The organism is Xylanibacter sp., from assembly GCF_057607445.1.
The window spans coordinates 1-57,671 of sequence record NZ_DBLZAX010000018.1; the positions used below are offsets into that span (position 1 = coordinate 1).

At 36.5% G+C, this 57,671-nt stretch carries 50 protein-coding genes and 2 tRNA genes; 17 read left to right on the forward strand and 35 right to left on the reverse strand.

Features of this window, described 5'->3' with window-relative positions; genetic code table 11:
* Positions 1–255: 255 nt before the first annotated feature.
* The 4 genes from ACZMIG_RS12370 to ACZMIG_RS12385 all read right to left on the reverse strand — a co-directional run bounded on the left by ACZMIG_RS12370 (position 256) and on the right by ACZMIG_RS12385 (position 2,451).
* Positions 256–327 (reverse strand) — tRNA-Glu (locus tag ACZMIG_RS12370).
* A gap of 11 nt (positions 328–338) precedes the next feature.
* Positions 339–426: transfer RNA gene (locus ACZMIG_RS12375), tRNA-Ser, on the reverse strand.
* A 169-nt stretch (positions 427–595) separates the two neighbouring features.
* Positions 596–1,414 (reverse strand): DUF5715 family protein, encoded by an 819-nt coding sequence (locus ACZMIG_RS12380; RefSeq protein WP_487889643.1) that lies wholly within the window; start codon positions 1,412–1,414, stop codon positions 596–598.
* Positions 1,415–1,467: 53 nt separating this feature from the next.
* Entirely contained in the window at positions 1,468–2,451 is a 984-nt protein-coding gene (locus tag ACZMIG_RS12385; RefSeq protein ID WP_487889644.1) for an eCIS core domain-containing protein, read from the reverse strand.
* Between the two features lie 476 nt (positions 2,452–2,927).
* Here ACZMIG_RS12385 and ACZMIG_RS12390 point away from each other — a divergent pair, with 476 nt between their 5' ends.
* The 14 genes from ACZMIG_RS12390 (at position 2,928) to ACZMIG_RS12455 (ending at position 20,236) form a co-directional block, all read left to right on the forward strand.
* Positions 2,928–3,875: a PhoH family protein gene (locus ACZMIG_RS12390; RefSeq protein ID WP_021854311.1), complete on the forward strand. Its 948-nt coding sequence runs from the start codon at positions 2,928–2,930 to the stop codon at positions 3,873–3,875.
* Positions 3,876–3,902: 27 nt separating this feature from the next.
* The gene (locus ACZMIG_RS12395; RefSeq protein ID WP_021854310.1) at positions 3,903–4,850 is read left to right on the forward strand and encodes a phosphoribosylaminoimidazolesuccinocarboxamide synthase; all 948 of its coding nucleotides are present in this window, start codon (positions 3,903–3,905) and stop codon (positions 4,848–4,850) included.
* A gap of 58 nt (positions 4,851–4,908) precedes the next feature.
* The gene (gene ubiE, locus ACZMIG_RS12400; protein WP_021854309.1) at positions 4,909–5,646 is read left to right on the forward strand and encodes a bifunctional demethylmenaquinone methyltransferase/2-methoxy-6-polyprenyl-1,4-benzoquinol methylase UbiE; all 738 of its coding nucleotides are present in this window, start codon (positions 4,909–4,911) and stop codon (positions 5,644–5,646) included.
* A 10-nt stretch (positions 5,647–5,656) separates the two neighbouring features.
* Positions 5,657–6,403 carry a shikimate dehydrogenase family protein gene (locus tag ACZMIG_RS12405; protein WP_021854308.1) on the forward strand — a complete coding sequence of 249 codons (747 nt, stop codon included), beginning with the start codon at positions 5,657–5,659 and terminating at the stop codon, positions 6,401–6,403.
* A gap of 40 nt (positions 6,404–6,443) precedes the next feature.
* A complete protein-coding gene (locus tag ACZMIG_RS12410) occupies positions 6,444–7,613 on the forward strand; it encodes an AIR synthase-related protein (protein WP_021854307.1) in 1,170 nt (389 codons plus the stop codon).
* Positions 7,614–7,617: 4 nt separating this feature from the next.
* Positions 7,618–8,730 carry a peptide chain release factor 1 gene (gene prfA, locus ACZMIG_RS12415; RefSeq protein WP_021854306.1) on the forward strand — a complete coding sequence of 371 codons (1,113 nt, stop codon included), beginning with the start codon at positions 7,618–7,620 and terminating at the stop codon, positions 8,728–8,730.
* Between the two features lie 133 nt (positions 8,731–8,863).
* On the forward strand, positions 8,864–9,688 hold the full coding sequence (gene pyrF / locus ACZMIG_RS12420; RefSeq protein ID WP_021854305.1) for an orotidine-5'-phosphate decarboxylase: 825 nt from the start codon (positions 8,864–8,866) through the stop codon (positions 9,686–9,688).
* Positions 9,689–10,467: 779 nt separating this feature from the next.
* Positions 10,468–11,688 carry an HD domain-containing protein gene (locus ACZMIG_RS12425; RefSeq protein WP_053398348.1) on the forward strand — a complete coding sequence of 407 codons (1,221 nt, stop codon included), beginning with the start codon at positions 10,468–10,470 and terminating at the stop codon, positions 11,686–11,688.
* Between the two features lie 43 nt (positions 11,689–11,731).
* The gene (lpxD, locus tag ACZMIG_RS12430) at positions 11,732–12,769 is read left to right on the forward strand and encodes a UDP-3-O-(3-hydroxymyristoyl)glucosamine N-acyltransferase (protein WP_053398347.1); all 1,038 of its coding nucleotides are present in this window, start codon (positions 11,732–11,734) and stop codon (positions 12,767–12,769) included.
* Positions 12,770–12,772: 3 nt separating this feature from the next.
* Positions 12,773–14,164: a bifunctional UDP-3-O-[3-hydroxymyristoyl] N-acetylglucosamine deacetylase/3-hydroxyacyl-ACP dehydratase gene (locus ACZMIG_RS12435; protein WP_053398346.1), complete on the forward strand. Its 1,392-nt coding sequence runs from the start codon at positions 12,773–12,775 to the stop codon at positions 14,162–14,164.
* Between the two features lie 44 nt (positions 14,165–14,208).
* On the forward strand, positions 14,209–14,979 hold the full coding sequence (gene lpxA / locus ACZMIG_RS12440; protein ID WP_021854301.1) for an acyl-ACP--UDP-N-acetylglucosamine O-acyltransferase: 771 nt from the start codon (positions 14,209–14,211) through the stop codon (positions 14,977–14,979).
* Between the two features lie 12 nt (positions 14,980–14,991).
* Entirely contained in the window at positions 14,992–15,888 is an 897-nt protein-coding gene (miaA, locus tag ACZMIG_RS12445; protein ID WP_487889645.1) for a tRNA (adenosine(37)-N6)-dimethylallyltransferase MiaA, read from the forward strand.
* 47 nt (positions 15,889–15,935) lie between these two features.
* Positions 15,936–18,482, forward strand: a complete 2,547-nt coding sequence (locus ACZMIG_RS12450; protein WP_021854299.1) for a transglycosylase domain-containing protein — start codon at positions 15,936–15,938, stop codon at positions 18,480–18,482.
* Entirely contained in the window at positions 18,479–20,236 is a 1,758-nt protein-coding gene (locus tag ACZMIG_RS12455) for an AAA family ATPase (RefSeq protein WP_487889653.1), read from the forward strand. The genes ACZMIG_RS12450 and ACZMIG_RS12455 overlap by 4 nt, the downstream gene beginning before the upstream one ends.
* A 116-nt stretch (positions 20,237–20,352) precedes the next feature.
* Here ACZMIG_RS12455 and ACZMIG_RS12460 read toward each other — a convergent pair whose 3' ends face one another.
* The 15 genes from ACZMIG_RS12460 to ACZMIG_RS12530 all read right to left on the reverse strand — a co-directional run bounded on the left by ACZMIG_RS12460 (position 20,353) and on the right by ACZMIG_RS12530 (position 35,126).
* Positions 20,353–21,321, reverse strand: a complete 969-nt coding sequence (locus ACZMIG_RS12460; RefSeq protein WP_021854297.1) for a F0F1 ATP synthase subunit gamma — start codon at positions 21,319–21,321, stop codon at positions 20,353–20,355.
* A gap of 7 nt (positions 21,322–21,328) precedes the next feature.
* A complete protein-coding gene (atpA, locus tag ACZMIG_RS12465; protein ID WP_053398342.1) occupies positions 21,329–22,915 on the reverse strand; it encodes a F0F1 ATP synthase subunit alpha in 1,587 nt (528 codons plus the stop codon).
* 16 nt (positions 22,916–22,931) lie between these two features.
* Positions 22,932–23,465, reverse strand: a complete 534-nt coding sequence (locus tag ACZMIG_RS12470) for a F0F1 ATP synthase subunit delta (protein WP_021854295.1) — start codon at positions 23,463–23,465, stop codon at positions 22,932–22,934.
* 5 nt (positions 23,466–23,470) lie between these two features.
* On the reverse strand, positions 23,471–23,974 hold the full coding sequence (atpF, locus tag ACZMIG_RS12475) for a F0F1 ATP synthase subunit B (protein ID WP_487889646.1): 504 nt from the start codon (positions 23,972–23,974) through the stop codon (positions 23,471–23,473).
* A gap of 35 nt (positions 23,975–24,009) precedes the next feature.
* Positions 24,010–24,252 (reverse strand): ATP synthase F0 subunit C, encoded by a 243-nt coding sequence (atpE, locus tag ACZMIG_RS12480; protein WP_302023401.1) that lies wholly within the window; start codon positions 24,250–24,252, stop codon positions 24,010–24,012.
* A 50-nt stretch (positions 24,253–24,302) separates the two neighbouring features.
* Complete coding sequence (gene atpB / locus ACZMIG_RS12485) at positions 24,303–25,385, reverse strand: F0F1 ATP synthase subunit A (RefSeq protein WP_053398339.1); 1,083 nt, start codon at positions 25,383–25,385, stop codon at positions 24,303–24,305.
* Between the two features lie 3 nt (positions 25,386–25,388).
* Positions 25,389–25,811, reverse strand: coding sequence for a hypothetical protein (locus tag ACZMIG_RS12490; protein ID WP_125104159.1), 423 nt, complete (start codon positions 25,809–25,811; stop codon positions 25,389–25,391).
* A gap of 3 nt (positions 25,812–25,814) precedes the next feature.
* Entirely contained in the window at positions 25,815–26,060 is a 246-nt protein-coding gene (gene atpC, locus ACZMIG_RS12495; RefSeq protein ID WP_021854290.1) for an ATP synthase F1 subunit epsilon, read from the reverse strand.
* 14 nt (positions 26,061–26,074) lie between these two features.
* Complete coding sequence (gene atpD, locus ACZMIG_RS12500) at positions 26,075–27,604, reverse strand: F0F1 ATP synthase subunit beta (protein ID WP_021854289.1); 1,530 nt, start codon at positions 27,602–27,604, stop codon at positions 26,075–26,077.
* A gap of 146 nt (positions 27,605–27,750) precedes the next feature.
* On the reverse strand, positions 27,751–28,728 hold the full coding sequence (pfkA, locus tag ACZMIG_RS12505; RefSeq protein ID WP_021854288.1) for a 6-phosphofructokinase: 978 nt from the start codon (positions 28,726–28,728) through the stop codon (positions 27,751–27,753).
* Positions 28,729–28,746: 18 nt separating this feature from the next.
* Positions 28,747–30,144, reverse strand: coding sequence for an SLC13 family permease (locus ACZMIG_RS12510; RefSeq protein WP_288951009.1), 1,398 nt, complete (start codon positions 30,142–30,144; stop codon positions 28,747–28,749).
* 210 nt (positions 30,145–30,354) lie between these two features.
* Positions 30,355–31,995, reverse strand: a complete 1,641-nt coding sequence (locus tag ACZMIG_RS12515; RefSeq protein ID WP_302698272.1) for a C69 family dipeptidase — start codon at positions 31,993–31,995, stop codon at positions 30,355–30,357.
* Between the two features lie 14 nt (positions 31,996–32,009).
* Positions 32,010–33,647: a M23 family metallopeptidase gene (locus tag ACZMIG_RS12520; protein ID WP_302698271.1), complete on the reverse strand. Its 1,638-nt coding sequence runs from the start codon at positions 33,645–33,647 to the stop codon at positions 32,010–32,012.
* Between the two features lie 121 nt (positions 33,648–33,768).
* Positions 33,769–34,617, reverse strand: coding sequence for a carboxylating nicotinate-nucleotide diphosphorylase (gene nadC / locus ACZMIG_RS12525; RefSeq protein ID WP_021854284.1), 849 nt, complete (start codon positions 34,615–34,617; stop codon positions 33,769–33,771).
* 23 nt (positions 34,618–34,640) lie between these two features.
* Positions 34,641–35,126, reverse strand: a complete 486-nt coding sequence (locus ACZMIG_RS12530) for an outer membrane beta-barrel protein (protein ID WP_053398334.1) — start codon at positions 35,124–35,126, stop codon at positions 34,641–34,643.
* A gap of 199 nt (positions 35,127–35,325) precedes the next feature.
* Between ACZMIG_RS12530 and ACZMIG_RS12535 the strand changes: the two genes are divergently transcribed.
* Positions 35,326–37,011: a glycoside hydrolase family 10-like protein gene (locus ACZMIG_RS12535; RefSeq protein ID WP_487889647.1), complete on the forward strand. Its 1,686-nt coding sequence runs from the start codon at positions 35,326–35,328 to the stop codon at positions 37,009–37,011.
* 324 nt (positions 37,012–37,335) lie between these two features.
* Here ACZMIG_RS12535 and ACZMIG_RS12540 read toward each other — a convergent pair whose 3' ends face one another.
* From ACZMIG_RS12540 to mazG, 8 genes are all read right to left on the reverse strand, one after another.
* Positions 37,336–37,776, reverse strand: a complete 441-nt coding sequence (locus ACZMIG_RS12540; protein WP_239684896.1) for a hypothetical protein — start codon at positions 37,774–37,776, stop codon at positions 37,336–37,338.
* Positions 37,777–37,786: 10 nt separating this feature from the next.
* A complete protein-coding gene (locus ACZMIG_RS12545; protein WP_021854280.1) occupies positions 37,787–38,155 on the reverse strand; it encodes a hypothetical protein in 369 nt (122 codons plus the stop codon).
* Between the two features lie 72 nt (positions 38,156–38,227).
* Positions 38,228–38,773 carry an RNA polymerase sigma factor gene (locus tag ACZMIG_RS12550; RefSeq protein WP_287602035.1) on the reverse strand — a complete coding sequence of 182 codons (546 nt, stop codon included), beginning with the start codon at positions 38,771–38,773 and terminating at the stop codon, positions 38,228–38,230.
* A gap of 1 nt (position 38,774) precedes the next feature.
* Entirely contained in the window at positions 38,775–40,178 is a 1,404-nt protein-coding gene (locus ACZMIG_RS12555) for a L,D-transpeptidase family protein (protein WP_303054129.1), read from the reverse strand.
* Positions 40,179–40,317: 139 nt separating this feature from the next.
* On the reverse strand, positions 40,318–40,629 hold the full coding sequence (locus ACZMIG_RS12560) for a T9SS type A sorting domain-containing protein (protein WP_021854277.1): 312 nt from the start codon (positions 40,627–40,629) through the stop codon (positions 40,318–40,320).
* Between the two features lie 74 nt (positions 40,630–40,703).
* Entirely contained in the window at positions 40,704–41,618 is a 915-nt protein-coding gene (locus ACZMIG_RS12565; RefSeq protein WP_021854276.1) for a ribonuclease Z, read from the reverse strand.
* A 30-nt stretch (positions 41,619–41,648) separates the two neighbouring features.
* A complete protein-coding gene (locus ACZMIG_RS12570) occupies positions 41,649–42,206 on the reverse strand; it encodes a lipocalin-like domain-containing protein (protein WP_021854275.1) in 558 nt (185 codons plus the stop codon).
* 7 nt (positions 42,207–42,213) lie between these two features.
* A complete protein-coding gene (gene mazG / locus ACZMIG_RS12575; protein WP_487889654.1) occupies positions 42,214–43,008 on the reverse strand; it encodes a nucleoside triphosphate pyrophosphohydrolase in 795 nt (264 codons plus the stop codon).
* Positions 43,009–43,113: 105 nt separating this feature from the next.
* Here mazG and ACZMIG_RS12580 point away from each other — a divergent pair, with 105 nt between their 5' ends.
* Positions 43,114–45,750, forward strand: coding sequence for a valine--tRNA ligase (locus ACZMIG_RS12580; RefSeq protein WP_487889648.1), 2,637 nt, complete (start codon positions 43,114–43,116; stop codon positions 45,748–45,750).
* A 399-nt stretch (positions 45,751–46,149) separates the two neighbouring features.
* On the opposite strand, the gene leuB is transcribed toward ACZMIG_RS12580, so the two are convergent.
* Both leuB and dnaB read right to left on the reverse strand, forming a co-directional pair.
* On the reverse strand, positions 46,150–47,211 hold the full coding sequence (leuB, locus tag ACZMIG_RS12585) for a 3-isopropylmalate dehydrogenase (protein ID WP_021854271.1): 1,062 nt from the start codon (positions 47,209–47,211) through the stop codon (positions 46,150–46,152).
* Positions 47,212–47,362: 151 nt separating this feature from the next.
* Positions 47,363–48,856: a replicative DNA helicase gene (dnaB, locus tag ACZMIG_RS12590; RefSeq protein ID WP_125104149.1), complete on the reverse strand. Its 1,494-nt coding sequence runs from the start codon at positions 48,854–48,856 to the stop codon at positions 47,363–47,365.
* Positions 48,857–48,960: 104 nt separating this feature from the next.
* Here dnaB and ispE point away from each other — a divergent pair, with 104 nt between their 5' ends.
* A complete protein-coding gene (ispE, locus tag ACZMIG_RS12595) occupies positions 48,961–49,788 on the forward strand; it encodes a 4-(cytidine 5'-diphospho)-2-C-methyl-D-erythritol kinase (protein ID WP_487889649.1) in 828 nt (275 codons plus the stop codon).
* Between the two features lie 66 nt (positions 49,789–49,854).
* Here ispE and ACZMIG_RS12600 read toward each other — a convergent pair whose 3' ends face one another.
* From ACZMIG_RS12600 to ACZMIG_RS12625, 6 genes are read right to left on the reverse strand one after another with little or no spacing between them, the layout of a single operon-like run.
* A complete protein-coding gene (locus ACZMIG_RS12600) occupies positions 49,855–51,840 on the reverse strand; it encodes a fructose-bisphosphatase class III (RefSeq protein ID WP_021854268.1) in 1,986 nt (661 codons plus the stop codon).
* Complete coding sequence (locus ACZMIG_RS12605) at positions 51,837–53,183, reverse strand: glycosyltransferase family 4 protein (RefSeq protein WP_487889650.1); 1,347 nt, start codon at positions 53,181–53,183, stop codon at positions 51,837–51,839. Before ACZMIG_RS12605 ends, ACZMIG_RS12600 begins: the two co-directional genes overlap by 4 nt.
* A 6-nt stretch (positions 53,184–53,189) precedes the next feature.
* Positions 53,190–54,332 (reverse strand): glycosyltransferase, encoded by a 1,143-nt coding sequence (locus tag ACZMIG_RS12610; RefSeq protein WP_487889651.1) that lies wholly within the window; start codon positions 54,330–54,332, stop codon positions 53,190–53,192.
* 20 nt (positions 54,333–54,352) lie between these two features.
* Entirely contained in the window at positions 54,353–55,513 is a 1,161-nt protein-coding gene (gene lysA, locus ACZMIG_RS12615; RefSeq protein WP_302023411.1) for a diaminopimelate decarboxylase, read from the reverse strand.
* Between the two features lie 2 nt (positions 55,514–55,515).
* The gene (locus ACZMIG_RS12620) at positions 55,516–56,844 is read right to left on the reverse strand and encodes an aspartate kinase (protein WP_021854264.1); all 1,329 of its coding nucleotides are present in this window, start codon (positions 56,842–56,844) and stop codon (positions 55,516–55,518) included.
* Positions 56,845–56,874: 30 nt separating this feature from the next.
* Positions 56,875–57,576: a cell division ATP-binding protein FtsE gene (locus ACZMIG_RS12625; RefSeq protein ID WP_021854263.1), complete on the reverse strand. Its 702-nt coding sequence runs from the start codon at positions 57,574–57,576 to the stop codon at positions 56,875–56,877.
* Between the last annotated feature and the right edge of the window lie 95 nt (positions 57,577–57,671).

A 57,671-nucleotide genomic window follows, 5' to 3' on the forward strand; every position in this document is an offset into this window, starting at 1 on the left:
ACAGTTCAGAGCATTGCTCCGAGGAGTTATTGACATACCATTCTTCCTCTTTAGGCTGACTAAAATTTATGCGTAATATTTTCTTTCCCCACTATTTATCGAGTGAGCCCACAGATATCCAACAAGATTTCTACGACCAACTTAAACTAACGATTAAACACAATTTTATAAATTTCCAAAGGGATTTTTACAAAAAAAATAAAAGGAAGAAAACAATAATAATGTCTCTTCCTTTCAAATGCATTTAAACTTTCGTAGTGGATAGGGGAATCGAACCCCTATGCCAAGATTGAGAATCTTGTATCCTAACCATTAGATGAATCCACCTTAAATCACAGCGGAAGCTGGGGGATTCGAACCCCCGGTACGATAAACTCGCACGGCAGTTTAGCAAACTGCTGGTTTCAGCCACTCACCCAAACTTCCTTTCCGGTTTATTGTACCGAAGCATTCTCGCTCAAATGCGATGCAAAGGTATGCATTTATTTTTATCCCTGCAAATTTTTCTGGAGTTTTTTTTCATTTAATTCAAAAAAACTTTTTTACACCTTATTATATATTATAAACGCTCCTTTATGGAGTCAAATTTTAAGCATTATCTAACTGTAATATGGAAGCACCCCTGTTTAACCTCATACTTAACATAACACCGATTATTCTCACGCATATCACGCAAGACCTCACTTAACACCCACTTAAGCGTATCATTTCTTACCATTCGGCCTTTGCTTCCATCTAGTTTATTAATAGTTTTATAGCGATTATAACATACATCAAAAGTTGTACCATACAAATGACATGAATTTTCCGTTGCATTTCCATTGTAATTCCGAAGTTTCATCACATCTTCTTTTGACCGGAGAACACTAGTTACAATTATTTGATGCAATGGTATATTTTTTATTCTTAGGCTATCATAATACGCCCTACCAATATCATTGAGTAGGACAGCTGCGCGTGGAACCAAATACGGAATACTACTGCGCAAAGGATCTATAAAATAATAAGGATTTGCACCAACAAAAACAAGTTCTTTTTTTCTATTTTCTGCATCTTCTCTATTTTCAACAGGTTTTACTCCATACTTATTGGCAGAAACTAGCTGCACGTCATTATTGTCAGGGAATGTACGACTAAAACCAGGCACACTATTTATACGATTACGTACCTGTGTTCCTTCTGCATTATAGAAAGACGTCAACTTAAATATTGAAGAAACCACGTGCCCCCCATCACCTACACTATCCTTTTTACCCAAAGTGTTAATGCTAGAATCATTTAAAGCATCATTCACGACAACAGGCCTATTTACATTTTTATCTTTTGCGACATCAGGAAAAATCAGACGTATCATAGCCAAAATCAAAACTATGGCCACAAAACTCATCAAATACCTATTTTTTGTTATTTTCATACGTTCTTTATTTATTCAACATAGAAACAAAAAAAGACTCACATCTTTTTGTATCAATCAACATTAAAATTTCGAATTGTTGAAACAATTTCATTGATAATTTCTGGATTTGGCAATTCTTTAACATCTCCACACAAGGCTATCGAGAAGTTATCTGCCAAACATTCTTCCGGATTTATAACATACCCTGTATTTCTTCCTACCTTATCATAAAAATCGGATGCATCATCCAATTTATACATCAACATCTTTCCATCCTTCATTACCGGAGAAAATTTATCGTCAAGCGGAACCAATCCGATGTGCACATAATCAAAAAAAGATCCTCCGGCATAATCACGATCAGAACAAATAACCATTGTGCATGGCTGTTGTTTTCCACCGACACTTAACATGGCATAGCTATCATAATGATTCACATCCGGATTAGATATAAATCGTTCGGTCACATCATCAGAAAACTTTATTTCTCTATTCAATATACTGAATCCTATTATTTTATACATTGACTTCCTAAAATCAATATTATTTCGTGTCATCACATGAAACAACTCATGAGCCAACAGCTTAGCAAGCCTTTTGGTATTAACTTTTTTCAAAAGACCTTCACCTAAACAGACTACTTCGCCTCGAGTATACGCTGCTGCACCTCCCTCCTCTTTCATCGTTGTTTTTATAAGCAGTACTTCTTGAGGGATAGGAAGCTTCAAGCCCTTTCGAGCAATAGCATCATCCAATATTGCAAAAGCTTTAACAACAGAATCTTTTTCTGTATCTGTAAAATCTCTAGTCTCTCGTCTTATCATGTCTACCATATCGTCATGAGTAGCATTCTTTTTACCCACACGAGCCTCCAAGTCAAATTTCCCAAGACGTTCTACATAACCCTTAGAAACAGCCAACACATTATTTGCTTCCTCCTTATCCGCAAATCTGAGAGAATAGCTATCATTATTACCATAAGATAAACAACAAAACGAGACGAGGCATAAGCCAAACGAGACTGCACGCTGATAAAACTGTCCAATAATATACATAATTTAAATTTAAATAAAACGATGCAAAGATAATGTAAGTATATGTAAATACAAAATAAATATGTTTATTGCATACAGAAAGGACGTCAACAATTAACATAATTTTATCCATGACAAAATAGCAACATTTTTTATTGGAAAATCCAATTAAAAACAATATCATCAAAACAAAATATTTCTTGCAACAAACAAAATACATAGACTTTTAAATATATCTTCAACTCATATCAATGCCATGGCCATGGCATCCATTCAAGATTATATCACTAAGACATATGGAGAGAAAAACAAATTTAAATGAAATCTATCCCCTATATGACAAAAGCCTTTTATCAATAAATACAATATAGCGATACAATCATAACATTCTCACACCTATACGCTATCAGCCCAAGAATAGAAAAAAGATAAGAAAAACGATGATATATTGAAAAAGTTTCTGTAATTTTGCACAATAATATTAAATTCGAATAAAATTGATCGAGAAGCACATTGTACTTGAGGATATTGACCCTGTAATATTATACGGAGTCAACAATACGCATTTGCAAATAATCAAGGCACTATACCCAAAGCTCAGGATAGTTGCACGTGATAATGTCCTACGCGTATTAGGAGACGAAGAGCAAATGGCAAACTTTGAAGAAAACATTGAGAAAATACGCAAGCACGTCTTAAAATACAACTCGATTAATGAAGATAATTTAATCAACATAATTAAGGGCGGGAAGATTAACGATGATACTTCGAGTGATGTTGTAGTATATAACATCTCTGGAAAACCAATAAAAAGCAGAAGTGCCAATCAGCAGAAACTGATTGATGCGTACAACAACAATGACATGCTGTTCGCAGTCGGTCCTGCCGGCACGGGCAAGACATATTTAAGTATAGCTCTTGCTGTAAAAGCCCTCAAAGAGAAAGCGACAAAAAAAATAATATTAAGTCGTCCGGCTGTTGAGGCTGGAGAAAAGTTAGGCTTTCTGCCAGGTGACATGAAAGACAAAATCGACCCATATCTGCAGCCCCTATATGATGCACTTGAAGACATGATTCCTGCTGTTAAATTACAGGACATGATTGAGAAACATATCATCCAGATTGCGCCATTGGCATTTATGCGTGGACGAACACTCAGTGATGCTGTAATAATTCTCGACGAGGCACAAAATACGACATCTGCTCAAATACGTATGTTTTTAACCCGACTTGGTTGGAATGCAAAAATGATCATAACAGGCGACCTTACTCAGGTTGACTTACCGCATGGAACGACTAGTGGGCTACGAGAAGCTATACGTGTATTAAATGGCATTGAAGGAATCTCTTTTATAAATATGAACGAAAAGGATATCGTAAGACATAAGCTTGTCACACGAATAGTCAATGCATATGAAAGAGATAAAGAAATAAAGAACAAGTAGAAAAGGTTTTACAATAAATCAACAAGAATGAAAGCACTTACAAGAACAGATTTCCATTTTGATGGACAAAAAAGCGTATATCATGGTAAGGTACGCGATGTTTACAACATTAACGACGACATTATCGTAATGATTGCCACAGACAGAATTTCAGCTTTCGACGTTATTCTGCCTAAAGGAATACCTTTTAAGGGTCAGGTTCTTAACCAGATCGCATCAAAATTTCTGGATCAAACAAAGGACATTTGTCCAAACTGGAAACTTGCCACTCCCGATCCAATGGTTACAGTTGGTCTGAAATGCGAAGGATTCCGCGTTGAAATGATTATACGTTCAATTCTGACAGGTTCGGCATGGCGTGAGTATCAAAAGGGATGTCGTGAAATTTGTGGTGTTAAACTGCCCGATGGAATGAAAGAGAATCAGCGTTTCCCCGAACCAATAATAACACCTACAACAAAGGCTGACGAAGGTCATGACATGAATATTTCCAAAGAAGAAATAATCGCTCAAGGCATTGTAAGTAAAGAAGATTACGAGGTAATGGAGGACTATACACGTAAGATTTTTGCACGCGGACAAGAAATTGCAGCTGAACATGGTCTTATCCTCGTTGATACTAAATACGAATTTGGAAAAAGAGACGGTAAAGTTTATCTTATTGACGAAGTACATACTCCAGACAGCAGCCGTTATTTCTATGCAGACGGTTATGAGGAGAAATTTGAGAAAGGTGAGCCGCAACGCCAATTATCTAAAGAATTTGTACGTCAATGGCTTATTGAACACAACTTCATGAATGAGCCTGGACAGACAATGCCAGAAATAACAGACGAATATGCCGAAAGTGTAAGCGAACGCTACATTGAATTGTTCGAGAACATTACCGGTGATAAATTCGACAAAGCTGCTGAAGATGGTGATATTGCAGCACGAATCGAAAACAATGTGAAGAATTATCTAAAAAACAGATAATAATTCATATTGACAAAATACCTCTATAGCATCATGCCTTTTTATAAATCAGATAAAAATGACCTACAAACAGGAACGTATAACGCCATATAATAACGGGGAAGAAAAGAGCAAGCAGGTTGAAACAATGTTTGATACCATAGCTCATTCGTATGATCTGCTTAATCACAGGCTGTCACTTGGCATTGACTATCTTTGGAGAAATACGGCCATAAAACAGCTTAAGCCCTTTAAACCTCTTAAAATACTAGATGTTGCGACAGGGACAGGTGATTTTGCGATAAAATCAGCCAAGGAGTTATCCCCTGAAAAGGTCATTGGCATTGATATATCAGAAGGCATGATGCGTATTGGTCAAGAGAAAGTTAAGAATGAGAGACTGAGCGAAATCATAAGTTTTGAAAAGGAAGACTGCGAACATCTCTCTTACGCAGACAATACATTCGACGCAATAATAACCGCATTTGGAATCAGAAATTTTCAAAATCTTGATGCTAGTTTAAAGGAGATGTGCAGAGTATTGAAAAAGGGAGGACACGTAAGTATTCTAGAACTTAGCCAGCCTGTAAGTTTCCCAATGAAGCAATTATTTTGGATATACTCTCATTCCGTACTACCGCTATATGGAAAACTTGTTTCTAAAGACAAAAATGCGTATCGTTATTTAACAACAACAATAGAAGCATTTCCACAAGGTGAAGTGATGACAGATATCATAAAAAAAGCCGGGTTTACTGAAGCTACATTCAAACGTTTAACCTTCGGCATTTGCACTTGTTATTTTGCAACTAAATAAATATAAGTCTATGGATAAATATGGATTAATAGGTTACCCATTAGGTCATTCATTTTCAAAAAGTTATTTCAACGAAAAATTTGAAAATGAAGGAATTAATGCTGAATATATCAACTTTGAGATTCCGACACTCGACTCCCTTCCGGAAATTTTAGCTTCTAACCCGGAACTGAAAGGCCTTAATGTTACAATACCATATAAAGAAAAAGTTATCAGTTATCTTGACTCCATAAGCCCCGAAGCAAGAGCTATAGGAGCAGTAAATGTTATACGCGTTGACCATAAAGGTAATGATACTTATCTGAAAGGCTTTAACAGCGATGTCATTGGTTTTACAAAAAGCATTGAGCCCTTGCTTGAAAGATTTCATAAAAAAGCATTAATATTAGGAACAGGAGGGGCATCCAAAGCTGTAAACTTCGGTTTAAAATCACTAGGCCTTGAAACAGTATTCGTAAGCAGATTTGAACGTCCTGGAACGATACAATATTCACAAATCACCCCTGACATAATTCAGGAGTACAATGTTATTGTTAATTGCACTCCATGCGGAATGTATCCGCATATAGACGAGTGTCCTCAATTGCCATATGAGGCAATGACAAGCAAGAACATCCTTTATGACTTGCTCTATAATCCCGATGAAACTCTTTTCATGAAAAAAGGAGCCCAACATGGCGCCACTGTAAAAAATGGATTAGAAATGCTTTTATTACAAGCATTTGCAAGTTGGGAATTTTGGCATAATAAAGAATAAGACGTAATTTTTGTTCCATATACATAAAAATATATTTAAAATGGATTTACACAACCGCTACATGATGCGTGGTGTTTCTGCAGCAAAAGAAGATGTACACAACGCAATAAAGAACATAGATAAGGGTATCTTTCCACAGGCATTTTGTAAAATAATACCAGACATTCTAGGAGGCGATCCTGAATATTGTAATATTATGCATGCAGATGGCGCAGGTACTAAGTCGTCATTGGCTTATATGTATTGGAAAGAGACCGGTGACTTAAGTGTATGGAAAGGCATTGCACAAGATGCACTAATTATGAATACGGACGACCTGCTTTGTGTTGGAGCTGTAGATAACATACTTGTTTCAAGCACAATCGGACGAAATAAAATGCTGGTACCAGGAGAAGTCATATCTGCTATTATTAATGGCACTGACGAACTTTTAGCCAGCATGCGAGAAATGGGCATTGGAATTTATGCAACAGGAGGTGAAACAGCTGATGTTGGCGATTTAGTAAGAACAATTATTGTCGACTCTACTGTTACATGTAGAATGAAACGTAGCGACGTAATCAACAACGCCAACATTCAACCAGGCGATGTCATTGTCGGACTTGCCTCATTTGGCCAGGCAACATACGAAACAAGCTACAACGGAGGTATGGGCAGCAATGGCCTGACTAGTGCACGCCATGACGTGTTTGCTAAATATCTTGCAGAAAAATATCCAGAAAGTTACGATCATGCAGTTCCTGACGAACTTGTTTATAGTGGTCATTATCACCTGGACGACAAATTAGCAGATGTACCTGTAAATGCAGGTCAGCTAGTCCTCTCTCCTACCCGTACATACGCACCAGTTATTAAACGCATTCTTGACGAATTACGTCCGGAAATACATGGTATGGTACATTGTACAGGCGGAGCACAAACAAAAGTGCTACACTTTGTAAATGACAATTGCAAGGTTGTCAAAGACAACATGTTCCCGGTTCCACCTCTTTTCAGAATGATTAGAGAGGAAAGTCAGACTGACTGGAAGGAAATGTATAAAGTGTTCAATATGGGACACAGAATGGAGATATATGTAAAACCCGAATTTGCAGAAAAAGTAATTAATATAAGTAAGAGTTTCAATATAGACGCTCAGATTATCGGACATATCGAAGAAGGAGAAAAGAGTCTGACCATTAAATCTGAATTTGGAGAATTTAACTATTAATTATATGCCCGAAAACAATAGTATTTTAGAAAAGCTCGAAGGACTTGAAAGCAGATATGAAGAGGTTGCCACATTGATAACAGACCCATCTGTCATTTCAGATCAGGAAAGATACGTAAGACTTACACGAGAATATAAAGACCTCGATGAGATAATGAAGGCCAGAAAACGATATATTGCCTGCATAAACTCAATAAATGAGGCTAAAGATATTCTTGCCAACGAAAGTGATCCGGACCTGAGAGAGATGGCCCGTGAAGAACTTCAAGCCAATGAAGAGTTACAGCCTAAAATTGAGGAGGAGATAAAAATTGCCTTAGTACCGAAGGATCCGGAAGACGCCAAGAACGTCCAAATGGAAATTAGAGCCGGAACGGGCGGTGACGAAGCAGCACTGTTTGCAGGCGATTTATTTCAAATGTATAAAAAATACTGTGATTCAAAAGGCTGGTCCCTGTCTGTAACAAGCGTAAGTGAAGGAGCTGTTGGCGGATATAAGGAAATAGACTTTGCTGTAAGCGGCGACAATGTATATGGAATACTAAAATATGAATCTGGCGTACATCGTGTACAACGTGTACCAGCCACAGAAACACAGGGCCGTATGCACACAAGCGCTGCAACAGTAGCTGTATTGCCCGAAGCTGATAAATTTGAAGTTAACATCAACGAAGGCGACATTAAGTGGGACACATTCAGAAGTTCCGGTGCCGGAGGACAGAATGTAAACAAAGTGGAGTCTGGAGTTCGTCTTAGATATCCATGGAAAAATCCGAATACCGGTGAAGTTGAAGAAATTCTTATTGAATGTACTGAAACACGAGACCAGCCTAAGAATAAGGAAAGGGCACTTTCAAGATTGCGTACTTTCATCTACGACAGAGAGCATCAGAAATACATCGATGATATAGCTAGCCGCAGAAAGACATTGGTGTCAACTGGTGACAGAAGTGCAAAGATCAGAACATATAACTTCCAGCAAGGACGTGTAACAGACCACAGAATCGGCTATACAACACATGATCTGTCCGGATTCCTGGCAGGAAACATACAAGATATGATAGACGCCTTAACTGTAGAAGAAAATGCAGAACGCATGAAAGAGGCTGAACTATAAATCCTAATGTTTGGGTGGATTATTTATATGAAATAAAAGTTTTATATAAGACTTGGCAATTGCAAAAATCTGAGCATCAGCCATTTCATATAAAAGAATTCACTTAATAAATAAAAACATAAATTCAGAAAAAATGAACAGAAAACAATTAGTTGACCAAATATTCAGCAAACAATCTTTTCTGTGTGTCGGACTCGACACTGATATCAAAAAAGTGCCGGAATGTTTACTGAACAACGAAGATCCTATATTCGACTTCAACAAAGCCATAATAGATGCAACGGCACAATATTGTGTTGCATACAAGCCAAATTTGGCTTTCTACGAATGCATGGGTGTAAAAGGAATGATATCATTTGAACGTACGATAAAATACCTCAAAGAAAACTATCCTGACCATTTCATAATAGCAGATGCAAAACGTGGCGACATAGGAAACACATCCTCTATGTATGCCCGTACATTCTTTGAAGAATATGATATCGACTCATTGACCGTTGCGCCTTACATGGGCGAAGACAGTGTTACACCATTCCTCAACTATGAAGGCAAATGGGTTATTCTATTGGCACTCACAAGCAATAAAGGTTCACATGATTTTCAGCTGACAGCCGACCAAGACGGCGAAAGACTTTTTGAAAAAGTCATACGTAAGTCACAGGCATGGGGTGATGAGCAAAACATGATGTATGTAGTTGGTGCCACTCAGGGCTCAATGTTCCAAGACATACGTAAAGTTGCTCCTAATCACTTCTTACTTGTACCTGGAGTTGGAGCACAAGGCGGAAGCCTACAAGAAGTATGCAAATACGGAATAATCAAAGACTGCGGACTATTAGTAAACAGCAGCAGAGGTATCATTTATGCCTCAAACGGAAGCGATTTTGCTGAAGCTGCAGCAATTAAAGCTGAAGCCCTGCAAAAAGAAATGGCCATAGAATTAAACAAAATAAAGTAGGTATAAAAATCCTCCGGCATTAAAGCAAATGTCGGAGGTTTTCTTTTATAAAATATAGTCATAGACATAAGCACTGTCAGAATGTCACACAATTTGCACTTATTTTGACTTTCTGATTTCAAATAGTAGGCTATTTTTCCATTGAACACTGATTCTACTCTGAAAAAGCCATAAAATCCGACTATTGCTCATTCAACAGAAAAACCTCTCATTTTCAAGCAGTTAAAGCAGTTAACAATAAATTCTAAGCACAATATCAGTCTAAAAAACATCTAAAATGCCACCTATTACAGTATAGAATGCAGCATTTTACATGTCAAAACACATTCAATCAGCCACACAAATACAGTTAAATAGACGACAAAACTCAATGACTTCCAACCAAGAACAAGCAAATATATGTGTTTTGAAGATAAAGTATTAGCATAAAAGTAATCAAGCATCGCATTTTATCCGCTAAAACATAACATTAGCCGACACATTAAAAAATTACACTTTGACAGTCCATACATTATTTTGTTTTCCTTTTGTCAATCATAAAAGCAGCATTTAAGAGGTAGATATTATTCACAGAAAGTTTATTCCATCTCATACGGGCCTTAACATCAGTTAACTTTCATCATCAAGCTATTTTATTGTATATCAAACAAATAAACTGTATATTTGCATTTGCCACATGCTGTTATAACATATATCATGAATCAGATTTCAGCTATAATGTAAAACACCAGTACTACTTATTTACCTTTTGAAGTTGTACAACATATAAAACAAGCGAAATGAATGACAGTAAAATAATAAATGACCCAATCTTCGGATTCATAAAGATACCTCATGGTCTTCTGTTAGATATTGTTGAGCATCCGCTAATGCAGAGGCTTACACGAATAAAGCAACTTGGACTTACATCTATGGTGTACCCTTCCGCACAACACACTCGCTTTCAGCATTCTATCGGTGCATTCCATTTAATGAGCGAAGCCATTACGTCATTAACCCAAAAAGGAATATACATATTCGACAGTGAAGCTGAAGCTGTTGAGGCTGCTATACTAATGCACGACATTGGACATGGCCCATTCTCTCATGTCTTAGAGCATACATTGATAAGCGGAATAAGCCACGAAGAAATATCCTTGCTTATGATGGAACAAATTAACAAGGAAATGAAAGGAGAATTGAATTTAGCACTCAAAATATTCAAGAATGAATATCCAAAAAAGTTTCTGCATCAGCTGATAAGCAGCCAGCTTGACATGGACAGGCTAGACTATCTCAGACGTGACAGCTTTTACACGGGAGTGTCTGAAGGAAATATTGGCAGTGCCAGAATAATAAAGATGCTTGATGTACACAATGATAATCTTGTTGTAAATTCAAAAGGGCTGTATTCTATCGAAAATTATCTAATGGCAAGACGTCTGATGTATTGGCAAGTGTATCTGCATAAAACAACTGTCTCCAGCGAAAAAGTGCTAGTAAACGCTCTCTTACGTGCAAAAAGACTTGCACATGAAGGCAAGGAAATTTTCGCAACACCCTGTCTAAGATATTTTTTATACAATGACATCGATGCAGAGACATTCAGAAATGACAGACAAGCCCAGCTGTATTACACAAAACTCGACGACAGCGACATTCTAAGTTCCCTTAAAGTATGGACAGACAGCAACGATAAAGTGCTGTCGATTCTTTCCACAGATATCATAAACCGCAATATCTTCAAAGTTGAAATTTTCGAAAATCCTGTGGACGACGCCTATGCTGAAAGCAAGAAACGTACAATTGCAGACATGTTCAAAATAAGTTTAGAAGAAGCAGGTTATCTCATGAGCATTGACACAATACAAAAAGATATGTACGATGTTAATGAAGACCAAATCACTATACTGTTCAAAGACAATACAACAAAAGACATTTCTGAATCTTCAGAATTGTTGAATATTGCATTACTTTCAAAAAAAATCAGAAAATATTATTTATGTTATCAACGTTTTTGAATAAATTTATTTATCTTTGCAGATAATATGTAATTAAATTGCAATGGAATTTACAGCAAACCAAATAGCAAGTTTTATCCAAGGCAAAGTTGAAGGCGATGAAAATGCCACAGTAAATACATTTGCCAAAATTGAAGAGGGAAAACCAGGAGCTATATCATTCCTTTCAAATCCCAAATACACACACTATATTTACGAAACACAATCAAGTATTGTGCTTGTCAACGAAGACGTTGAGTTGACAAAACCAGTCAAAGCCACCTTGATTAGAGTAAAGAATGCCTATGAATGCGTTGCAAAACTTCTGCAAATGTATCAGGCTGCACTTCCTAAAAAAAGTGGCATAAGCTCAATGGCTTTCATATCACCTAAAGCGACAATTGGCGACAATTGCTATGTAGGTGCTTTTGCATATATAGGCGAGAACGTTGTTATCGGTGAAAATACACAAATATATCCACATACGGTTATTGAAGATGGTGTTAAAATTGGAAATGGATGTATCTTATATCCTAATGTCACCATCTACAAAGAGTGTAAGCTAGGCAATAATGTTACAATTCATGCCGGCACCGTCATTGGCGCAGACGGTTTTGGATTTGCTCCAAATACTGATGGATATGACAAAATACCACAAATTGGCATTGTAACTATTGAAGATAACGTTGAAATTGGAGCCAACTCATGCGTAGACCGTTCTACGATGGGAACAACAATTATACGTAAAGGTGTAAAACTTGACAATCTTGTACAGATTGCTCACAATGTTGAAGTGGGCGAAAATACTGTAATGTCTGCTCAGACAGGCGTTGCAGGTAGTACAAAAATTGGCAAAGGCTGTATGTTTGGAGGTCAAGTCGGCATTGCAGGACATGCAACAATTGGTGATAAGACTTTCCTTGGTGCCCAGTCTGGAGTGCCAGGCAACCTTAAAGGCAATGAGACTCTCATCGGAACGCCGCCGACTGACCCAAAGGCTTACTTTAAGTCTATTGCATTAACACGCAGGCTACCAGAAATTTACAAAGAGCTCAACGAGTTAAAACATGAAGTTGAAAAATTAAAAGAGACATATAAATAAATCATGGAAATGTCAAAACAGAACACACTTAAAGGCAGTTTTGCACTGTGTGGAAAAGGTCTTCATACTGGATTAAATCTGACAATCACCTTTAATCCGGCAAATGAAAATACCGGATATAAGATACAAAGAATCGATCTTGAGGGTCAACCCATCATTGATGCCATTGCTGAAAATGTCGTTGACACCCAACGTGGAACTGTATTAGGGAAAGGTGATGTAAGAGTATCAACCGTAGAACATGGACTTGCCGCTCTGTATGCTTTAGGCATTGACAACTGCCTTATACAGGTAAATGGTCCTGAATTTCCAATTTTAGATGGCTCAGCAGCACAATACATTGAGAAGATCCGTGAAATTGGAATCGTTGAACAGAATGCTCCAAAAGACTTCTATATTATACGCCACAAGATAGAGGTAAAGGATAAAGAATCAGGTTCATGCATTACTATTCTGCCAGATGAAGAATTCAGCTTGACCGCAATGTGCTCTTTTGACTCTAAATTCATAAATAGTCAATTTGCAACACTTGACAAAATTGAAGATTTTGCCACAGAAATAGCTCCAGCCCGTACATTCGTCTTTGTAAGAGACATCGAACCGCTCTTAAAAGCCAATCTTATTAAAGGCGGCGACATGGATAATGCTATTGTGATTTATGAAAGACAGACAACCCAGGAGCGTCTTGATCAATTGGCAGATTTCTTACATGTACCACATCTTGACGCAACAAAACTGGGATACATTCAGCATAAACCGCTGGTATGGGAAAATGAATGTACAAGGCATAAGCTGTTAGACATAATAGGCGATATGGCACTTATCGGCAAACCTATTAAAGGCCGTATAATAGCCACTCGTCCAGGGCATACAATCAACAATAAGTTTGCACGCCTCATGCGAAAAGAAATCCGTAAGCATGAAATACAGGCTCCAATATACAATTGCAATGAAGCACCGCTTATGGACGTAAACCGCATTCGCGAATTGCTTCCGCATCGTTATCCCATGCAGCTCGTTGATAAAGTGATAGCTCTTGGACCGAGCAGTATCGTTGGCGTAAAAAATGTCACCAGTAATGAACCTTTCTTCCAGGGACATTTTCCCCAAGAGCCCGTTATGCCTGGCGTTTTACAAATTGAGGCTATGGCACAGTGCGGTGGCTTGCTTGTTCTTAACACTTTGGAAGAGCCCGAGAGATGGTCAACATATTTCATGAAGATTGACGATGTGAAGTTTAGACAAAAAGTTGTACCGGGAGATACTCTTTTATTTAAAGTTGACCTTCTTGCTCCTGTACGCCATGGTGTATCTTCTATGAAGGGATATGTATTTGTAGGAGATAAAGTCGTATCAGAAGCTACTTTCACAGCTCAAATAGTAAAAAATAAATAACCCATAAGGCAGATTTACTTCTGCCTTATTTTAAAATATTAGCCATGAATAATATAAGTCCGTTAGCATACATACATCCTGAAGCCAAAATTGGTGACAATAATATTATCGGCCCATTCTGTTATATTGATAAAAATACAGTAATTGGCGACAATAACGTATTACAAAATAATGTAACGATTAACTACGGAGCACGCATCGGAAATAATAACGAAATCTTTCCCGGTGCAAGTATTAGTACAAAGCCACAAGATCTTAAATTCAAAGGTGAAGATACGACATGCGAAGTTGGTGATAACAATAGTATACGTGAAAATGTAACTATATCACGAGGCACAGCATCTAAAGGGACAACAAAAGTTGGTTCAAACAATTTGCTGATGGAAAACATGCATGTTGCTCACGATTGTGTTATCGGTAATGGATGTATTATTGGAAACTCAACAAAGTTTGCAGGAGAAGTTGTTGTTGACGACTATGCCATTATTAGTGCAGTTGTTTTATGCCACCAATTCTGCCATATTGGTAGTTATGTAATGATTCAGGGAGGATGCCGTTTCAGCCAAGACATACCACCTTTTATCATTGCCGGAAAAGAACCGACGAAATATTGCGGAATAAATATTGTGGGATTAAGAAGAAGAGGATTCAGCAACGAATTAATCAACAATATACATGAAGCTTACAGACTTCTGTACTCTAAAGGAATCCTAAAAGAGGGTATTGAAGAAATAAGGAAAAAGCTGCCTGTAACAAAAGAAATTGAATATATAATTAATTTTGTTGAAAACTCTAAGAGAGGTATAATAAGATAAATACCTTCTGTGATGAAGACACTTTTTGTAATAGTTGGACCTACAGGGGTAGGAAAAACATCATTATGTCTGAAGGTTGCCGAACACTTAAATACGGTTATTATTAATGCTGACTCTCGGCAGGTTTTTAAAGAAATACCTGTAGGCACAGCTGCACCAACAAAAGATGAGCGTAAATCAATTAGACATTTTTTTGTTGGCAATCTTCATATTAATGAATATTACAACGCCTCAAAATATGAACAAGATGTTTTAAAATTATTAAACATCTTGTTCAAGTATAAAGATAATGTAATCATGTCTGGTGGCAGCATGATGTACGTTGATGCAGTATGCAAAGGTATTGACGACATACCATCGGTTGATGACAACATTAGAAAAACACTTCAAGAAAGATTCGATAAAGAAGGTCTTTCTGGCATTAGCAAAGAATTGGCATTATTAGATCCTGATTATTACGCAATTGTTGATAAGAATAATCATAAGCGCATAATACATGCATTAGAAATATGCTTATCTACAGGCAAGCCATATTCTTCTTTCAGAAAAAACATAACCAAAGAAAGACCTTTTAGAATTATAAAAATCGGTCTTAATATGGACCGGCAGAGATTATACGAGAGAATAGACTTACGTGTAGAGCAAATGATTCATGATGGCTTAATTCAAGAGGCTCTAAACGTCTATGAATATAAAGATCTAAATGCATTAAACACTGTTGGTTACAAAGAAACATTTGAATATCTAGACGGATTATGCACACTTGACAATGCAATATTTAGGATAAAAAGCAATACACATAAGTATTGCCGTAAACAGCTTACATGGTTCAGACGTGATCCCAATATACATTGGTTTTCACCCGACAATATTGAAGAAATCATAAATTACATAAACACATTCATATAAACTGTACTTTTTTTGTACATTTGCAGAATAAATAATACTAAAATTATATGTTCAACAACAACAATGATTCACGTATCGGTAGATTTATCAAAACGTGTCTGAACAAAATTAAAGGTTTTTGGCCTTGGTATAAAGGACTTTATATAGGTCGCAAATGGTATACAAAAACTTGTGTAGCAATTCTGTCTGCCATAATCACATTTTTTGTGTATCTTATAATGGTTGATATTAACTTCTTATGGTTATTTGGAAAGTCTCCCGGCTTTTCACAGATAATGCATCCTACAACAAGCGAGGCATCTGAAATATATAGTGCAGACGGCGTTATGATAGGCAAATATTTTAGTGAGAACAGAACGCCTGTTAAATATGAAGAAGTAAACCCTCTCTTCTGGAAAGCTTTAATTGATACAGAAGATGAACGCTTCTACAAGCACTTTGGTGTTGATTTCACCGGATTATTTGCTGTAGCAAAAGATATTATTGTACACCATGAAGCACGTGGTGCATCCACTATTACGCAACAGCTCGCAAAAAACATGTTCCGCGTCAGGACACAGTATTCAACAGGATTGTTGGGATATATTCCGGGGGTACGCATGCTTATTATGAAAAGCAAAGAATGGATTATTGCAACAAAGTTGGAAATTCTATACGATAAAAAAGAAATTCTTACGATGTATGCTAATACCGTAGATTTTGGTTCAAATGCATATGGCATAAAAACCGCATGTAAGACATATTTTAACACAACTCCATCTGAAATGACTGCTGAACAAGCAGCTGTTTTGGTTGGTATGCTAAAAGCTACAACATATTATAACCCTATTACGAATCCTGAGAATAGTCTGCAACGCAGAAATACTGTCTTGCACAACTTAATGACACATAAGGATATCACAAAAGATGATTATGATTCTTTAAGTGCAATACCCATAAAAGTAAACTATAGTGTTGAAAGCAATTATGATGGTCAGGCAAAATATTTTCGTGAGGCAATAGCTGACTATCTTAAGGATTGGTGTAAGGAAAATGGATATGACCTGTATAGTAGCGGCTTGAAAATCTACACTACGATAGATACCCGCATGCAAAAATATGCTGAAGAAGCCGCAATCAAACAAATGAAACAGGTACAAAGAAACTTCAATAGTCATTGGAGCGGTCAAGACCCATGGAGAGATGAGAACCATCAGATTATACCAAACTTTATAGAGAATATAGCTCAGAAATTACCGGTATACAAAACATTATTACAAAAGTTTCCCAATAACCCCGACTCTATTCAATACTATTTGAATAAGCCACACAAAGTCAAATTATTTGATTATGAAAAAGGCACCATTGAAAAAGAAATGAGCACAATGGATTCCATCAGGTATATGGTTAAATTCATGCATTGCTCATTCGTTGCGATGGAGCCACAAACCGGAGCAGTCAGAGCATGGGTCGGAGACATTGACTTTAACTCATGGAAATATGACAAAGTTACAGCTATGCGCCAACCAGGTTCAACATTTAAATTATTTGTATATACAGAAGCAATGAACCAGGGACTTACACCCTGTGATAAGAGAAGGGACGAATACATAAGAATGCAAGTATATGACAAAAATAAGCATGAAATGACTTCATGGACTCCAACAAATGCCAATGGCAGATTCTCAGGAGACTCCATTCCCTTAAAAAGCGCATTTGCGAAAAGTATCAACTCGATTGCTGTCAGACTTGGGCAGGAAATGGGAATAAAGAACATTGCCAAAACAGCACATGACATGGGTATTAAAAGTCCTTTGGACGAAGAGCCTTCATTAGCGTTAGGTGCTTCTGACGTTAATCTGTTAGAAATGGTCAATGCATATTGTACAATAGCAAATGATGGTAAACATATAGAACCAGTCCTTGTGACACGTATAGTAGACAAAGACGGAAGAGAGGTATATGTAAGTTCTACAGAGGAAAAACAAGTTATACCATATAAAAGCGCATTCTTCATGCAACAGCTACTTATGGGCGGTATGCGTGAACCAGGTGGAACATCTCAAAGTTTATGGGCATATACTGACACTGCACGTGATACAGACTTTGGAGGCAAGACAGGAACATCAAATAATCATTCAGATGCATGGTTTATGTGCGTAAGCCCGAATCTTGTAACAGGCGCATGGGTTGGTGGAGAATACAGAAGTATTCATTTCCGCACAGGCGCTCTTGGACAAGGAAGTAGGACGGCATTACCTATTTGCGGATATTTCATTCAGGCACTTATGAAAGATCCTGAATTTAAAAAGTATCATGGCCGATTCCATAAGCCAGATGATGAAGACATAACTGCAGATATGTATAACTGCAGCAGTTATGTACCTGCTAAAAAAGATACGACACAGATTGACAGTACCATGGTAGAGGATGAAGAACTTCTTATTGACGAAGAAGGCAATATACTTCCAAGAGGAAACGAAGATAACGAAATCTCAAAAGAAAATAATCCCGCCATCAATACAGATAAAGGTAACGTACAACAATCTGAAGATAAAAAAGAAAAAAAGAAAAATAAACCTCGTGAAGAACAGATTAGATTTGAAGACTTATAAGAAGTTCAACTTTGGAACCGAATTCACAAATTGATCAGTCAAACAAAGAGTTTCAAGAAGCTCTTCAGATATTAAAATTTACCCGCCGCTCGCTTTTCCTTACAGGTAAAGCGGGGACGGGTAAATCAACTTTTTTAAGATATGTCAAGTCTAACATAAAAAAGAAAATTGTTGTTCTCGCCCCAACTGGCATATCTGCAATCAATGTAGGAGGCGCAACACTACATAGCTTTTTCAAACTCCCATTTCACCCAATATTACCCAATGATACTCAATTTTCAGTAAGGCATTTACGCAATACACTAAAATACAATGGTGAAAAATGTAAGCTGCTACGAGAGGTTGAGCTCATCATAATTGATGAAATTAGCATGGTAAGAGCTGACATCATCGATTTTATAGATAAAGTATTACGGGTATATTCGAGGAATATGCGCGAGCCTTTCGGCGGAAAACAATTATTACTTGTAGGAGATATTTTTCAGTTAGAACCAGTTGTCAAGGAGGATGAACGGAAACTCCTTCAGCCATTCTACCCTACTAGTTTCTTCTTTGATGCAAAGATATTTAAAGAGATAAAACTAATATGTATTGAATTAAATAAAATTTACAGACAAAAAGACAGTCAGTTCATCAACATACTCGATAAGATAAGACTTGGTGACGTAAATGACTATGATTTAAAAATATTAAACAGCCGTTATAAAGAAGAAAACCACGAGTTCAAAAGTGAAAAGCTCGTAATAACATTATCAACACGTAGAGATACTGTAGATTATATAAATGAAAATAAGCTAAAAGAACTTAAAGGATCATCAACAATATTTAATGGGAAAATTGGTGGAGAATTTCCAGAAAATAGTCTACCAACACTCACAAAATTGGAACTCAAGCCTGGTGCACAAGTAATATTTATAAAGAACGACATAAACAAAAGATGGGTAAATGGTACTCTAGGTATTGTTGAAACTATTGACGTTGAAAAAGGATTAATATATATAATCACAGAAGACGGTAACGAATACGAAGTTTCGAGGGAGAGATGGAGTAATATGAAGTACCGTTTCAATAACAAGGAACAAAAAATTGAAGAAGAAGAAATTGGATATTTTATACAGTTTCCAATAAGATTGGCATGGGCAATAACTATACACAAAAGCCAAGGCCTAACATTTAACAAGGTTATTATTGACCTGACAGGGGGTGTATTTGCCGGAGGCCAAACATACGTCGCCTTATCAAGATGTACATCATTAAACGGTATTACACTCAAATCGCCAATAAGGCACGAAAATATTTTCGTACGAAAAGAAATATTGCAATTTGCTCAAAATTACAACAATTCAACACTTATAAAAAAAGCATTAAGTGAATCTGCCGCAGATAAAGAATATTACGAAGCAGCAAAAGCATTTGACAACGGAGACTATGAAAACTTCTTAAAATACTTTTTTAAAGCGATACACAACAGATACGATATAGAAAAACCTAGTGCCAAGAGACTTATCCGTAAAAAATTAAATAAGATAAATACACTAAAAGGTGAAATAAAATGCCTCGAAGAAAAATTAAATAAGCAAGAGGCTTTCTTAAAAAGACTTGCAGCAGAGTATACGATACTAGGTAAAGAATGTGAAAATGAAAAAATGTATGAAGCTGCTATAGCTAATTATAATAAGGCATTAGAATTATATCCAGATGCACAAGAACCTTCCAAAAGGATAAATATTTTAACTAAACGAAAACAAAAATAAGCAATCTTATAGAAACCAGATTTATTTAGATTACGCAAAAATTTAGACAATGCCTAAATATAAAAAAGAGACATGCACAAATTGTGCAGTCTCTTTATATGAGTAAGAGTAATACACTAGGAATTAACAGTACCACCCACAATGTCAAGCAACTCATTTGTAATAGCCTGCTGACGACTCTTATTATATTGGAGATTCAAATCTCTCAGAAGTTCATCAGCATTATCTGTTGCTGTCTGCATAGCAACCATACGAGCTGCATGCTCACTGGCATTACTATCAAGCAATGCTGTATATATCATTAAATGTGATAGTTTAGGAATAAGTGAGCACAACACTGATTCCATATCAGGTTCAACAATAAAATTGTCATTAAGAGGCTTTACTGCCTCTTTGGCATTTGAAGAAACCTTACCTTTCTTACGTATATACTCTTGGGCTTCCAAGGTTGCAATATTAGATGTCAAATCTCGCTCATCATCAAAATCCAATTCCTCTTTGATATTAATTGGTAAGAAAGTTTTTTGAGTCAAGATTTGTGAACCAGCACTTTTGAAATGATGATAAATCATCTCTATGCGATCAAACTCACCATCGATGAATTTCTGCGAAAGTAAATCCGCAAGTTCTATACATCGATGCAAATCAGGCTTATCAGCAATTTCAGAGAAATCTCCACCACAGTTCAAGCCGAGTTTCGTCACTTTTTCAGCAACCTTTCGTCCAATAGGATAAACAACAATATTATCCATACCTACCAGACGCTGGTATTTATCAATCGCCTGCTGCATGGCCTTAATAACATTTGCATTAAAACCACCGCATAAACTGCTATTAGATGAATATACAACAAAAGCAACTTTTTTTACAGGTCTCACAGTATTATATACAGTTGTAGCATCAACTTCTGAAGCCAAAAATGCTTTTAGTATATGCTCTAGCATAGATTCATAAGGAAGCATGTTCCCTATCATGATCTGTGCATGATGCAGTTTTGACGACGCAACCATCTTCATAGCACTCGTTATTTTACGAGTGCTATTTACAGATGATATACGATTTTTGATTTCTTTTAGTGACGGCATAAATCAACTATTTTTTATATTGCCCTGCAATATCAGCCATTACAGCCTCAATAGTTTGGGTTATTTGATCATCAATTTTTCCTTTAGATAAAGCATCAACAACATCTTCATGTGAAGAACGCATCTTATCCAAAAAGGCATCTTGGCATTCACGCACCTTTTCAACAGGTACATCATGCATTAGACCATGTGTTCCACAATAGAGTATTGCAACTTGCTCACCTACAGGCATTGGACTATATTGTGGCTGTATCAAAAGTTGATTATTCTTACGACCTCTATCAAGTGTCATAGCCGTTACAGCATCCATATCACTTGAAAACTTTGAAAAAGATTCCAACTCTCTATACTGTGCTTGATCTATTTTCAATGTTCCCGCAACCTTCTTCATACTTTTTATCTGCGCAGAACCTCCTACACGACTTACAGAAATACCAACATTAATTGCAGGCCTAAATCCCTGATTGAACAAGTCAGTCTCAAGATAAATCTGTCCATCAGTAATAGAGATAACGTTAGTTGGAATATACGCAGATACGTCTCCTGCCTGAGTTTCAATTATAGGCAAAGCAGTAAGCGAACCACCACCTTTAACATGCCCTTTCATACACTCAGGCAAATCATTCATATTCTCTGCAACCTCTTGCTGGTCATTTATTCGTGCTGCACGCTCCAACAAACGACTATGCAAATAGAACACATCTCCAGGATAAGCTTCACGACCAGAAGGACGACGCAAAATAAGTGAAACCTCACGATATGCAACAGCTTGCTTAGACAAATCATCATATACGACCAAAGCCGAATAACCGCGATCTCTAAAATATTCACCTATTGCAGCTCCTGCAAAAGGTGCATAATATTGCATAGCAGCAGGATCTGCTGCTGTAGCTGCAACAACAATCGTGTATGGCATTGCTCCATGTTCCTTCAATGTAGATACTAATGCCGCAACAGTTGAGGCTTTCTGACCAATAGCTACATATATACAATAAACAGGTTTACCAGCATCGTAAAAACTCTTTTGATTTATAATAGTATCTACAGCAATTGCTGTTTTACCTGTTTGTCGGTCTCCAATAATAAGCTCACGCTGACCTCTACCAATTGGAATCATAGAATCCACGGCTTTCAAACCAGTTTGTAAAGGTTCTTTTACAGGCTGACGATAGATAACACCTGGAGCTTTTCTATCCAATGGCATTTCAAACGAATTCGTCAAATCAATGTCACCTTTACCATCTATAGCCTGCCCCAATGGATTTATGACTCTTCCCAGCATATTATCATTCACCCTGATGCTGGCAATACGTTTTGTACGCTTTACCAACATTCCTTCCTTTATCTCGGAAGTAGAGCCAAGTAGCACACAACCAACGTTGTCCTCTTCAAGGTTCATGACAATAGCCATAGTCCCATTTTCAAATTCAAGAAGTTCATTAGCTTCAGCATTTCGAAGACCATAGATACGTGCTACGCCATCGCTTACCTGAAGGACAGAACCTACTTCATCAAACTTTGCGCTATCATTAATCCCTTTCAGTTGTTCCAAAAGAACTTGAGATACTTCGCTTGGTTTAATTTTATCAGACATATTACAATTAATTTTATTACTTAAGCTGTGACAAAATAGAATTTAATTGAGACTTTACACTAACATCCATTCTATAAGTATCATATTCTATTATGAAACCACCAAGAATTTCAGGTTTAATCTCTGTCTCAAATTCAACATTCCCATTTGTCTTACTTTCAACCAACTGCCTAAGCCGTTGCTCCGTAGAAGGAGATACGGCTGTAGCAGTCAAAAGTTTAGCACGGATTAAATTCTTGTTTTTCCTATATAATGTAATATATGAATTTGCAATGAACTGCATCATGTTTTCGCGCTCTTCCTTCAAAACCAAATCAATAAAGACTTGTGTAAGTTTACAAGGATCTCCGCCTAAAGCAATAATAAATAAATCTTTTTTACGCTTCTTTGAAAACATGGGATTATCTATCGTAAACCTAAAATCAGGAACTTTTATATAACTGGCAGATAAAGTCTGCATTTCTGCATATACCTTATCCTCCAATTTTGCCTCTAAGCTTGCCTTTAACAAGGCACGGGCATATCTAACCGATATTAATCCGAAATCCATATTAACTATTTTTTATTAGACAAAGAAATTTCATCCAGCATACGTTCAATCAAATCCATCTGTGTTTTTTCATCACCAAGCTTTTCTCTCAATACTTTCTCAGCAATTTCAACACTCAGCGTTGCAACTTGTTTGCGGATATCGCTAACGGCAGTCTGTCTTTGATTCTCAATTTCAACCTTCGCTTCTGTAAGCAATCGGTTACTTTCCTCATGAGCTTTGTCCTGTGCCTTTTCAACGATAGCATCGCGCGTTGCGGCAGCCTCTTTTAATATTGCAGCCTGACGCTCGCGTGCTTCCTGTAAAAGAGCATCGCTTTCAACTTTGATATTAGCTAATTTTTTGTTTGCCTCATGTGCCTTCTGAAGACTGCTGTCTATATAATCTTTACGATCATTGACCATCTTGACAATAACTTTAAAGCCAAACTTGCTTACAATGCCAAGTACAATCAGAAACACAATCGTCATCCAAAATAACAAGCCAAAATCAGGTGTTATTAATGACATAAGCTGTTAAGATTTCTATTTCTTTAATCTAAAATTTACACGAAAAGTGCCAACAATGCAATAATAACAGCAAAGAAAGCAACACCCTCAACAAGAGCGGCCGCAATAATCATAGAAGAACGCAAATCGCCTATTATTTCCGGCTGTCTTGCCATTGCATCCATTGCTTGACCACCAATTTTTCCAATACCAATACCTGCACCAATTGCAGCTATACTACCACCAATTGCGGCACCTAACTTTGCTACAGCATCTGCTGCTAATAATAATGAAATCATAATCGTAATTTTTTAAAGTTATTTATTTTTATTTTAATCAAAAAACATATTTATTCTGCTGCATGCTCTTTAACCTGAGACAATGATATAAACACAGCGCTTAACATAGTGAAAACTAACGCCTGAATGAAACATACGAGTAATTCCAGCAACATCATGAAAACACTCATAAGAACACTCACAACAGTCATTGATGCACCTGCCACTGCATTAATTCCAAACATTATAAAAATCAGGCACGTCAATGACAATGCTATTGCATGCCCTGCCATCATATTAGCAAATAGTCGAATCATAAGAGCCAAAGGTTTAGTAAAAATACTAAAGAACTCTATGAAAGGCATAAGTGGAACAGGCACCTTTAACCACGTAGGCACATCCGGCCAAAAAATCTCTTTCCAATAAGCTTTCGTTCCTGTAAAGTTTGTTATAAGGAACGTACACAAAGCCAAGAAAAATGTTATAGTGATATTACCTGTTAGATTTCCACCTCCGGGCGGGAATGGCACAACCCCCATAATATTTGACAAAAAGATAAAGAAAAAGCACGTTAATAAATATGGTGCAAATCTATCTGTATTTTTACCCAAAGTTGCCTTAATAATATCATCATAGATATACATAATAAACATTGTCATCAAACCTGTAAAACCTTTAGGCGCAGGATCTTCAGGACGATGTTTTTTACACCATCTTGCAGGAATTAAGATACAAATTAGGAGAAGTATGGAATTGATAAATAAAACCACAACCGTTTTGGTTATAGAAATATCAAATGGACGAACTTCTTTACCAGATATCACTTCACATATTTTATTCTCATTATCTTGACTACCGGAAATATATAGACCATACGGTCCAGGACGATTTCCAGCAGCATCCTTCTCTTCAGAAAATTCGGCACTGCTAAACACATGCCATCCAGTAGAACTCTTCACTATAACAGGAAGATTTATTACAATAGGATGACCATTAATATCAGTGATATGCCATTCATACGCATCCTTAATATGCCCAAACAAAACGCCTTGCAAATCAAGCCCTTTTTTATCATCTGTATGCTCTGACGCACTTATAGGTGCTATTATGAATACTAGCATGAACAAGCATAGTATTTGTCTGATCTGTCTCATCTGTCAATCTTTAAGAGTATAACATTTTTCTACATGAGCAAAGAATACACTGTCAAAAACAAGCATTACAATATAAAAGCTCATAAAAAGCAGCGCAAAATCACGTATAGAGTTTTTATCATGACATATTAAGCAATAAGCCGTTACTACAAATGCGGCTGATACAAGACGCAAAGCAGAAGCTGCCAGATAAAATTTTGTCATAACATTAGGAGATGTTTTAGCCATCTTTCTCCAAAATACCACATATATGGAATTTATGAATACCGTATATAATGCGCTTATAGCCAATGCATTAACAATAGAATATTTTAACACATTCATACTTATCGCAGCACTACACAATAATGTAAGTGCCGCAATAAGCCATAGACTATATTTAAAATATCTTTTACTTGTTATGTCTACTTTTTTATTCATATCCATAACTTAAGCTATCTCAACACAAAGGCTGACAACATTTTTTTGAACTTCTACAAAGCCGCCAGTAATTTGAATCTGATTTCGCACACCATTAACAGCATACTCAACCTTTCCTGTTTGAAGTGAGGAAATGATTGGAGCATGATTATTCAATATTTCAAAAGCACCTTTTGTTCCAGGTACCAATACGCTATCAACCAATCCCTCAAATTCAACTTTTTCAGGTGATACTATTTTCAATCTTAAACTCATGCCTATCAGATTTGTTAATTACCTTTAGCAATATCAAGAAGTTTCTTTCCTTTTGCAATAGCGTCATCAATAGTTCCAACATTAAGGAATGCCTGTTCTGGTAAATCATCGACTTCACCATCCAATATAGCATTAAAGCCCTTAATTGTCTCCTCAATTGGCACCATCACACCAGGCAGACCTGTAAATTGCTCAGCAACGGTGAAAGGCTGCGACAAGAAGCGCTGCACACGACGAGCTCTATTAACAGTCAATTTATCCTCATCTGAAAGTTCATCCATACCAAGGATTGCAATAATATCTTGCAGTTCTTTATAATGCTGTAAGATTTCCTTCACTCTCTGTGCGCATTCGTAATGTTCCTTACCAACAATTAGCGGATCCAATATTCTCGAAGTACTACCTAAAGGATCAACTGCAGGATAAATTCCAAGCTCAGCAATCTTTCTACTAAGTTCTGTAGTAGCATCAAGATGAGTAAAAGTTGTTGCTGGTGCAGGGTCAGTCAAGTCATCGGCAGGAACATAAACAGCCTGTACAGAAGTAATACTACCATTTTTGGTTGAAGTAATTCTTTCCTGCATTGTACCCATTTCACTTGCCAATGTCGGCTGATAACCTACGGCTGAAGGCATACGGCCAAGAAGAGCAGACACCTCTGAACCAGCCTGAGTAAACCTGAAGATATTATCAATAAAGAACATAATGTCTGCTGCTTCACCATTCTTTCCGCCATGATCGCGGAATTCCTCTGCAACAGTTAAGCCTGACAAGGCAACAGAAGCACGTGCTCCAGGTGGTTCATTCATCTGTCCATAAACCAATGTTGCTTGAGACATCTTCAATTCTTCAGGATCTACTAACGACAAGTCCCACTTGCCTTCTTCCATTGCTTTTTTAAACTTCTCACCATATCGAATTACGCCAGACTCAAGCATATCACGAATAAGGTCATTACCCTCACGCGTACGCTCACCAACGCCAGCAAACACCGAATATCCATTATGACCTTTTGCAATGTTATTGATAAGCTCCATAATTAAGACAGTTTTACCGACACCGGCTCCACCAAAAAGTCCAATTTTTCCACCTTTCATATAAGGCTCAAGCAAATCAATAACTTTTATACCAGTTGCAAGCATTTCTTTATGCGTTGACAACTCCTCAAAAGTAGGAGCTTCACGATGAATAGGGTATGCGCCTTTCATATCCAAAGTTTTCATACCATCTATAGGCTGGCCTATAACATTCATCATTCGTCCTTTTATCTGTTCTCCTGCAGGCATCAATATTGGATGACCTGTTGAAACTACTTCCAATCCTCTTTTAAGACCGTCAGTATTATCCATTGCAACACATCTAACAGTATCTTCACCGATATGCTGCTGAACTTCAATAACAAGTTCACGTCCATCTTCGCGTGAAATTGTCAACGCATCATGAATTTTGGGCAACACTTTTTCCGGATCTAAGCCACTTGTATCGAAATAGACATCAATAACAGGACCCACAATCTGAGAAATATGCCCTTTTATTTGTTCCATATAGATTTACTTTATTTTTCATGTATTTTTCTAAACGCAAAATTAATCAATTGTTTTATAACTTACAAAGAAAAGAACAAAAACTTTTTATAATAAGTTCAATTGACATAATATAAAGACATTTTTACAACTTATACGTCAGACTATTATATGCTCAACTCATCTAAGACTGTAATTAATTTTTTATCAAAAGGTTTATCTGACCTTATAGCCTCACTCAATGGGACATAAACGACCTCATTATTTCTTACGCCTATCATAACATTACGCTGACCTTGAATGATAGCATCTATTGCCCCCACCCCAGTTCTACTGGCAAGAATGCGGTCATGAGCGGACGGACGTCCTCCACGCTGCAAATGTCCAAGTATTGAAACTCTAACATCGTAATTAGGGAATTCATTACGAACTCTGTCAGCATAATACAAGGCTCCACATTTTGGACTCTCTGAAACGATTACAATACAGCTTTTTTTACTTTTTCTTATACCTCGTTCCATAAACCTCGCCAATTGGTCAACATCCGTTGAGTCCTCTGGTATTATTGCGGCCTCAGCACCTGAAGCAATAGCACTATTCTGAGCCAAGAATCCTGCATCACGTCCCATTACTTCAATGAAAAAAATTCGTTCATGACTTTGGGCAGTATCCCTTATTCTGTCTACACATTCAACAATTGTATTTAGAGTCGTATCATAGCCAATTGTTGAATCTGTACCATACAAATCATTGTCTATAGTTCCCGGTAATCCTATGCAACATACATCATATTCCTGTGCAAAGACCATTGCTCCGGACAACGAGCCATTTCCGCCTATAACGACAAGTGCATCTATTTCATTTTTCAACAAATTGTCATATGCCTTTTTACGTCCTTCTGGAGTTTTGAATTCGTCACATCGTGCAGTTTTCAAAATGGTTCCTCCAGACATTATTATACCACTGACATTCTCTGTTGTAAAATCAACAATCTCATTATTAATAAGACCATCATATCCACGATAAATTCCTTTTACCTTAAATCCCTTGCATATACCGGCACGCGTTACAGCACGAATTGCCGCATTCATTCCTGGAGCGTCTCCGCCGGAAGTCAATACACCTATTGTTTTAATTTTAGCCATATCTATATCATTTAAGAATTAACTCAAAATCCACATAATAAACAGACCAAGCAGCCAAGCAGCCATAGCAACTACACCGACTTTTTTAAAATACCATCCAATATGTATATGTTCCATTTTCATCAATGCCAATCCGCTTACAGAACCTATAAGCAATATATTTCCACCCATTGCTGAGGAATAAGCAATTATTTTCCAAAATATTCCGTTCTGAACGAATGAAGACATATAATTCGGATCTGACGAAAATGCCAAATTAGCAATATCACCCACAGAGTAAAGAGATATTATACTCATACATGTAGCAAATGTATCCAAGAAACAACTAATTACCCCAGTAATTACGCCCATTACCCATACATTATGAATATTGGTATCAACAAATTGTGTCAAATTGGACGTTATTCCAGTTTCGTATATAGCTCCAACAGCAAGCATTATTCCCATTACAAAAAGCATAAGCTGAATAACACCATACTGAAGGACCCTTGGCACAGGACGTTGTATCATCTGATCAGCATTCATTAGCTTGTGGTTAAATATTTCATTTACAATCCATAACACAGATAACACACACAAAGCACCTAGAAAAGGACTTAATTTAGTAATGTTATGGAAAGTAGGTATAAACCACAATCCGCCTATTCCTACAATAAGCATCAATATACGCTGCCAACGATTAAGATTTGTATCATCTCCTCTATAAGGCATTGCAACATATTGTAAGTCTATATGCTCAGGCAAACTTCTACCGAGCCAATAAATCGGTATGACACAAGCTGCTAAACAAGGTAAAGCCAACGATGCAGAGAAATTAGTTGCAGTAACAATACCATTATTCCACAGAATCAAACCATTCGGATCCCCAATAACAGTTAATGCGCCACCACAATTGGCAGCCAGCACAATTGCGCTGCCATAAATCATGCGCTGCCTACGATTAGGCAACAATTTATGCATGATAACAAGCATCATTGTTGTTGTTGTTAAATTGTCAAGATTTGCAGAAATAACAAATGTGATTATAGCCATCATCCATAAAAGTTTATGGCTATTACGCGTTTTTAATAACTCTGATAAGAAATCGAAACATCCATTATTATTCAAAATCTCAACAATTGACATTGTCGCAAATAAGAAAAGTACTATCTCTGCGCCTTTCCCCACATATTTTAGAAATATGTTTTGAGCTATATATTGTTTTACAGCTGTACTGGAAGACGTTGCGCCCCCAAGGAAATCATAATAAGCTTGTTGATGCTGACTCATAACGAAATCAGTTCCATAGCATATATACAACACCCACCCTAATGTACCGATAAACATTGCAATAGCAGCTCGGTTAACATTAGTGACATATCCTGTAGCGATAAGCATATAGCCTATCAACAATATTGAGACTAAAACAAATGCCATAAAAACAATATTAATCAGCTACAAATTTACGAAATAATATTAAAAGCCAAAAATATGACGATAAAAAATATTCGTGTTTAACTAGTTTTTAACCTATACAAAAAGGCATATTGTAATGTCATGCAACAATAAAAATCCCAATACCACAAAATAGTAAAACTATTCAGGTATTGGGACCCACTTGATAAAAACTTATTCAATTTTTACGCACTATTCTTCTGGTACGGCATATCTGTCACCTGAACTTTTCACAATCTCCCTAGCAACATTTTCAGGAAATCCCGGACGTTCGACTGTAGCACCAAGTCCTGTTTCCGTTCTAATGAATCTGCCATCTTCATCTGGCTTTATTGCCATATCATTATATTTCACAATAAGATAAGTCCCAAGCTGTCTCCATCTGTCAATCATCTGTTGAGCCTTGTCTATACTATAATCTGTCAAAAAATCAATAGCTAAAGAAGGATTCTCATCATACAAAACCATTGCCTTGCGCTCTATTTCTGCTTGAGCCGAAAAATAACTGGTTTCTAAAGAATCCCTGACAGACTTTAGAGAACCAAACATTAATGAATAACGTGGATATACCATATTACTAACCCAGTTACAAACCCAAAAAGCATTCTTCATGCTGAATGTAACAGCATCCGCACCTTTAGTATTATAACACTCTGGCTGTGAAGTATTTCCGCAATATACTGGCGTATAAGCAACCATATTACCATCATCATTGCCAAACCAAAGCACACCACCGATTTGTCTTGGAAGCCATGATCTTAATTGAGCAACATAAGAAAATGCTGTTTGTTGTGTTGACGTCGGACGTTCATTAAAATATTCCTTACCATCAACTTTATAGGTTAGAGGCGTTGGTCTATAAGGCATATTCCATACACCTTGACCAGGGTCTTTATCTAAAGAGAACGGAGTTCCTTCATAATGATCTCTCATGCATTCCTGTATATCTTGAACACTAACCTTGCGATTAGGCTTTATCCACAAAGGCATCGGTTCGGCATCTTTAACTTTTCCTTCTGCATAAGGCAAATAACGTTCCATATCTGTCGAGAAGTGGTTAAAAAAGCTCCACACACGAGCCTCGCAGAACCGTCTTCCAGAAAAATCAGGATAAGCATAAGCTTCACAAAAACTAAAATCTGCATCTTTACCACTAAACCATCCTTTTTCTCTTGCAAATGTTATGCAATCTTTTGAAAACATCACATTCTTTTTATCCTTTTGATTAAACGTACGAATACGGCTCTGATTTGCATGAGCACATATAGCATCGTCAGGAATTCTAACAGCTACCCATACAGTCCCCTTGCGTCCAGGTCCCTTTCCTATCATCTCCATTATCCATGCTTCGTTTGGATCACATATTGTAAAAGTCTCTCCGCCGGAACTATATCCATATTTATCGGTTAATGTAGTCATAACTTTTATTGCTTCTCGTGCGGTTTTTGAACGCTGTAAAGCTATATATATCAGAGAGCCATAATCCAAAATACCTGTTGTATCAACAAGTTCCTCTCTTCCCCCAAAAGTCGTTTCACCTATCGAAACTTGATATTCATTAATGTTTCCAATAACATTATAGGTTACCTCTGCTTCAGGTATCTGTCCGTGATAAACATTTGTATCCCAATCATAAATTTTACGTACAGAACCCTTCTCATGTTTACCGGCAGGATAATGACACAGGCCGATGAACAATCCATAGTCATCAGCGTTATAAGAACATATCACCGATCCATCAGCACTAGCTTTCTTGCCTACAATAAAATTGGTACAAGCCCAAGAGCTAAAATAACTAACTAACAAAAAAACTACTAAAACTATCCTTTTCATAAGCGATATAATTATTAATACTTAAAATTTTCCATTATGATTCTTTGGTTATCAAGTTTATCTGCAGCAATAATTTTAAGCATATGCATGCCTCCTGTACGTAAGACAGGAGCATTCTTCAAATTACATACATATATATTATTTTTTTCTTTGTACTCTAAAAGAACAAACTTACCATCTACAAATCCCTTAATATATTTTAATCCACTACCTGAGTCTGATGCTTGAACACGTATATTACCTGAAGTTCCAGATACCGACACATGAGGCGGAACATCATCGTAACAGATTTCATACTCAGCACCTAATTCTCTTATCTTAGTTATGACCCAGCCATCCTTATAAGTTCCACCCATGTATTTATCTATGCCAAAATGACTTACGACGTATAACTTATCCGTATCTTTAACAGGTTTATTCAATTTAATCTTTATTGTTGCCCATCCAAAGATAGGATATGATTTATTATAGAATCGCCATGAGTCTGATAATGATTCTGGTTGAAACTTTACATTAGGGTGCAATTCAACATTATCAGGCAAGGTCCCTTTTGGAAGTAACAAGCTTACCCCCGGACGTTGCAGATGATTAAATCTTTCATAACTCATCAAATTTATCAAATCCGGTTTTCTCTTTTTGGGAATCTGCTGTTTTACACCTTTTACAACAAAAGAATAATCGTAAGAATTACCAAAAACATCAGATATTGTATAAACAAATTTATAATCACGCTCCTGATCAATATTTATTATTCCACTATTATTCAAAGCATGAAGTATCGGCAAGCTATTTCCCGGTTCCTTAAACGACTTCATATACCATACATGCGTCCGGCAATAGTGATCATAATCCCCCCAAGAGTTAACCATCCTATTACAACGAACCGGTATGCTGTCTATGTCACTCTCAAAAACTAACTTTCCATCAACGGTCAACCGGGTATTCCTGATTCCAAGTATTCCATAACTACCTTCCATGTAATCATTCGCCCATATACCAAATCCGACCTCTCCCCAAGCTGTAAATACACGCGACAACGAAGAAGATGCAAAACCATAAGACTGCTTTTGGACCGATCCGCAAAAAACGCCCTTACCTTCAATAGGATAAGCCATAAACGCATGTGCAATAGGCCTTGTCTTATCTACGACATACTCTTTCAAGTACTGCAATGGATCAAGATAACTCCATGTTTTTGTATCATGAAATTCAAGATGCAAATGCGGAGCACGACTTGCTCCGGAATTTCCGCTAACAGCAATAAGTTGTCCTCTGGCAACAGGAAAGTCTGTAGGCTTTAATCTCACATCAACAAAATAGCTTTGGTTTAGATATTGCCATTTCTGCACAATAGCACCAAGCTGCGGTATAAACTTTTTTAAATGACAATATACACTTGTCTTACCACCAGGATGGTTCACATAAACTGCATATCCAAAGCCATCAAGCCCAACAGTTATTCTACTAACATAACCATCAGCTACAGAAAATATCGGTTTGCCTTCAACCTGCTCTGTTCTGATGTCTATTCCGCCATGAAAGTGATTTGGACGCGGCTCACCAAAGTTGCCGGCCAATGAAATTGGATAATTCACGGGAGAACCAAAACTCGTAATTGCAGCAAGAATCAAAGATGAAAACAAACTAAACATTTTCTAAAAACAAAGTTTAAAAACAAATTATAAACATATTTACATACTGAAAGACGTTCTATAGAATGCACTATTAGGGTCAAAAGAGAACGTTTATCAGTATGTAAATATAATTAATCTATTAACAAGCTTTAAAGCTCATATCAAGACACTTAACAGAATGGGTCAATGCCCCGACAGAAACGAAATCGACACCGCATTCAGCATAACTTCTTATCGTATCAAAAGTAATACCTCCACTTGATTCCGTCTCATATTTTCCATTTATCATTTTAACAGCTTTACGCGTATCATCTACAGAAAAATTATCCAACATGATTCTGTCTATACCGCCATGATCAAGCACTTGCTGCAATTCGTCAAAATTACGTACTTCTATCTCAATTTTTAAATCAAGCGAATTTGCTTTCAAATAATCATGACATCTGTCTATTGCGTTATTTATTCCACCGGCAAAATCTACGTGATTATCCTTCAGAAGAATCATGTCAAACAATCCTATACGGTGATTCACTCCTCCACCTATCTTCACAGCCTGCTTTTCGAGCATACGCATACCAGGAGTTGTTTTTCTTGTATCCAAGACATGTGTTTTTGTTCCTTTAAGCAACTCAACATACTTATTTGTGGTTGTTGCTATACCGCTCATTCTTTGCATTATGTTCAGCATGAGACGTTCTGTTTGCAACAAAGATCGTACCTTTCCAGACACAATCATTGCAATATCGCCCTTCTTTACATGAGAGCCATCTTCGATAAGCACTTGCACCTCAAGAGAAGGATCAAATCTTGCAAATACCCTTTTTGCCACTTCCACACCTGCCAGAATACCATCCTCCTTAATAAGCAAATGTGACTTACCCATGGCACTTTCCGGAATACAACACAATGTAGTGTGGTCACCATCACCGATATCCTCGGCAAAAGACAGATCAATAAGTCTGTCTTCTAATTCATCAACTGAATACATATTAAAAAATTTTATTCAAAGTTCTATAAATAAACACCTACGCCTATACGTAAACCGATTTTAGAAAAATCAGAGTGATTCTTAAACGACTGGTCGTAATATACGGCAGGTTCAATCGTTACTGTTCTATTTAAGAAGAATGCATATCCGACTTCTATACCCGGCATCAAATCGTTGTAATTATGATTTGCATGTATCAATTTTGCATTAACACCAAGATACAATCCATTTTGAACTATATAATAGCGTCCTCCAATGCCTATAGAATAAGAATTTGCGACATCATCATTTCCACTATGCTGTATACCAGCCTGAGCTGTTATCATCCAGTCGTCAGCCAAAAGATATCCACCTTTTAAATCAAGACCGATATTAAAATTTTCTGCTCCGCTATAACTAAGATCCAGTCCTGTAAGAGATGCACCAACATAATACTTACCTTGCTCAAACTGAGAATATCCAGAAAGAGCAAACGCCATAAAGGCTATCAACATTACAATTTTTTTCATATATACATTGTTTATTTTTTAGTATCAACGAATATAGAATTAATGAACTGATATAAAACACTATATAAAATTTTACTTTCATACAAATGTATGTTTTTATCATTTTCATTATTCCCTATCATATGCAAAAGTACATATTTAATTTGAAAAACAAAAAAAATAATATAACTTTGCATCATAATCGATTTACAAATATCAAATGAAAATTTCAATCAAGCAATCATTCCTCAATATAGTAATCATATTGTTATTTATATGCTTTTCAGAAACATGCAATTCCCAAAGCTTTGTTTTCAGGCAACATCCCAAATACGAGGTCAGGGCCGTGTGGCTTACAACAATAGGCGGACTTGACTGGCCACACAGCTATGCGCAAACGGAAACATCAATAAAAAAGCAAAAGAAAGAATTAATTGACATACTTGACAAGCTGAAAAAGGCAAATATTAATACTATATTATTCCAGACAAGAATAAGAGGCACGGTTATTTATCCTTCATCCATAGAGCCTTGGGACGGATGCTGTTCCGGCTTTCCTGGCAAATCCCCCGGATATGATCCGTTAGGATTTGCAATAGCAGAATGCCATAAAAGAGGTATGGAACTGCATGCATGGATAGTTACAATTCCTGTAGGAAAATGGAACGGAATAGGCTGTAGAACATTGCGCAATAAATATCCCAACTTAGTAATCAAAAACGGTGGAGAAGGATTTATAGACCCTTCAAATATTTTGGCTGCTCAATATATATCAGATATTTGTAAAGAAATCTCCGACAATTACGATATAGACGGAATACATCTTGATTATATAAGATATCCCGAAAAATGGAAATTGGAGATACCACTTTCTAAAGCAAGAAAAAATATTACAAACATTGTAAAAGAGATTTACAACAAAGTCAAAAGTACAAAACCATGGGTGAAACTAAGCTGTGCTCCAATTGGCAAATACGATGATCTCACCAGATATTCCAGCCGTGGATGGAATGCATATAAAAAAGGATGCCAGGATGCACAAAGCTGGATCAAACAAGGCCTAATGGATCAGCTTTACCCCATGATGTACTTTCGCGGAAATCAATTCTATCCTTTTGCCATAGACTGGAAAGAAAATTGCAATAACAGGACAATAATACCCGGATTGGGCATTTATTTTCTAGATACCTCCGAAGGTAATTGGAATATAGATGAGATTAAGCGTCAAATGTATGTTACGAGAAGTCATGGCATGGGCTATGCCTTCTTTAGGAACAAATTCTTTTATGATAATACCAAAGGGCTGTATTCATTCACAAAAGATGAATTTAATCTATATCCAGCCTTAACTCCTCCAATGGAATGGGCAAAAGCTCCAATGCCACAATCACCACAAAATTTATCTGTAAAAGTTACAGATAAAAATGAAATTATAACATGGGATAAAACAGATAACAATTATGGCGGCATTATGTATAATGTTTACGTCAGTAAGAAATATCCTGTTGATATAAATGACAGCAGGAACATCTTGGCGACAAGGATAAAAGATAACTATATTGCAATTGAAACAGACTCAAAATGCGACCTCTTTTATGCGGTTACTAGTATAGACCGTTATGGCAATGAAAGCATTCCCACACAGCAAAAACAGTCTGACAAATCTGCAATCACAGACAAATTTATTAAAAATGACGGCAAGAAACTTTTATTACCAGACAAAGGGAAAACCTTAGATAGCGAATACGTTATAGTAAAAAGTCTGGCAGGTAATATAATTTCAATACATCCATACAAAGGCAAATATGCAGATATAAGCAATCTTGAGAATGGGTGTTACATTCTATTATCATTAAATAAAAAAGACATAGCACATAGATTAGGATACTTTATGATTAAAAGATAACACTTCGAATGGATGTTGTTTATTCCTATACGCTTTTGTTTGTTCCACAAAAGCGTGGTCAGTAAAAATTTTAACATCAAATATTCATTTAAAATAACTCAATGAGTTTTATGCAAAAACTCATTGAGTTATAACTAAAAACCCATTGATTTTCATTAATGAAACCAATGGGTTTATAAGTCTATAATTCGACATTAAATTAATTATATTTATTATAACATTACCACAAGAAATATAAAATCATCAAGTTATATTTATAATCAGACAAACAACAATATTATTATTGGATAATATATAAAACTACACAACAAAGTTTCGTTATTATCACTTTTTCTTATGCCTCATTTTATCTGCAGCTCGTTTAAAGATCTGCCGATGGAAACGCTCTTCTGCTTTCACAATGTCATAGACTTTGCCCGCAGGTAATATCTGCATAAATTTTTCATGATAAGTTTTCTGAAGTTGTTTTATTTCAATTTCACACTTATCACGCTTCATAAGATTCTTTTTGCATTCAGCATCCGTTGTCGGCTTTATTCGTTTTAACTTTTTAAGTTCATCATGAATTGACCGCTGCTTACGTAACATCTCCGAATAAAGCGGAAAGAATTCTGAAGCCTCTTTTGGAGACAAGCCCGCCTTTCGTGTGATATACTGCTCTAATTCTGCTTGAAAACGTTCTGGTGTAAAATGTCTATTCTTATTCTGTGCATCTGATATATTAAATGCTAATATAAAGAATAAACAAATTATAAATCTTCTCATTTTATTATTATCATTCATTTTCCACATAAGAATAAATGTCATCATTATCAAGCATGGCATAATCTGAAATTTCGTCTAAAATATAATCAGCATAAACTGAAGATGACATATTTTCTGATATATTGTCTGCGTGATTCTGATAAGATTCTTTTTCTAAACTATTAAAATATATTGTTCCGGAAACTAGAAGAACCGCAGCAAAACATGCGGCCCACTTCAATGGACGCATAAACGCTTTTATTGCAGGGCGCTTATTAGGTACGGCTGGCTCAACCACGTTCTGCATCAGACTCTTCTCCAAAGAATCAAAATAGCCTTCAGGAACTTTGAATGGCCGCTGGCTGCCAAATTTTTGTTTAAGCAATTGTTCTTCTTTCATAATAAATAATTATTATTCTTTTATTCTATGACGGAACTTCCCATTAAAAGTTTAATTGCCTGTCAAAAAAAGTCATTCATGTAGATGAAAATAATCCGAAATCTTTTTTACTGCAATATGATACGAGGCCTTCAACGCGCCTTCTGAGGTGTTGAGAATTTCACTGATTTCACTATATTTCATATTATCGAAATATTTCAAATTGAAAACCGTCCTCTGTACATCAGGCAATGTCGCAACAGCCTCTAACAATAATGCATGTGCCTCATCACCATCAAAATACTCATCAGCCATAAGAGTCTTTGAAACCGACGGTGACTCTGAAATATCTATAGTTGAATTATTTTTATTTTTGCGCAAATAATCTAAAGCCTCATTTATGGCAATACTGCACAGCCACGTAAATAACTTTGATTTATTATGAAAAGAATCAATATTATTCCATGCTTTAAGAAACGTATTTTGCAACACATCATTAGCGTCTTCATGACATAGAACAATATAACGTATCTTCCAATACAATCGTTCACCATATAACTTTACGATTGCATCAAAAGCTTTACGCCTTGTAGTTTCAGAGGCCAGCATCCTGCATATTAAATCTTCACTTAATGCCATATTATTCAATAAACGGAGACAATTTCTCTATCAGGACATCGTCATAGCCATAAACATCATCATAATAGCATAATTGTCCACAAATGCCATCATAAACAGTATAATAGGTAATATATAATGGTATTGGCGGATTTACATTCAAAGTATTTACGAGACGTTTTCTGTCTATATTTCTCTTCTTCAACGAATCTACATCATTAATGAAATCAACAGACATTGAATACTGTAATCTGTCTTCCATCTCCTCTGCACGTTCGCCTAATAAGAATAAAGCCAGTTCCAGAGGACGCTCTACTCTAACACAACCATGGCTCACAGCTCTTTGGGTGCGCTTGAACGCCCATGGTGCAGAGGTGTCATGAAGAAAGACGGAAAAATTATTATCAAATCTGAAAATAATACGCCCTAAAGAGTTCTTTTTACCTCCAGCCTGAACAATATATTGATCATTTGACATTATTCTATCATATGAGACCTGCTCAGGAGCCAACTTACCCTTTTCTCTGTCCAAAACAAACATCCCCATTTTATGCATATAAGAATAATTATGCAAAAATCCTTTGGAAATGCTTTTAGGAACAATCCATTGCGGATTTACATCCATGCGCTTAATCCAGCTGGTAAGTATCGGAGTCTTGAAATTAATCTCGCCACAACATACCTTCATTGTTTGCGATTTTTCACCATCAAAAGCGTATAATTCAAATGAAGGTATATTCACAACTATATATTTATTGTGCAAATCTGTATTAGGCATTCCACGCAAACGCCATCGACACCGTTCAATATTACACAATATTCTTAACCGTTCAGATTTGGTTAAATTCGGATTATCTAACTCTTTCAACAACTTACCGACCAAACGTCCTTTAGGAAGGGTTGTATGCCAGAACTCAGCTACACTGTCATTCAAAATATGGCTGATGGCTCTAAAATAGAATTTTTTGTCCGGGCGTAATACTTTTAAATCACACAATTGTCTGAATCGTGTTGTCAAAGAATCCGCCTGATACTCTTCCAAACTATTATATAAATAATCAGGATTAACAAAGCCAAAATACTGTCCTGCAGAATATCTTAAAAAGGCTTTTGTCAGGTTATACTCTAAACGAGCCAAAATTCGGTTTAGATTATCATTTGAAGACTCTATGTCTAAACTACGTGCCAAGTAAAGATCCTTTTCTATTTTAGAGACACGAAAAGCGTCTTTGCTCAATCCATAATAATCAATGCCCTTAAGAAGACTCAAAAGAGTATCTGCACGGTCATATATACCATAACGGTTTATCCACAAAAACGGTTGTTGCTCTTTATAATATTTATTTACAAACCCATCCATGGGCAATGCGACTCCGTCTTCACTTGCAATTTTGGATATATGTTCACGTATATCAACTATGTCCAAAGAATACTTTTCATCCCGTAAATCTGAAAATGTATCTAAATTAATATTTTTGTCATGATTATTTGTCGCGTCATGACAAGATGACACGAGCAGACACAAAAGTATAAGGTAAAATAACTTTAACAAAACAGACAAAATACTACTTAACCGAAATCTTCCTTACGACTTTACCAACTTTAACAATATAACAGCCTTTAGGCAAATTCAAATCGTAATATCTATCTGAACCATCAACTTTTATGGACATTATTTTTACTCCGGCAACATTGTATATATACAACATCTGCCCATTGGCTCCAACAACGCGAATTGACGATGAATTAACAGAGATTGAAACGCTCTGACTTTCAACATCAATTATCTCTATTGCCGAATTGGAATTGGCAACAGAAGGAGTTGCGACAGACAACAGCAACACTGCAGACAGAATAAAAAGTAAGTTTCTTAACATAAAAGCTTCTTTTTTATTACCGCAAAGATAAAATATTTTTACGATATAACAAAATATTATACGTTTTTTTTTACTTACACATCAAAAACAGCCATTTCATTCGCTAAATCTGTATTCGGGAAGAGTTCTTGAGCTTCCTTTAGAATAACATCTTCATTTTCATAGCGCGCAGAAAAATGTCCGACAACAAGTCTTTTAACCTTTGCCTTCAATGCCACCATGGCCGCCTGTCTTGCTGTACTATGATAATATAACTTTGCCCTATTCTCGTTTTCACTACAATAAGTTGCCTCATGATACAGCAAATCCACATTTTCCACCATCCTGTATAGTTCCGGCATGTATCTGGTGTCAGAACAATACGCATATGATCTTGGCGGATCCGCAGGGAAGGTAAGATAAGAATTTGGAATTACGTCGCCGTCAGCAGTAATCCAGTCTGCCCCATTTTTTATGTTATTACGCTGGCATTCAGGTATGCCATAAAAGTCTATCATATCGCGTCTTATATGCGGTAAGGTCGGTTTCTCACGGAATAAATATCCGCAACACGCAACACGATGTTCTAGAGGTATAGAGCTAACCGTAAGACTTTTATCCTCATATATCACATCATTACGCTTCGTATCTACCACATGAAATACAACTTCATATTCCAATCCATTACAGAACAGGTCCAGTTGCTGCTGCAATATAGGGAAAAAGTCTTTAGGCGCAAACACATGCAAAGGACTTATACGGCCAAGCATACCCAGCGTAGAAATCAGGCCGATAAGACCGAAACAATGATCTCCGTGCAGATGACTTATAAAGATGGCAGAAAGTTTATTGAAATTAATACGTGAACGCCTTAATTGCACTTGTGTTCCTTCACCACAATCAACCATAAACATCTTATCACGGACAAGAACAACCTGCGAAGAAGCATTATGCTTCAACGTAGGCAAAGCACTGCCGCATCCTAATATATAGACTTTAAATGGCTGCATGTATTTTATATATTACACAAGATACACAAACTATTTAGCCTCTTTCGACAGACGTTTATAGCCATAGATTCCTTCTGTATTCTCCAGATAAAGTGAATCTGCACCCAAAGAATAGATGTCAAATGTATCTGACGATAAAATCAGCTTACCATTTAATATCTTCCATTCTGTATACGGCTTCGGCTCCTTCATACTACCTTCAACGACCCCGCCCTCACAAATTTCAAAACTCTTGTCAAGGCTGACCCATTTACCCAATAGAGACGTAAGGTTAATTACCTTTTCTGCAAAAAGTCCTTCCTCACTTTTCGGACCCGAGATCACTGCCAGCCGGTCACCAACAAACAATCCTCCTTGAACGTTTGAGCACGTATCAAGTCCCTCCAATGTATATGTCAAGGTGTCTCCCTTATCTGTAATCAGTTCAAGTGTGTGCATTGCAGTACCTTCACCACATTTGCCATACACGGTAGTGTCTGCTATTTCGTTATCAGAAACATTCTCAACTACAGCCTTTGCATTTTTTTTATTGTCACATCCTATCGCTACAATGCAGCACAACAAGAAAGCCAAACTAAGTTTACTCATAATTGTATTATTTATTCGTTTTTTCTTCTTTTTTAGCTTCATTCCATAGTTCATCCATTTCAGCCAAAGTCATCTCTGTCAATGGCTTACCAACTTTTATAGAATGATTTTCTATATAGTTAAAACGTCTGATAAACTTCTGATTTGTATGTTCAAGAGCCGTATCAGGATTTAAATGATAAAGACGTGCTGCATTTATGACACTAAACAAGAAATCACCCAACTCTTTTTCAGAAGCTTCATTATCATCCTTACGCAATTCTGCTTCAAGCTCAGAAAGTTCTTCTCTCACTTTAGCCCAGACATCGCCCTTATCTTGCCAGTCAAAACCGACATTACGAGCTTTATCCTGTATGCGATAAGCTTTAATAAGTGAAGGCAGTGCAGCCGGCACACCGGAAAGAACACCCTTATTACCATCCTTTTCCTTTAATTTTATCTGTTCCCAGTTCTCCAAAACCTTATCTACTGTATCAGCTTTCACATTACCATAGACATGCGGATGTCTGAAAATAAGCTTATCAGCCTGCATGTTACATACATCAGCAATGTCAAAATCTCCTGTCTCGCTGCCTATAAGTGCATAAAAACAAACATGCATAAAGACATCTCCAAGTTCTTTGCATATATTTTTCTTGTCGTCTTTCATCAAGGCGTCACACAATTCAAACACCTCTTCTATCGTATTTGGCCTAAGGCTCTCATTTGTTTGCTTTTTATCCCACGGACATTTTTCGCGTAACGTATCAAGTACATCCAATAAACGTCCAAATGCTTCAAGTTTTTCTTCCTTTGTATGCATAATATGTATTTTAGTTATGCAAATGTAGATATTTTCCACGAATATTTTGTACATTTGCAACGTTTTTTATTGAATTAGGCAAAATAAATAAAAATAAGATAAGAAATGGAACTTGCAAGTAAGTACGACCCAAAAGATGTAGAGTCAAAATGGTATCAATATTGGCTTGACAATAAGCTTTTCAGCAGTAAACCTGACGGAAGAGAGCCTTACACCATAGTTATTCCTCCACCTAATGTAACGGGAGTGCTCCATATGGGACACATGCTCAACAATACTATTCAGGACATTTTGGTAAGACGTGCCAGAATGGAAGGCAAAAATGCCTGCTGGGTGCCAGGAACAGACCATGCATCTATTGCTACAGAAGCAAAAGTTGTAAACAAGTTGGCACAGGAAGGTATAAAGAAGACCGACTTGACACGCGACGATTTTCTTAAGCATGCATGGGACTGGACAAATGAGCACGGTGGAATAATCTTAAAGCAGTTAAGAAAACTTGGTGCAAGCTGCGATTGGGACAGAACAGCATTCACCATGGACGAAAAACGCTCCAAAGGAGTGATAAAGGTATTCTGCGATTTGTATAACAAAGGACTTATCTATCGTGGAGTACGAATGGTGAACTGGGATCCTAAAGCCCAGACCGCCCTTAGCGACGAGGAAGTTATTTATAAGGACGAACACAGCAAACTGTATTACCTTAGATACAAGGTTGTTGAAGAACCTGAAAAATATGCCATTGTTGCAACTACACGTCCTGAAACAATCATGGGCGATACAGCTATGTGCATAAACCCTGACGACCCGAAAAACACATGGTTAAAAGGAAAACACGTAATCGTTCCTTTAGTAAATCGTCAGATACCAGTCATCGAAGACAGCTATGTTGATATAGAATTTGGAACAGGTTGTCTGAAAGTTACACCGGCACACGACATAAATGACCATGCATTAGGTCTGAAACACAATTTGGAATCGATCGATATCTTTAACGATAACGGAACAATATCTGAAGCAGCCGGTCTGTATGTCGGCATGGACAGAATGGATGTCAGAGCTCAAATTGAAAAAGATCTTAAAGAAGCCGATCTGCTTGAAAAGGTTGAAGACTATAACAACAAAGTTGGCTTCTCTGAAAGAACTAATGTACCAATAGAGCCAAAACTCTCAACACAGTGGTTCCTGAAAATGCAACACTTTGCTGACATGGCACTTCCACCGGTTATGAATGATGAAATTAAATTCTATCCGGCAAAATATAAGAACATTTATCGCCATTGGATTGAAAACATTAAAGACTGGTGCATAAGCCGCCAGCTATGGTGGGGACATCGCATTCCGGCATATTACCTACCTAACAATGGCGGATTTGTTGTTGCAGAAACTCCGGAGGAAGCACTTACTATGGCCAAGGAAAAAAGCGGCAACAACGATCTGACCATAGATGACCTGAAACAGGATGAGGACTGCCTTGACACATGGTTCTCATCATGGCTGTGGCCCATATCCGTTTTCAACGGCATCAACGATCCTGACAACGAAGAAATAAAATATTATTATCCTACTTCAGATCTTGTTACCGCACCAGATATCATCTTCTTCTGGGTTGCTCGCATGATAATGGCCGGATATGAATATAAAGGAACATTCCCGTTTAAGCATGTGTACTTCACAGGTATTGTACGTGACAAGCTTGGCCGTAAAATGAGCAAGAGTTTAGGTAACAGCCCTGACCCTATAGAACTTATCGACAAGTTCGGAGCCGATGGCGTTCGTATGGGAATGATGTTGTCAGCACCTGCCGGCAACGACATTCTCTTCGATGAGAGTCTATGTGAACAGGGAAGAAACTTCAATAATAAGATATGGAACGCATTCCGTCTGATTAAGGGATGGGAAGTTTCAGATGCAGAACAGCCCACATCAAACAAGACTGCCGTAAAATGGTTTGAGGCCAAACTTAAAATCACTAACGACGAAGTAAATGACCTGTTTAAAAAATATCGCATATCTGAGGCATTAATGGCCGTTTACCGTCTCTTCTGGGATGAGTTCTCAAGTTGGTATCTCGAGATGATAAAGCCTAACTACGGCACACCTATCGACCGCAATACATACGACATGACGCTGAAGTTCTTTAATGAGCTTTTGAAGATGCTACATCCGTTCATGCCGTTCATAACAGAAGAATTATGGCAGCATATATATGAACGCAAAGAAGGTGAAAGCATTATGCGTGATTGTCTGTCAATTCCGGCCTCAACAAAAGAAGATGAGAATCTGGTAGCAGACATTGAAAATGTTAAACAGATAATCAGTAACATCAGAACAATAAGAAATCAAAAGAACATATCACCCAAAGAGGAACTTGAACTGCAGGCTATCGGTGAAAATAAATATGCCGCATATGACGATATTACAATAAAGATGGCAAACTTAAAGTCCATAAATATTGCGGAGGGCAAGTCTGCCGATACAATACAGTTTATGGTCGGCACTGATGAATATGCAGTACCTGTAGGTGATCTTATTGATGTTGAAGCAGAGATTGAAAAGCAGGAAGCACAACTAAAGCATCTGGAAGGTTTCCTTGCAGGTGTAATGAAAAAGCTTTCAAACGAAAAATTTGTTGCTCATGCCCCTGAAGCTGTTGTAGCATTAGAAAGAAAGAAACAGCATGACTCTGAAGAAAAGATAGCAATGTTGAAAGAATCACTTGCTAAATTAAAAAACAAGTAATATAAATAAAACCAGAAATGCTCAAGAGTATTTCTGGTTTTTATTTTAATGGTATTGGTTTCAATTGCCACAAGCGCAACAAGGCTGTAAATCACTTTACCATAAAGTGAACCTTGAAACAAAAACAGAGCAATTACGAAAGGGCACATATTGCAATGCAAAACATACGCTTTTACTTTGCAATATGTGCCCTTTTACTACCTGATATGCCGTATTTTGCAACAGCCGTAACGACCTTGCATGGCGCAAGTGTATAACACGCTGATATTCAGAATAATATTCAAAGTACATCAATCATGACTATATGTATTTAAAGCACCAATATATACTTTTGAATATTTATTGGCAAAATAATGCGGACGCTCATTCGTCATGACATTATTTACTTCACAAACATTATTACGCTTTATTTATATAGTCAACGATCCACTCTCCTACTTCTCTCGTGCCATAAAATTCACCTCCTTCTACCTGGATTTCAGGAGTACGTACATTGGCGTCAAGTGAAGCATCAACGGCCTTACGTATAAGCAATCCCTCATCTTTCAGACCAAAATACTCAAAAAGCATAGCCACTGATAAAATCTGAGCCAGAGGATTAGCGATGTTTTTGCCTGCAGCCTGCGGCCATGATCCATGTACAGGTTCGAAGACCGGAGTGCCTTCTCCTGTAGAAGCTGATGGCAGCAAGCCCATACTTCCAGAAATACAGCTACCCTCATCTGTGAGGATATCTCCAAAAGTATTTTCCGTAACGATTACATCAAAGAAGGTTGGTTCTACAATCATACGCATAGAAGCATTGTCCACAAACATATAATCAGTTATAACATCCGGGTATTCTTTTTCAATTTCTTTAGCAACTTGACGCCAAAGTCTGCTTGAAGCCAGCACGTTTGCTTTGTCAACAACAGTAACATGGTGTTTGCGCTTAATCGCATATTGATATGCTACCCTTAAAATACGTTCTACTTCCGGACGTGTATAATAATTTGTATCATACGCCTTTTCATCATCCTGATATTTTTCACCAAAATACATGCCACCGGTAAGCTCTCTTATACATATAAAATCTGCATTTTTTATTATCTCATCTTTCAATGGAGATTTATGCAACAGACACTCAAATGTTTGTACGGGCCTAACATTTGCAAAAAGTCCCAACTTTTTACGCATAGCTAACAGGCCCTGCTCAGGACGAACTTTAGCCCTAGGATCATTATCAAAACGAGGGTCACCTACAGCAGCAAACAACACCGCATCAGCCCACTTGCATATATTAAACGTATCATCAGGAAATGGGTCACCGACCAAATCTATCGCATGTGCTCCACATATAGCCTCTTGATACTCTATTTTATGTCTGAATTTTTCAGCAATGGCATCTATGACATCAACACCCTGCTTAATAATTTCCGGTCCGATACCATCACCAGGAAGAACAGCTATTTTAAGATTCATGATTATTTATTTAATGGTTTATTCTTTATCACTTCATAAAAACACCTATTCGATCATATAAATTACAATATTCCCATTATTCCACTTTAAACATTCTGCTTACAGATGCGCCATTATTATATTCTAATTATAATTTCATACATTATAACATCTAAAATGGTAATGGACCGTTATCTGGAATATCACCAATATACGGCGACGGGCCCAAATCATCTCCATTAATCTTCGAACCAATAATCTCTCCTCCACCGATTGGCGACTTATCAGAATCTGTTGGATTCTCAAAACGCGTAAACTCTCCACGGAAATTCAACAACACATCCCCTGTACCACCTTTACGGTGTTTAGCTATAATAATCTGAGCCTTTCCGTGAAGATCGTTTCCTTTTTCATCAGTAAAAATTCTGTAATATTCCGGTCGGTGAACAAACAGCACCATATCGGCATCCTGCTCAATCGCACCAGACTCACGCAAGTCACTGAGTTGAGGCCGCTTTCCGTCTATACCTTCACGTCCTTCTACAGTACGGTTCAACTGAGACAAAGCCAATACAGGAATGTCCAACTCCTTTGCAAGTCCCTTCAATGAGCGGCTGATGGTTGACACCTCTTCCTGTCTGCTTCCAAAACGTGCTCCGTTGGCATTCATAAGCTGCAAATAGTCTATCATTATTACTTGCACTCCTTTTTCTCTTACTAGACGTCTTGCCTTTGTTCTTAATTCAAAAATAGACATACCCGGAGTGTCGTCAATATAAATCGGCGCAGCCTGAAGTTTTCTTACGTTCTTATCAAGTCGTTTCCATTCTTCATCATCCAGCTGTCCATTAAGTATTTTCTTACCTTCAATCTCACATACATTAGATATCAGACGGTTAACCAGCTGAACATTGTTCATTTCCAATGAAAAGAATGCTATAGGCGTATCGTAATCAACAGCAATATTTTTTGCCAAAGATAATGCAAATGAGGTTTTACCCATAGCCGGACGACCAGCTATAATAACCAAATCGCTTCTTTGCCATCCGGATGTATAATCATCTAATTTGGCATACCCAGTAGGAATACCCGTTAATCCACCTTTGTTTGCTGCAGCTTTTTGCAAGATTTCGACAGCCTGTTTTACTACAGGATCTATTTGGGTATAATCCTGCCTCATGTTTTTTTGTGACAGTTCAAATAGTGAACCCTCAGCCTCCTGCATAAGCTCATCTACATCTACAGTTTCATCAAAGGCCTTTGTCTCGATTACACTCGCAAAGGAAATTAATTGCCGAGCCAAATATTTTTGTGCTAAAATCTTAGCATGATATTCAATATGTGCAGATGATGCCACACGTTCACTTAACTCCAATATATAGCCAGCTCCACCAATGTCATCTAGAGTTCCCTCGCGCTTCAATTCTTCAACAACAGTCATAATATCCACAGGATCTTCATTCAAACTTAGAGTTTGAATAGCCTTGTATATTTTCTGACTACGCGGTTCGTAAAAAGTTTCGGGATGCAAAATCTCACTAACAACGGAAAAGGCATCCTTATCAACCATCAAGGCTCCAAGGACCATCTTTTCTATATCAACAGCCTGAGGCTGCATATGGATGCTATTATTATTTACTTTACGGGTTTTCTTATTTTCAGGCATAATATTTACATAATAATTTGCGCAAAATTACAAATAAATCTTCGGTTTAAGACTATTAAATTCAATTTAAATAGTTACCTTTACAAACAAAAATAAAAATGACTATGATTCAACGACCATGTGCAAAAATAAATTTAGGCCTTAATATTGTCAGCAAAAGGCCTGACGGATATCATAATCTAGAAACAGTGTTTTATCCAATAAATCTAAATGACGAGATATGTATTGAACCTGTACTTGATAAAGAAATCACAAAGTACCAATGTTCTTTAAGTATAAAAGGGATTAATATAGAAGGCGATTTACAACAAAACTTAATTGTTAAAGCTTATAATATTCTAAAGAAATACTATCCACAAATTCCAAATGTCAATGTAACCCTTACCAAAAATATTCCAACGCAAGCCGGCATGGGTGGAGGTTCGTCTGATTGTGCGTATACAATAAAAATGTTAAACGAGATGTTTAACCTGAAAATGTCAATAAAAGACATGCAATCTTTTGCATCTAAATTAGGTGCAGACTGCCCTTTTTTCATAAATCCACAGCCATCATACGCAACGGGCATCGGAGAGATATTGACACCTATAGACATCAATTTGAGCAAATATAAAATTGCGATTGTAAAACCTCCCGTAATGATAAGTACGAAAGAGGCTTTTTCAAACATCATAGTTAAACAGCCAATAAAATGCTGCAAAGAAATCGTAGCACAGCCGATAGAAACATGGAAAGAAGAACTGATAAACGATTTTGAAAATAGCATCTGCACTATACATCCAGAAATAGGTAGAATTAAAAACAGGCTATATGATTTAGGCGCTATTTACGCTTCAATGACGGGAAGTGGAAGTGCTTTATTCGGTATATTTGAAAAAGAGATAGGAAATCTTGATCGCATATTTGAAGATTGTTACACACACATTGTTTAATATTGAAATAGTCCAAGATTTTGCTTTCACCACAAAATCTTGGACTACCTCAATGATTCTCAATTGTTAGCGTAATTCTTTAATAAAACCATGCCTATAAGCATAAAGCAGTTTTTCCAACTCTGCAATTTGCTTTTTCAAATCACGTCCTATATCTGTATCTGCCACAAGCATTCTATGTGATGACATTTCAACAATCTGTGTTGTACTTTTAATATCGGACCCTCTAAGTATTGCATCTTCTGTACTCGTAAATGGTTCATGCTGAACTAACTGGAAGCCTCTACTATGATAAACCAATGTATATCCGGCAATACCCGTTTCTTCATGATACGCCTGCGAAAATCCGCCATCAATAACCATTAGCTTACCATTAGCCTTTATCGGGTTCTCTCCATTTACGACATGAACAGGGACATGTCCATTAATAATATGCCTATTCTGACCGCTCACTCCAAAAGCATCAAGAATGGCATCACACTCTTCCTCATTGTTTCTTAATTTAAAATAATTTCCTTTTTCCTCTTTATATGTAGATTTGTCCTTAAGAAAGTAACGTTCAAAAGTTGCCATCTTAGACTTATCAAACAAAACTGAATTTCGCCCACACCACAAGTAAAGGAAATAATCTACAGAAAATTCCTTCTCACGAGGATCTGAATCATTTTGGAATGCATTTCTAATAATATGTTCCGTCCGATTCATCAGTTCACGTCCTTTGTACTTATGACCTTTGCAAAGTTCCACTTCTTTAAGACTACCATCATCGTTTAAAGGAACGGAAGCATGAAATAAAAGATTATCATTAATTATGGTATATAATGAACCATGACTCAACAATAGCCTTATATGCTTATGAAGCTTCTCGTTAACAGTAAACGAGTGATGAAGTTTACTCATAAGTATAATTTCATCTGGTGTCAATTCATATGGTGCATTAGGATTTACAGTCGGGAAACAGCAGCTTTTCATTTCATAAGACTTTCCAGAGATATTGCATGTCGCATTATCATAATCAATACATTCCAATAAAAGTCTATCTTGCATATCCCATTCAGGATGACGTTTTATCATAGAAGCTTCCACCTTAAATTGAATGATAGTGATAGCTTTATGCATCAATGCAGTCAACCGTTTTGTCTTATCGTCAATGTCTGTACTGCCTCCATTAATTTTAGGCATAAACTCCTCACAAGGATCATCGCCATAATGCTCCATCGCAAATGTTGCCAATGGAATAAGATTTATACCATACCCTTCTTCCAGCGTAACAAGATTTGCATAACGCAAAGACAAACGTATTACATTACATATACAAGCATCATTACCGGCACAAGCCCCCATCCAAAGTATGTCATGGTTTCCCCATTGAATATCCCAATTGTGATAATTCGTTAGTACATCCATTATAATATGCGCACCTGGTCCACGGTCATAGACATCACCTAATACATGCAATAGATCAATTGCCAAACGCTGTATCACATGAGAAATCGCAATAATAAAATCATCCGCGCGTCCCGTTGATATTATTGTTTCGATTATGACATTAACATAAGCAGCTTTATCTATATCATCTGTACGTTCATGAAGAAGTTCCTGAATAATATAAGAGAAATCCTTCGGTAAAGACTTTCTAACCTTAGAGCGTGTATATTTACTAGAAACATCCCTACAAACCTTTACAAGCTGATGTATTGTTATATGATACCAATCCTCCAAATCCGGCTCACTGGCTTTAACAAGTTCAAGTTTCTCTTTGGGGTAGTATATCAAAGTACACAATTCCCTGATTTCCGATTCACGCAAATCATTGCCAAAGATTTCATTAACCTTACGTTTAATATTACCTGAAGCATTCTTTAACACATGCTGAAAAGATTTATACTCACCATGTAAATCTGCAAGAAAATGTTCAGTACCCTTAGGCAAGTTCAATATCGCCTGCAAATTTATAATCTCTGTACTGGCATCAGCTATTGTCGGAAAAGTATGAGACAACAATTGCAAATACTTTAAGTCCTTTTCAATGTCATAATTCCTTGTCTTCATTGTATATTAGATTTAAAAAACATTTTTCTCAATTTCTTCGTTTTACTATCATTAATCGGTTCTATAAACATAAAGCCTTCACTTAACCCATAACGCTCTTTCATTATTTGAAACAAGCGTGCTGTATCTTTTAAAATACCGGTCTCATGAACTTTATTATATAACTGAATTTCATCAAAATTATTATATTTTAAGCTAAGATATAAATCTAACATATCTTTTCTTTTAATCTCTATACGATGCTTTATACCATATAAGATTGTCATTATCTTAATCATGATATCACGTTCAAGATCAGAAAGACTTGAATCAGTCTTAATTTTTGAAGTATTTCTTATATTAGTAAGACGCTGTGGGTTATTTTCCAAGAGACAAAATATCCCGCCAATTTGTTCTTGTGAAAAAGGTTGGGATAAATTATATTTTTCAATTCCAGAAAAAACAAATTCTAATATTCCTTGGTTATATGAATGTAAAAGAATTCTACGCCATGCTTTATCATCAAGCGTTGAAAGAATCCTACGTTGATTATCTGACAATTGTAAGCCTGCAATATTTTCTGTCGCACCTGCATGCAACAAAATATCTTCTGCACAACAATCTTCAGAACTCATAAGCCAAAATGGATTACTGTCAACAACTATTTGATACATCCCAATTAGCCTATCAGACAATGGACTAATTGATTTTTCATAAATTTCATTGAATATATCAATTAATACAATATTCCTAATATTCTTATTTTGTTTTGAAACATATACATCATATTCCACATTACCAATATCCCCATTTGATTCATTTATATGGAGCGTCTCTGCATGTTCTGATCTTATCCCTAAGATTTTACATAAAAGCGTTGGATATCCAACATAATCAGATATGCTACATATCTCATTATCGCAAACAGCATGCAAGACTTTTGCATGCGACACTATATATCGTTGATAAATAACAGATTTTAAAAAATTACATAAACAATAATGGCCCGACGAATGCCAGGCCTCCAATTGTCTGTCAAATGTTATGATTGTAGGAATTCTATACTTTTCACAACATCTCTGAAGATAGTATGCATATATATTCCAACATGCATGAATATGTACCACATCCGGACGTATATCTGCCAAAAACTTCTTGAAGGAAGAATGCCATCTACCAAACAAATTCTTCAAGAGAGAGAATTTATGGACATGCACACTTCCCATATCTATACCAGGATAGTCAGCACACAATAAATGTACTTCTGCACTTTCTGCCATAGCCTTAATTAGAGCTATCTTATACTGAAGTCCTACAGACTCATTTATATCAGCAAAATTTGGTATAAAATGCAAGACTTTCATAATTCATTATGATTTATGACTTATATATTCATATTTATCTGATAATATGTATTTTATTGCAAATCTGAAATTACTGAAAGGCAGAGCCAATTCAAATGGAATAACTTTCCATAAACTAACATTTGCATTAAATCTATTAAGCACACGTTTCGCACATATTATTCTAGAAATAAAAGGAATCACCAATGCCATAAAAGAAAAAGGCAATATTACAAACCTGGCAGAAAGAACTGAATATATTACAGAAAAAATCACTAATATGAAACAAAGATAAAGCCCCAGCACATCCATATTAAATATTTGTCTATGTCTAAAACTCCGTTGAAGGTGTTTACGCGTTTCGAAATAAAACGTGTTTTTATTATTCCAAGCTTTTTTTGAGGGTTTATCTTCTACTAACATTACATCTTTAGATATTGCAATAGCTGCGCTCCCGAATTTAGAATATTTATTAACTAAAAAATCATATTCACCTCTAACATATTTCAAGTTACCTTGAAATCCGCGACCCGACATAAAATCGGCCTTCTTAAACAACAGATTATTACCATAAGTACTGTAAGCCAAACCTCTAAACGCTTCATACATATAGGTATATTCCTTATGAAGGCGATAGAACGTTTTAAATTGACCTGTGTCATCAGAATAATTACTATATCCAATAACAAGATTTATTCCATCCCTACATTTGGTACTCATGCCTTCAATCCAATGATTAGAAACAGGTTTACACACGGCATCAGTTAATAAAATCAAATCATTTTTAGCTGCCTTCACACCTAATGTTATTGCAAGTTTTCGTCGACTCATATACCGAGATGTTTCTGGTACAAATGTAGTATATAAGTTTTTATACTTATTGTACGTTTTCAAAACATCTGCCGTTCCATCTTCATCACGACTTACAACAACAATTATTTCATATCCGGCAGAATAATCCTGAGAAAGAAAATATTTCAGATTATTATCTAACTCTACAGAATTATTATCCGAAATAATGACAACTGATACAGGCTTTAAATTCTCTGCAGAATCTGTTTCTTCTTTATCGAACATTTTTTTAAAAAACGTATCAAATAAAGAAGAACAGAGTGCAGAAATCACCAAAATTATACAAATAACAATTGTTATATTGTCTAAAATTAGCATTATTCAATTCTATTTTTTAATTACAATATATCTTCCTTAATATAGCCAATTGGCAAAGAACGACAATTATATTGAGATGCCATAATTTCACCATAAGCACCAGCGGAACGTATAGCAATTATATCATTACGATGGCATTCGTCCAAATCTATTGATTTAGCAAAAACATCACTAGACTCACATATTGGGCCTACAACATCATAAGTATTTATACATCCATCATTACTAATGTTTTCAATCTTATGATATGCATGATATAAAGCTGGTCGTATAAGGTCTGTCATCCCGGCATCAACTATTACAAACTTCTTAGCTGTACCCTCTTTTACATATAACACCTTCGTTATTAAAGATCCACATTGACCAACAACAGAACGCCCAAGTTCAAAATGAAGACTCTGCCCCTTACGGAGTTTAAGATGTTTTGCATACGTTTCAAAATATGATTTAAAATCCGGTATTGAAACACGGTTTGGATGTTGGTAATCAATACCAAGTCCGCCACCAACATTTATCATCTCAACATTAATATGATGAGCCTCCAATTTAACTTGAATCTCGTTAATACGATTACATAATGCCACAAAATCGCCCATATCAAGGATTTGTGAACCTATATGAAAATGCAATCCCATGAATCTCACGTTCTTCATATGTGAGATTCTTGCAATAACATTCTCCATATCCGACATCGCAATGCCAAACTTATTTTCAGCAAGTCCTGTAGTTATGTTAGCATGTGTATGTGCTCCAACGTCAGGGTTGATACGCAATGCTACAGAAGCGACCTTACCGCAGTTTTCTGCAAGACAATTAATCACTTCCAGTTCAGGTATACTCTCTACATTAAAGCAAAAAATATTTTTTTCTAAACCGAGTTTTATTTCTTTGTCATTCTTCCCTACTCCTGCAAATACAATTTTATTTGAAGGAAAGCCTGCATTAAGTGACGCTAATATTTCACCTCCACTAACACAGTCAGCTCCCAATCCGGCCTGACATATTATATTTAAAACCTTTGGGTTAGCATTTGCTTTTATTGCATAATGCACACAAAAATTTTCATATTTGCCGGCCTCTTTATTTATCGTATTTAAAGTTTCACGCAACAAATCTGTATCATAGTAATAAAATGGCGTATCCGTCTTTTTAAATTTTTCAATTGGAAAAACACCCTTCATTTTCAATTTTCACTTTTATTAAACAATGTATCACTCAAACTTTGTAAAGCTCGTTTCTTATCAGATTCTTTTACCAAGAAAGATATATTGTAATTACTTCCTCCATAAGAAATCATTCTTACAGGAATATTCTTCATCGCATCTGTAGCTAATGTCTCAAAGCCAACATTACTCCAATCCAAATCACCGACAACACATATTATACACATATCGCGGTCAACTGTTACAGTTCCATATTTCTTTAATTCTGCAACAATATCATTAAGATGCGCATCGTTATCAATGCTCATAGAAACACCGACCTCACTTGTTGTTATCATATCTATTGCCGTCTGATAACTCTCAAAAATCTCAAAGACCTTACGAAGGAATCCTGTAGCAAGTAGCATACGGCTACTCTTTATCTTAATTGCCACAATATTATCTTTAGCAGCAATAGCCTTAATTTTACCTGTTACAGTTTCATTATTTATAATAGTTCCCGGTGCAGCAGGGTCCATTGTATTCAACAAACGCACAGGAATACCTGCATACTTTGCCGGCTGCACACATGTCGGATGTAATATTTTTGCACCGAAATATGCAAGTTCCGCAGCTTCCTCAAAATGTAACTGGCGAACAGCTTCAGTTTTATCAACCACACGCGGGTCGTTATTATGCATACCGTCTATATCTGTCCATATTTGTATCTCATCTGCATTTATAGCAGCTCCTGCCAATGACGCAGTATAATCACTGCCTCCACGAAGCAGATTATCTATTTCTCCGTAAGCATTGCGACAGATAAATCCCTGTGTAATATAAACCTGTTGGCCAGGATTCTGCTCCAACAAATTCTGTAATTTATCTTTAATGTATGAAGAATCTGGTTCTGAATTTTTATCAGTACGCATGAAATCCAGTGCAGAAAGCAAAACAGCATTGTAGCCACACTCTTTTAAGTAATTGGTTACCATATTTGTACTCATTATCTCACCTTGAGCAACAATGCTTTTTTCTTCAAAACTAGTGAAAAGATCTTTTGTAAAAGAACGTAAATAATTAAATTCATTTTGGAGGAATATTTTTGTTTCATTCTTCCATTTCTCTGTAGAATAAAGTTCTTCTACATGTTTCATATATGCTTTTTCCAAACGATTTATAACATCATTTGCGCCCTCCGGATTCTTCTTATATAAATAATCAGATATTTCAATCAAAGAATTTGTCGTACCTGACATTGCAGACAAAACGACAAAAACTGGTTTTCCACTATTTGTAATCAATGAGGCAACATGCTTCATGCGCTCAGGCGAGCCAACTGATGTGCCACCAAACTTCATTACTATCATAATCGTATCTTTTTATATTTTTATTTTATATTAGTCTTCTTCATCAAAAAGACTTTTGTTATATATATTAGTTATGTCGTTAATTTTACCTTCTTTACACTGGTAAACAATACCAGGATACTTATCAAGCATCAAGATGTTGTGTGTTGACATTACTACAGCCGTCCCGGTCTGACTTATCTGCTTCAGCAAATTTACAATATTATCCGCAGTTTCAGGATCAAGATTACCGGTCGGTTCATCTGCAATAATTATTTTCGGTTTATTTAATATTGCGCGAGCAATAGCTATTCGTTGTTGCTCTCCTCCAGAAAGTTCATAAGGCATTTTTGTTTTCTTTTCTGACATGCCAACAGCATCCAGCACTTCATCAATGCGCTCATCTATTTCCTTTTTATTTTTCCAGCCCGTTGATTTCAATACAAAGCATAGATTCTTATAAACATTTCTGTCATGCAACAATTGAAAATCCTGAAATATTATTCCTAGTTCCTTTCGCAAAGCCGGTACTTCTTTACGTTTAATTTTAAATAGGTCTCGTCCTAGGATTGTTGCATTATCTCCTTCATCAATATCAAGCTCACAATACAAAGTTTTAAGCAAGCTGCTTTTTCCCGTACCTACATTTCCGATGATATAAATAAACTCACCTTCATCAACATGAAAATTCACATTGCCAAGCACACATACATCATCTTGATATATATTTACATTTTTATAATCAATATACATAATCTATATTTTTAATATTTTAATGTTTATGCCATTCAGGACCATTACATCCTGTAGCTTCTCTACAACACCTTTATCCTCAAACCCTTGTACGC

Excerpts from the sequence above, each read along its gene's own strand:
- ACZMIG_RS12380 (WP_487889643.1), bottom strand. The coding sequence starts at position 1,414 with ATGAAAATAACAAAAAATAGGTATTTGATGAGTTTTGTGGCCATAGTT.
- ACZMIG_RS12385 (WP_487889644.1), bottom strand. The coding sequence starts at position 2,451 with ATGTATATTATTGGACAGTTTTATCAGCGTGCAGTCTCGTTTGGCTTA.
- ACZMIG_RS12395 (WP_021854310.1), top strand. The coding sequence starts at position 3,903 with ATGAAAGCACTTACAAGAACAGATTTCCATTTTGATGGACAAAAAAGC.
- ubiE (WP_021854309.1), top strand. The coding sequence starts at position 4,909 with ATGACCTACAAACAGGAACGTATAACGCCATATAATAACGGGGAAGAA.
- ACZMIG_RS12405 (WP_021854308.1), top strand. The coding sequence starts at position 5,657 with ATGGATAAATATGGATTAATAGGTTACCCATTAGGTCATTCATTTTCA.
- ACZMIG_RS12410 (WP_021854307.1), top strand. The coding sequence starts at position 6,444 with ATGGATTTACACAACCGCTACATGATGCGTGGTGTTTCTGCAGCAAAA.
- prfA (WP_021854306.1), top strand. The coding sequence starts at position 7,618 with ATGCCCGAAAACAATAGTATTTTAGAAAAGCTCGAAGGACTTGAAAGC.
- pyrF (WP_021854305.1), top strand. The coding sequence starts at position 8,864 with ATGAACAGAAAACAATTAGTTGACCAAATATTCAGCAAACAATCTTTT.
- ACZMIG_RS12425 (WP_053398348.1), top strand. The coding sequence starts at position 10,468 with ATGAATGACAGTAAAATAATAAATGACCCAATCTTCGGATTCATAAAG.
- lpxD (WP_053398347.1), top strand. The coding sequence starts at position 11,732 with ATGGAATTTACAGCAAACCAAATAGCAAGTTTTATCCAAGGCAAAGTT.
- ACZMIG_RS12435 (WP_053398346.1), top strand. The coding sequence starts at position 12,773 with ATGGAAATGTCAAAACAGAACACACTTAAAGGCAGTTTTGCACTGTGT.
- lpxA (WP_021854301.1), top strand. The coding sequence starts at position 14,209 with ATGAATAATATAAGTCCGTTAGCATACATACATCCTGAAGCCAAAATT.
- miaA (WP_487889645.1), top strand. The coding sequence starts at position 14,992 with ATGAAGACACTTTTTGTAATAGTTGGACCTACAGGGGTAGGAAAAACA.
- ACZMIG_RS12450 (WP_021854299.1), top strand. The coding sequence starts at position 15,936 with ATGTTCAACAACAACAATGATTCACGTATCGGTAGATTTATCAAAACG.
- ACZMIG_RS12460 (WP_021854297.1), bottom strand. The coding sequence starts at position 21,321 with ATGCCGTCACTAAAAGAAATCAAAAATCGTATATCATCTGTAAATAGC.
- atpA (WP_053398342.1), bottom strand. The coding sequence starts at position 22,915 with ATGTCTGATAAAATTAAACCAAGCGAAGTATCTCAAGTTCTTTTGGAA.
- ACZMIG_RS12470 (WP_021854295.1), bottom strand. The coding sequence starts at position 23,465 with ATGGATTTCGGATTAATATCGGTTAGATATGCCCGTGCCTTGTTAAAG.
- atpF (WP_487889646.1), bottom strand. The coding sequence starts at position 23,974 with ATGTCATTAATAACACCTGATTTTGGCTTGTTATTTTGGATGACGATT.
- atpE (WP_302023401.1), bottom strand. The coding sequence starts at position 24,252 with ATGATTTCATTATTATTAGCAGCAGATGCTGTAGCAAAGTTAGGTGCC.
- atpB (WP_053398339.1), bottom strand. The coding sequence starts at position 25,385 with ATGAGACAGATCAGACAAATACTATGCTTGTTCATGCTAGTATTCATA.
- ACZMIG_RS12490 (WP_125104159.1), bottom strand. The coding sequence starts at position 25,811 with ATGGATATGAATAAAAAAGTAGACATAACAAGTAAAAGATATTTTAAA.
- atpC (WP_021854290.1), bottom strand. The coding sequence starts at position 26,060 with ATGAGTTTAAGATTGAAAATAGTATCACCTGAAAAAGTTGAATTTGAG.
- atpD (WP_021854289.1), bottom strand. The coding sequence starts at position 27,604 with ATGGAACAAATAAAAGGGCATATTTCTCAGATTGTGGGTCCTGTTATT.
- pfkA (WP_021854288.1), bottom strand. The coding sequence starts at position 28,728 with ATGGCTAAAATTAAAACAATAGGTGTATTGACTTCCGGCGGAGACGCT.
- ACZMIG_RS12510 (WP_288951009.1), bottom strand. The coding sequence starts at position 30,144 with ATGGCATTTGTTTTAGTCTCAATATTGTTGATAGGCTATATGCTTATC.
- ACZMIG_RS12515 (WP_302698272.1), bottom strand. The coding sequence starts at position 31,995 with ATGAAAAGGATAGTTTTAGTAGTTTTTTTGTTAGTTAGTTATTTTAGC.
- ACZMIG_RS12520 (WP_302698271.1), bottom strand. The coding sequence starts at position 33,647 with ATGTTTAGTTTGTTTTCATCTTTGATTCTTGCTGCAATTACGAGTTTT.
- nadC (WP_021854284.1), bottom strand. The coding sequence starts at position 34,617 with ATGTATTCAGTTGATGAATTAGAAGACAGACTTATTGATCTGTCTTTT.
- ACZMIG_RS12530 (WP_053398334.1), bottom strand. The coding sequence starts at position 35,126 with ATGAAAAAAATTGTAATGTTGATAGCCTTTATGGCGTTTGCTCTTTCT.
- ACZMIG_RS12535 (WP_487889647.1), top strand. The coding sequence starts at position 35,326 with ATGAAAATTTCAATCAAGCAATCATTCCTCAATATAGTAATCATATTG.
- ACZMIG_RS12540 (WP_239684896.1), bottom strand. The coding sequence starts at position 37,776 with ATGAGAAGATTTATAATTTGTTTATTCTTTATATTAGCATTTAATATA.
- ACZMIG_RS12545 (WP_021854280.1), bottom strand. The coding sequence starts at position 38,155 with ATGAAAGAAGAACAATTGCTTAAACAAAAATTTGGCAGCCAGCGGCCA.
- ACZMIG_RS12550 (WP_287602035.1), bottom strand. The coding sequence starts at position 38,773 with ATGGCATTAAGTGAAGATTTAATATGCAGGATGCTGGCCTCTGAAACT.
- ACZMIG_RS12560 (WP_021854277.1), bottom strand. The coding sequence starts at position 40,629 with ATGTTAAGAAACTTACTTTTTATTCTGTCTGCAGTGTTGCTGTTGTCT.
- ACZMIG_RS12565 (WP_021854276.1), bottom strand. The coding sequence starts at position 41,618 with ATGCAGCCATTTAAAGTCTATATATTAGGATGCGGCAGTGCTTTGCCT.
- ACZMIG_RS12570 (WP_021854275.1), bottom strand. The coding sequence starts at position 42,206 with ATGAGTAAACTTAGTTTGGCTTTCTTGTTGTGCTGCATTGTAGCGATA.
- mazG (WP_487889654.1), bottom strand. The coding sequence starts at position 43,008 with ATGCATACAAAGGAAGAAAAACTTGAAGCATTTGGACGTTTATTGGAT.
- ACZMIG_RS12580 (WP_487889648.1), top strand. The coding sequence starts at position 43,114 with ATGGAACTTGCAAGTAAGTACGACCCAAAAGATGTAGAGTCAAAATGG.
- leuB (WP_021854271.1), bottom strand. The coding sequence starts at position 47,211 with ATGAATCTTAAAATAGCTGTTCTTCCTGGTGATGGTATCGGACCGGAA.
- dnaB (WP_125104149.1), bottom strand. The coding sequence starts at position 48,856 with ATGCCTGAAAATAAGAAAACCCGTAAAGTAAATAATAATAGCATCCAT.
- ispE (WP_487889649.1), top strand. The coding sequence starts at position 48,961 with ATGATTCAACGACCATGTGCAAAAATAAATTTAGGCCTTAATATTGTC.
- ACZMIG_RS12600 (WP_021854268.1), bottom strand. The coding sequence starts at position 51,840 with ATGAAGACAAGGAATTATGACATTGAAAAGGACTTAAAGTATTTGCAA.
- ACZMIG_RS12605 (WP_487889650.1), bottom strand. The coding sequence starts at position 53,183 with ATGAAAGTCTTGCATTTTATACCAAATTTTGCTGATATAAATGAGTCT.
- ACZMIG_RS12610 (WP_487889651.1), bottom strand. The coding sequence starts at position 54,332 with ATGCTAATTTTAGACAATATAACAATTGTTATTTGTATAATTTTGGTG.
- lysA (WP_302023411.1), bottom strand. The coding sequence starts at position 55,513 with ATGAAGGGTGTTTTTCCAATTGAAAAATTTAAAAAGACGGATACGCCA.
- ACZMIG_RS12620 (WP_021854264.1), bottom strand. The coding sequence starts at position 56,844 with ATGATAGTAATGAAGTTTGGTGGCACATCAGTTGGCTCGCCTGAGCGC.
- ACZMIG_RS12625 (WP_021854263.1), bottom strand. The coding sequence starts at position 57,576 with ATGTATATTGATTATAAAAATGTAAATATATATCAAGATGATGTATGT.